The 55,583-nt window shown below is 73.1% G+C and carries 53 protein-coding genes (1 of these 53 running past the window's edge); 23 read left to right on the top strand and 30 right to left on the bottom strand.

The window, feature by feature from the left end; all coding sequences use genetic code 11:
• Positions 1-789 carry the 3' portion of an MBL fold metallo-hydrolase gene (locus NYZ98_RS30060; RefSeq protein ID WP_262846946.1) on the top strand. Its footprint begins 333 nt before the window's first position, so the window shows 789 of its 1,122 coding nt (coding positions 334-1,122); the start codon falls outside the window, past its left edge; it ends in the stop codon at positions 787-789.
• A 79-nt stretch (positions 790-868) separates the two neighbouring features.
• A complete protein-coding gene (locus NYZ98_RS30055; protein WP_262846945.1) occupies positions 869-1,276 on the top strand; it encodes a VOC family protein in 408 nt (135 codons plus the stop codon).
• A gap of 33 nt (positions 1,277-1,309) precedes the next feature.
• Here the strand turns inward: NYZ98_RS30055 and NYZ98_RS30050 are convergent, their stop codons facing one another.
• From NYZ98_RS30050 to NYZ98_RS30035, 4 genes are all read right to left on the bottom strand, one after another.
• Positions 1,310-2,149, bottom strand: coding sequence for an NAD-dependent protein deacetylase (locus NYZ98_RS30050; protein WP_262846944.1), 840 nt, complete (start codon positions 2,147-2,149; stop codon positions 1,310-1,312).
• Between the two features lie 139 nt (positions 2,150-2,288).
• Positions 2,289-4,595, bottom strand: coding sequence for a xanthine dehydrogenase family protein molybdopterin-binding subunit (locus tag NYZ98_RS30045; protein WP_262846943.1), 2,307 nt, complete (start codon positions 4,593-4,595; stop codon positions 2,289-2,291).
• Positions 4,592-5,587, bottom strand: coding sequence for an FAD binding domain-containing protein (locus tag NYZ98_RS30040; protein ID WP_262846942.1), 996 nt, complete (start codon positions 5,585-5,587; stop codon positions 4,592-4,594). The genes NYZ98_RS30045 and NYZ98_RS30040 overlap by 4 nt, the downstream gene beginning before the upstream one ends.
• Positions 5,584-6,102, bottom strand: a complete 519-nt coding sequence (locus tag NYZ98_RS30035) for a (2Fe-2S)-binding protein (protein ID WP_262846941.1) — start codon at positions 6,100-6,102, stop codon at positions 5,584-5,586. The genes NYZ98_RS30040 and NYZ98_RS30035 overlap by 4 nt, the downstream gene beginning before the upstream one ends.
• Before the next feature lie 134 nt (positions 6,103-6,236).
• On the opposite strand from NYZ98_RS30035, the gene NYZ98_RS30030 reads away from it, so the two are divergent.
• The 3 genes from NYZ98_RS30030 (at position 6,237) to NYZ98_RS30020 (ending at position 8,427) form a co-directional block, all read left to right on the top strand.
• Positions 6,237-6,935, top strand: a complete 699-nt coding sequence (locus tag NYZ98_RS30030; protein ID WP_262846940.1) for a TetR/AcrR family transcriptional regulator — start codon at positions 6,237-6,239, stop codon at positions 6,933-6,935.
• Between the two features lie 28 nt (positions 6,936-6,963).
• A complete protein-coding gene (locus tag NYZ98_RS30025) occupies positions 6,964-7,875 on the top strand; it encodes a helix-turn-helix transcriptional regulator (RefSeq protein WP_262846939.1) in 912 nt (303 codons plus the stop codon).
• 96 nt (positions 7,876-7,971) lie between these two features.
• A complete protein-coding gene (locus NYZ98_RS30020; RefSeq protein ID WP_262846938.1) occupies positions 7,972-8,427 on the top strand; it encodes an Lrp/AsnC family transcriptional regulator in 456 nt (151 codons plus the stop codon).
• 43 nt (positions 8,428-8,470) lie between these two features.
• Here the strand turns inward: NYZ98_RS30020 and NYZ98_RS30015 are convergent, their stop codons facing one another.
• The 6 genes from NYZ98_RS30015 to NYZ98_RS29990 are packed head-to-tail and all read right to left on the bottom strand — an operon-like array spanning position 8,471 to position 15,157.
• A complete protein-coding gene (locus NYZ98_RS30015; RefSeq protein WP_262846937.1) occupies positions 8,471-9,454 on the bottom strand; it encodes an N-acetylglucosamine kinase in 984 nt (327 codons plus the stop codon).
• Positions 9,451-10,719, bottom strand: coding sequence for a 6-phospho-beta-glucosidase (locus NYZ98_RS30010; RefSeq protein ID WP_262846936.1), 1,269 nt, complete (start codon positions 10,717-10,719; stop codon positions 9,451-9,453). The genes NYZ98_RS30015 and NYZ98_RS30010 overlap by 4 nt, the downstream gene beginning before the upstream one ends.
• Positions 10,719-11,603 (bottom strand): carbohydrate ABC transporter permease, encoded by an 885-nt coding sequence (locus NYZ98_RS30005; protein ID WP_262846935.1) that lies wholly within the window; start codon positions 11,601-11,603, stop codon positions 10,719-10,721. The genes NYZ98_RS30010 and NYZ98_RS30005 overlap by 1 nt, the downstream gene beginning before the upstream one ends.
• Positions 11,600-12,565: a carbohydrate ABC transporter permease gene (locus NYZ98_RS30000; protein WP_262846934.1), complete on the bottom strand. Its 966-nt coding sequence runs from the start codon at positions 12,563-12,565 to the stop codon at positions 11,600-11,602. Before NYZ98_RS30000 ends, NYZ98_RS30005 begins: the two co-directional genes overlap by 4 nt.
• Before the next feature lie 4 nt (positions 12,566-12,569).
• A complete protein-coding gene (locus tag NYZ98_RS29995; RefSeq protein ID WP_262846933.1) occupies positions 12,570-13,898 on the bottom strand; it encodes an ABC transporter substrate-binding protein in 1,329 nt (442 codons plus the stop codon).
• 56 nt (positions 13,899-13,954) lie between these two features.
• Positions 13,955-15,157 (bottom strand): ROK family transcriptional regulator, encoded by a 1,203-nt coding sequence (locus tag NYZ98_RS29990; RefSeq protein ID WP_262846932.1) that lies wholly within the window; start codon positions 15,155-15,157, stop codon positions 13,955-13,957.
• A gap of 434 nt (positions 15,158-15,591) precedes the next feature.
• On the opposite strand from NYZ98_RS29990, the gene NYZ98_RS29985 reads away from it, so the two are divergent.
• The 5 genes from NYZ98_RS29985 to NYZ98_RS29965 all read left to right on the top strand — a co-directional run bounded on the left by NYZ98_RS29985 (position 15,592) and on the right by NYZ98_RS29965 (position 22,391).
• Complete coding sequence (locus tag NYZ98_RS29985) at positions 15,592-17,781, top strand: HelD family protein (RefSeq protein WP_262846931.1); 2,190 nt, start codon at positions 15,592-15,594, stop codon at positions 17,779-17,781.
• Positions 17,782-18,376: 595 nt separating this feature from the next.
• Positions 18,377-19,966 carry an apolipoprotein N-acyltransferase gene (lnt, locus tag NYZ98_RS29980; protein ID WP_262846930.1) on the top strand — a complete coding sequence of 530 codons (1,590 nt, stop codon included), beginning with the start codon at positions 18,377-18,379 and terminating at the stop codon, positions 19,964-19,966.
• A complete protein-coding gene (locus NYZ98_RS29975) occupies positions 19,966-20,709 on the top strand; it encodes a polyprenol monophosphomannose synthase (RefSeq protein ID WP_262846929.1) in 744 nt (247 codons plus the stop codon). The genes lnt and NYZ98_RS29975 overlap by 1 nt, the downstream gene beginning before the upstream one ends.
• Before the next feature lie 159 nt (positions 20,710-20,868).
• Positions 20,869-21,411, top strand: a complete 543-nt coding sequence (locus NYZ98_RS29970; protein WP_262846928.1) for an FxsA family protein — start codon at positions 20,869-20,871, stop codon at positions 21,409-21,411.
• 140 nt (positions 21,412-21,551) lie between these two features.
• Entirely contained in the window at positions 21,552-22,391 is an 840-nt protein-coding gene (locus tag NYZ98_RS29965) for a helix-turn-helix domain-containing protein (protein ID WP_262846927.1), read from the top strand.
• Between the two features lie 280 nt (positions 22,392-22,671).
• Here the strand turns inward: NYZ98_RS29965 and NYZ98_RS29960 are convergent, their stop codons facing one another.
• From NYZ98_RS29960 to NYZ98_RS29950, 3 genes are all read right to left on the bottom strand, one after another.
• Positions 22,672-23,016: an RNA polymerase-binding protein RbpA gene (locus NYZ98_RS29960; RefSeq protein WP_262846926.1), complete on the bottom strand. Its 345-nt coding sequence runs from the start codon at positions 23,014-23,016 to the stop codon at positions 22,672-22,674.
• A 171-nt stretch (positions 23,017-23,187) separates the two neighbouring features.
• Entirely contained in the window at positions 23,188-24,534 is a 1,347-nt protein-coding gene (locus NYZ98_RS29955) for an MFS transporter (protein ID WP_262846925.1), read from the bottom strand.
• A 26-nt stretch (positions 24,535-24,560) separates the two neighbouring features.
• On the bottom strand, positions 24,561-25,364 hold the full coding sequence (locus NYZ98_RS29950; RefSeq protein WP_262846924.1) for a glycerophosphodiester phosphodiesterase: 804 nt from the start codon (positions 25,362-25,364) through the stop codon (positions 24,561-24,563).
• Between the two features lie 233 nt (positions 25,365-25,597).
• On the opposite strand from NYZ98_RS29950, the gene NYZ98_RS41600 reads away from it, so the two are divergent.
• The 4 genes from NYZ98_RS41600 (at position 25,598) to NYZ98_RS41710 (ending at position 27,560) form a co-directional block, all read left to right on the top strand.
• Entirely contained in the window at positions 25,598-26,503 is a 906-nt protein-coding gene (locus tag NYZ98_RS41600) for a class I SAM-dependent methyltransferase (RefSeq protein ID WP_380708498.1), read from the top strand.
• A 334-nt stretch (positions 26,504-26,837) separates the two neighbouring features.
• A complete protein-coding gene (locus tag NYZ98_RS41720; RefSeq protein ID WP_456115261.1) occupies positions 26,838-26,972 on the top strand; it encodes a hypothetical protein in 135 nt (44 codons plus the stop codon).
• Positions 26,973-27,146: 174 nt separating this feature from the next.
• On the top strand, positions 27,147-27,311 hold the full coding sequence (locus tag NYZ98_RS41715) for a hypothetical protein (RefSeq protein ID WP_456115260.1): 165 nt from the start codon (positions 27,147-27,149) through the stop codon (positions 27,309-27,311).
• Between the two features lie 12 nt (positions 27,312-27,323).
• Positions 27,324-27,560: a hypothetical protein gene (locus tag NYZ98_RS41710; RefSeq protein WP_456115259.1), complete on the top strand. Its 237-nt coding sequence runs from the start codon at positions 27,324-27,326 to the stop codon at positions 27,558-27,560.
• Positions 27,561-27,702: 142 nt separating this feature from the next.
• Here the strand turns inward: NYZ98_RS41710 and asnB are convergent, their stop codons facing one another.
• The 7 genes from asnB to NYZ98_RS29905 form a co-directional block, all read right to left on the bottom strand.
• Complete coding sequence (asnB, locus tag NYZ98_RS29935; protein ID WP_262846923.1) at positions 27,703-29,601, bottom strand: asparagine synthase (glutamine-hydrolyzing); 1,899 nt, start codon at positions 29,599-29,601, stop codon at positions 27,703-27,705.
• On the bottom strand, positions 29,589-30,755 hold the full coding sequence (locus tag NYZ98_RS29930; protein ID WP_262846922.1) for a glycosyltransferase: 1,167 nt from the start codon (positions 30,753-30,755) through the stop codon (positions 29,589-29,591). The genes asnB and NYZ98_RS29930 overlap by 13 nt, the downstream gene beginning before the upstream one ends.
• A 101-nt stretch (positions 30,756-30,856) precedes the next feature.
• A complete protein-coding gene (locus tag NYZ98_RS29925) occupies positions 30,857-31,429 on the bottom strand; it encodes a TrmH family RNA methyltransferase (protein ID WP_262846921.1) in 573 nt (190 codons plus the stop codon).
• 7 nt (positions 31,430-31,436) lie between these two features.
• Positions 31,437-32,117 carry a class I SAM-dependent methyltransferase gene (locus NYZ98_RS29920; protein ID WP_262846920.1) on the bottom strand — a complete coding sequence of 227 codons (681 nt, stop codon included), beginning with the start codon at positions 32,115-32,117 and terminating at the stop codon, positions 31,437-31,439.
• 98 nt (positions 32,118-32,215) lie between these two features.
• On the bottom strand, positions 32,216-33,163 hold the full coding sequence (locus tag NYZ98_RS29915; RefSeq protein WP_262846919.1) for a VWA domain-containing protein: 948 nt from the start codon (positions 33,161-33,163) through the stop codon (positions 32,216-32,218).
• Positions 33,160-34,143 (bottom strand): DUF58 domain-containing protein, encoded by a 984-nt coding sequence (locus NYZ98_RS29910; RefSeq protein WP_262846918.1) that lies wholly within the window; start codon positions 34,141-34,143, stop codon positions 33,160-33,162. Before NYZ98_RS29910 ends, NYZ98_RS29915 begins: the two co-directional genes overlap by 4 nt.
• A complete protein-coding gene (locus tag NYZ98_RS29905) occupies positions 34,140-35,168 on the bottom strand; it encodes an AAA family ATPase (protein WP_262846917.1) in 1,029 nt (342 codons plus the stop codon). Before NYZ98_RS29905 ends, NYZ98_RS29910 begins: the two co-directional genes overlap by 4 nt.
• Positions 35,169-35,194: 26 nt before the next feature.
• Here NYZ98_RS29905 and NYZ98_RS29900 point away from each other — a divergent pair, with 26 nt between their 5' ends.
• Positions 35,195-35,995 carry a hypothetical protein gene (locus NYZ98_RS29900; protein WP_262846916.1) on the top strand — a complete coding sequence of 267 codons (801 nt, stop codon included), beginning with the start codon at positions 35,195-35,197 and terminating at the stop codon, positions 35,993-35,995.
• Between the two features lies 1 nt (position 35,996).
• Here the strand turns inward: NYZ98_RS29900 and NYZ98_RS29895 are convergent, their stop codons facing one another.
• Together NYZ98_RS29895 and NYZ98_RS29890 are read right to left on the bottom strand one after the other, a co-directional pair.
• Positions 35,997-37,229 (bottom strand): MFS transporter, encoded by a 1,233-nt coding sequence (locus NYZ98_RS29895; protein WP_262846915.1) that lies wholly within the window; start codon positions 37,227-37,229, stop codon positions 35,997-35,999.
• Positions 37,226-37,978, bottom strand: a complete 753-nt coding sequence (locus NYZ98_RS29890; protein ID WP_262846914.1) for a DeoR/GlpR family DNA-binding transcription regulator — start codon at positions 37,976-37,978, stop codon at positions 37,226-37,228. Before NYZ98_RS29890 ends, NYZ98_RS29895 begins: the two co-directional genes overlap by 4 nt.
• A 55-nt stretch (positions 37,979-38,033) precedes the next feature.
• On the opposite strand from NYZ98_RS29890, the gene NYZ98_RS29885 reads away from it, so the two are divergent.
• Both NYZ98_RS29885 and NYZ98_RS29880 read left to right on the top strand, forming a co-directional pair.
• Positions 38,034-39,047, top strand: a complete 1,014-nt coding sequence (locus NYZ98_RS29885) for a helix-turn-helix transcriptional regulator (RefSeq protein WP_262846913.1) — start codon at positions 38,034-38,036, stop codon at positions 39,045-39,047.
• On the top strand, positions 39,040-40,239 hold the full coding sequence (locus tag NYZ98_RS29880) for a low temperature requirement protein A (protein ID WP_262846912.1): 1,200 nt from the start codon (positions 39,040-39,042) through the stop codon (positions 40,237-40,239). The genes NYZ98_RS29885 and NYZ98_RS29880 overlap by 8 nt, the downstream gene beginning before the upstream one ends.
• On the opposite strand, the gene NYZ98_RS29875 is transcribed toward NYZ98_RS29880, so the two are convergent.
• The 3 genes from NYZ98_RS29875 to NYZ98_RS29865 form a co-directional block, all read right to left on the bottom strand.
• Positions 40,217-40,717, bottom strand: coding sequence for a universal stress protein (locus NYZ98_RS29875; protein ID WP_262846911.1), 501 nt, complete (start codon positions 40,715-40,717; stop codon positions 40,217-40,219). The genes NYZ98_RS29880 and NYZ98_RS29875 overlap by 23 nt on opposite strands.
• Positions 40,718-40,853: 136 nt before the next feature.
• A complete protein-coding gene (locus NYZ98_RS29870; protein ID WP_262846910.1) occupies positions 40,854-41,456 on the bottom strand; it encodes a histidine phosphatase family protein in 603 nt (200 codons plus the stop codon).
• A 70-nt stretch (positions 41,457-41,526) separates the two neighbouring features.
• Positions 41,527-42,750 (bottom strand): PEP/pyruvate-binding domain-containing protein, encoded by a 1,224-nt coding sequence (locus NYZ98_RS29865; protein ID WP_262846909.1) that lies wholly within the window; start codon positions 42,748-42,750, stop codon positions 41,527-41,529.
• 59 nt (positions 42,751-42,809) lie between these two features.
• Between NYZ98_RS29865 and NYZ98_RS29860 the strand changes: the two genes are divergently transcribed.
• Together NYZ98_RS29860 and NYZ98_RS29855 are read left to right on the top strand one after the other, a co-directional pair.
• Positions 42,810-43,205 (top strand): DNA-binding protein, encoded by a 396-nt coding sequence (locus NYZ98_RS29860; protein WP_262846908.1) that lies wholly within the window; start codon positions 42,810-42,812, stop codon positions 43,203-43,205.
• Positions 43,202-43,837, top strand: a complete 636-nt coding sequence (locus tag NYZ98_RS29855) for a transcriptional regulator (RefSeq protein WP_262846907.1) — start codon at positions 43,202-43,204, stop codon at positions 43,835-43,837. Before NYZ98_RS29860 ends, NYZ98_RS29855 begins: the two co-directional genes overlap by 4 nt.
• 97 nt (positions 43,838-43,934) lie before the next feature.
• Here the strand turns inward: NYZ98_RS29855 and NYZ98_RS29850 are convergent, their stop codons facing one another.
• Positions 43,935-45,899: a hypothetical protein gene (locus NYZ98_RS29850; protein ID WP_262846906.1), complete on the bottom strand. Its 1,965-nt coding sequence runs from the start codon at positions 45,897-45,899 to the stop codon at positions 43,935-43,937.
• 269 nt (positions 45,900-46,168) lie between these two features.
• On the opposite strand from NYZ98_RS29850, the gene NYZ98_RS29845 reads away from it, so the two are divergent.
• Entirely contained in the window at positions 46,169-46,384 is a 216-nt protein-coding gene (locus tag NYZ98_RS29845; RefSeq protein WP_262846905.1) for a hypothetical protein, read from the top strand.
• Between the two features lie 3 nt (positions 46,385-46,387).
• Here NYZ98_RS29845 and NYZ98_RS29840 read toward each other — a convergent pair whose 3' ends face one another.
• The 3 genes from NYZ98_RS29840 to NYZ98_RS29830 form a co-directional block, all read right to left on the bottom strand.
• The gene (locus NYZ98_RS29840; RefSeq protein ID WP_262846904.1) at positions 46,388-47,371 is read right to left on the bottom strand and encodes an aldo/keto reductase; all 984 of its coding nucleotides are present in this window, start codon (positions 47,369-47,371) and stop codon (positions 46,388-46,390) included.
• Positions 47,372-47,567: 196 nt separating this feature from the next.
• Positions 47,568-48,362, bottom strand: a complete 795-nt coding sequence (locus tag NYZ98_RS29835) for an SDR family NAD(P)-dependent oxidoreductase (RefSeq protein ID WP_262846903.1) — start codon at positions 48,360-48,362, stop codon at positions 47,568-47,570.
• Between the two features lie 37 nt (positions 48,363-48,399).
• Entirely contained in the window at positions 48,400-48,849 is a 450-nt protein-coding gene (locus tag NYZ98_RS29830; RefSeq protein WP_262846902.1) for a MarR family winged helix-turn-helix transcriptional regulator, read from the bottom strand.
• Positions 48,850-48,972: 123 nt separating this feature from the next.
• Between NYZ98_RS29830 and NYZ98_RS29825 the strand changes: the two genes are divergently transcribed.
• The 3 genes from NYZ98_RS29825 (at position 48,973) to NYZ98_RS29815 (ending at position 54,668) form a co-directional block, all read left to right on the top strand.
• Positions 48,973-52,176 (top strand): efflux RND transporter permease subunit, encoded by a 3,204-nt coding sequence (locus NYZ98_RS29825; RefSeq protein WP_262846901.1) that lies wholly within the window; start codon positions 48,973-48,975, stop codon positions 52,174-52,176.
• Positions 52,177-52,329: 153 nt separating this feature from the next.
• Positions 52,330-53,760, top strand: coding sequence for an adenylosuccinate lyase (gene purB, locus NYZ98_RS29820; protein ID WP_262846900.1), 1,431 nt, complete (start codon positions 52,330-52,332; stop codon positions 53,758-53,760).
• Positions 53,757-54,668, top strand: coding sequence for a GNAT family N-acetyltransferase (locus tag NYZ98_RS29815; RefSeq protein WP_262846899.1), 912 nt, complete (start codon positions 53,757-53,759; stop codon positions 54,666-54,668). Before purB ends, NYZ98_RS29815 begins: the two co-directional genes overlap by 4 nt.
• A gap of 198 nt (positions 54,669-54,866) precedes the next feature.
• Here NYZ98_RS29815 and NYZ98_RS29810 read toward each other — a convergent pair.
• A partial coding sequence (locus tag NYZ98_RS29810; RefSeq protein WP_262846898.1) for a TetR/AcrR family transcriptional regulator occupies positions 54,867-55,583 on the bottom strand: 717 nt, incomplete at its 5' end.

Raw genomic sequence — 55,583 nt, 5'->3', positions numbered from 1 at the left:
CTCGGCCACGCCTCGACGCTGGTCGAGATCGAGGGGCGGCGCGTCCTGTTCGACCCGGTGTGGAGCGACCGCATCTCCCCGTCCCAGCGGGTGGGTCCCAAGCGGCTGCACCAGGTACCGGTGGCGATCGGCGCGCTGCCCGCGATCGACGCGATCGTGATCTCCCACGACCACTACGACCACCTCGACCTGGCCACGGTGCGCACGCTGACCCGCACCCAGGAGGCGCCGTTCCTGGTGCCGCTGGGCATCGGGGCCCACCTGGACAAGTGGGGCGTGCCGCCGGAGCGCGTCATCGAGCTCGACTGGGAGGAGGACGCCCAGGTCGCCGGCCTGCGGTTCACCTCGACCGCCGCGCGGCACTTCTCGGGCCGCACCCTGTCCCGCAACGAGACGCTGTGGGGGTCGTGGGCCGTCGCGGGCGAGCGGCGCCGGGTCTTCTACGCCGGGGACTCCGGCTACTTCGACGGGTACGCCCGCATCGGCGCCGACCACGGGCCGTTCGACCTGACGCTGATGCCGATCGGCGCCTACAGCCCGGCCTGGCCCGACATCCACATGAACCCCGAGGAGGCGATCCAGGCCCACATCGACCTCGGCGGCGAGCTGATGCTGCCGGTGCACTGGGCGACCTTCTCCCTGTCGCTGCACCCCTGGGCCGAGCCGGTCGACCGGCTGTGGCGCGAGGCCAAGGCGCGCGACGCGCGCATCGTCGTCCCGCGCCCCGGCGAGCACGTCGACGTCGCCGAGTCGCCCGCGGTCGACCCCTGGTGGAAGACCCTGGCCTGACGGCCGGAGAATCATCGGGTGCCGCACCGGGCCGGCGACCCCGCCGGCCCGGCCCTGAGGGAAGGACCGGAGATCCGTCATGAACTGGACCCTGGAAGTGGTGGTCGTCCCCGTCTCGGACGTGGACAGGGCCAAGGACTTCTACGCCGGCCGGCTCGGCTTCGCCGTCGACCACGACACCCGCGTGGGCGAGGGGATGCGGATCGTCCAGCTCACCCCTCCCGGGTCGGGCTGCTCGATCGTCATCGGCGAGGGCGTCGTCCCCGACCTGCCGCCGGGCTCGTACAAGGGCCTGCAGCTCGTGGTGCCGGACCTGCGCCGGGCGCGCGCCGAGCTCGTCGAGCGGGGCGTCGACGTCAGCGAGATCCAGGTCCTCGGGGAGAACCCCTCGCCGGTGGCCGACCCCCTGGACAACGTCGGGTTCCTCTTCTTCGCCGACCCGGACGGCAACGGCTGGGCCGTCCAGCAGATCTCCGCCCGGGGCTGACCCCGGCGCCCCCGGCCCGGGTCCGCCCGGAGGCTAGCGTGCGGCGGGCGCGGAGGTGAGGTGGGCAAGGTCCGGCAGCACCGCGCCGAGCGGGCCGTCCACGGTGAGGGCCGCGTAGGCGTCGCCGCGCGTGGCGCCCTGGTTGACGATCGCCACCGGGATGCCGAGCTTGGCCGCCCGCAGCACGAACCGGCGGCCCGACATCACCGTCAGGGACGAGCCGAGGACCAGCAGCGCCCGCGCGCCCTCCACCAGGGCGAAGCACTCCCGCACCCGGTCCGCCGGCACGGTCTCCCCGAAGAAGACGACGTCGGGCTTCAGCATCCCGCCGTCGCAGGACCCGCAGCCGACCGTCTGGAACCCCGCGACCTCCTCCTCCGGCAGCTCGACGTCGCCGTCGGGGTTGATCGTGGTGACCCTGGCGTCGAAACGCGGGTTGGCCAGCCGCAGGCGGCGGTCCAGCTCCGCCCTCGGGGTCGGGTCGCCGCAGTCCAGGCAGACCACCTGGTTCAGGTTGCCGTGCAGCTCGACGACCGTGCGGGCGCCGCCCGCCTGGTGCAGGCCGTCGACGTTCTGGGTGACGAGGCCGGACAGCAGGCCCTGCCGCTGCAGGCGGGCCACCGCGCGGTGGCCCGCGTTCGGCCGCGCCCTGGCCACGGCCCGCCACCCGACGTGGCTCCTGGCCCAGTAGCGGCGCCGGGCCGCCGGGTCGCCGACGAACGCCTGGTAGGTCATCGGGGTGTGCCGGACCAGGGCCCCGCTGGGCCCCCGGTAGTCGGGGATCCCCGACTCGGTGGAGATCCCCGCCCCGCTCAGCACCACGACGCCGCCCTCGGCGACCAGCCCCGCCAGCCTGTCCGTACCCTCGATCACCCTTCCATGCTGCCTCACCGCGCCGGATGCCCGCGCCCGGGGCCGGTCACAGGCGTTCGCCTGGGATGAAGGGCAGGTCACAGGAGTTCGTCCAGGGTGATGGGCAGGTCACAGGAGTTTGTCCAGGGTGATGGGCAGGTCACAGGAGTTTGTCGAGGGTGATGGGCAGGTCGCGGACCCGCCGGCCCGTCGCGTGGTGGACGGCGTTGGCGACGGCCGCGGCGGCGCCGGTGATGCCCACCTCGCCGATCCCGACCAGCCCCAGCGGCATCGTCGGGTCGGGTTCGTCCAGGTAGCACACGTCGATCGGCGGGATGTCGGCGTGCACCGGGACGTGGTACTCGGCCAGGCTGGGGTTCATGATCCGCCCGTTGCGCGGGTCGACGAGCGTCTCCTCCGACAGCGCCATGCCGATCCCCATCACGATGCCGCCGCGCAGCTGGCTGGCCGCCGTCTTGGCGTTGATCACCCTGCCGACGTCGAAGGCCCCGACCCAGCGGGACACCCGTACCTCACCGGTGTCCTGGTCGACCCGCACCTCGCAGAACTGCGCACCGCACGCGGCCTTCATCCAGCGCCGCCGGTCCATGAGGAACTTCGACATGAACCGCACCTGCCCGGCCACCGTCCCTGCCCGGGTGTCGGAGCCGACCGCGGCTTCGGCGAACGGGCGGCCCGCCCGGGTCAGGATCGCCGCGTAGCTCTCGCCGGACCCGGGGTGCCCGGCCCGGTGCAGCCCGCCGTCCCGTGCCTCCACCTCGCCGGGCCGCGCCCCGCGCAGCGGCGACCCGGCCGACCGCCTGGCCAGCGCGAGCAGGGAGCGCCGCAGCTTCTCGCACGCCTTGGTCAGGCTCGCCGCCACGCTCGCGGTCTGCGCCGACCCGCCGGCCCCCGGGCCGGTGGGCAGGTCGGAGTCGCCGTACTCCACCCGGACCGCCTCGAACGGCACCCCGAGCGCGTCGGCGGCGATCTGCCCCTGCGCGGTCGCGCCGCCCATGCCCATCTCGTGGAAGCCGCAGCGCACCAGCACGGTGCCGTCGGCCGACATGCGCACGGTGACGTTGGCGGCCATCTCCCACGAGGGGTGGTACGCCGACGCGACGCCCATGCCGACCAGCCACCTGCCGTCCCGCATCGACCCCGGAGGCGCGGTGCGGTCCGCCCACCCGAACCGCTCGGCGCCGAGCGCGTACGCCTCGCGCAGCATCCGGTGGGAGAACCGTTTGCCGTCGATCGGGTTGCGCTCCGGCTCGTTCCGCATCCGCAGCTCGATCGGGTCCATCCCGAGCTCGCACGCCAGCTCGTCGACCGCCGCCTCCAGGGCGAAGGTCCCGATGGACTCCCCTGGCGCCCGCATGACGGTGTTCGACAGCATGTCCAGTTCGACGATCCGCTGCTGGACCAGGATGGCCGCCGCGTCATACAGGTGGCGCGACTGGGAGGTCACCTGCTCGGGGCTTCCGCCGACCCGCCCGACCTGCGTCACGCTGGTGTGGATCAGGGCGGTGAGCCGGCCGTCGGCGCCGGCGCCGAGCGCGACCCGCTGGGCGGAGGGCGTGCGCCCGCCGACGGTGCGGTAGACCCCCTCGCGGGTGAGCGTCATCCGCACGGCCCGGCCGGTCACCCGCGCGGCCAGCACCGTGAGCACCGTGCCGGCCCAGACCATCGTCTTGCCGCCGAACGCCCCGCCGACGAACGGGGCGATCACCCGCACGCCCTCCGCCGGGACGCCGAACCGCTGGGCGAGCGCGGTGCGCAGCCAGCCGATGTTCTGGGTGCCGTCGTGGACGGTGAGCCGGTCGCCGTCCCATGCGGCCGTGGTCGCGTGCGGCTCCATCGCGTTGTGGTGGTGCGGGGGAGTGGTGTACCGCAGGTCCACCGACACCGGCGCCGCCGCGAGGGCGGCCTCCGCGTCGCCCTTGTGGCCCTCGCCCTGCTGCAGGGGGTTGCTCTTCTGCGGGGTGGCGTTCCCCTGCTCGCCGGCGAAGTCGACGGTGGCGGGCGACTCCTGGTAGGTGACCCGGACCAGGCCGGCGGCCTGCGCGGCGGCCTCCTGGGTCTCGGCGACGACGACCGCCACCGGCTGGCCACTCCAGTGCACCTCGTCGGTGTTGAGGTAGTTGACCTTGCTGCCGGAGGCGAGCGAGCTGAGGTTCAGCACGCTCACCGGGGGCGGCGGCTTCATCGGCGGCGCGTTCGTGTGTGTGATCACCGCGAGCACGCCAGGGACGGCGAGGGCCTCCTCGGCGCCGATGCCGGTGATCCGGCCCCGGGTGATCGTCGCGTGCACGAGCGCGGCGTAGGCGATGTCGGGGTAGGGGTACTCGGCCGAGAAGCGGGCCGTGCCGGTGGTCTTGGCCGGGCCGTCGACCCGGTCGATCGGCCGCCCGACGCTGCGGCCGGTCCTCTCCCGCGCCGGTCTGTCGCGTACCGGGGTCTCGGTCATGCCGCGCCTCCCTCGGTGAGCACCTGGCGCAGCGTCGCCACGATCGTGCGCCGCGCCAGCTCGATCTTGAAGCCGTTCTGGGACCGGGCGACCGCCGGCGCGAGCTCGGCCTCGGCCGCCCGCAGGAAGGACTCCTCGGTGGCCGGGGCGCCGAGCAGCGCCCGCTCGGCCTCGTGCGCCCGCCACGGCCTGGCCGCGACGCCGCCGAGGGCCAGCCGCACGCCGGTCACCACGCCCTCGCCGGTCTCCAGCGCGGCGGCGACCGACACCAGCGCGAACGCGTACGACGCGCGGTCGCGCACCTTGCGGTAGCGCGAGGTCGCCGCCAGGGCCGAGGCCGGCAGCTCGACCGCCGTGATCAGCTCGTCGGCGGCCAGCACGGTCTCCAGGTGGGGCGTGTCGCCGGGCAGCCGGTGGAAGGCGGTCAGCGGGACGCGGCGGGTGCCGCGCACGCTCTCGATCTCGATCTCGGCGTCGAGCGCGGCCAGCGCGACGCACATGTCCGAGGGGTGGGTCGCGATGCACCTGTCGCTCGCGCCGAGGATGGCGTGGTTGCGGGTGAACCCGCCGATCGCGTCGCATCCCGCGCCGGGCTCGCGCCTGCCGCAGTCGGCGGCGCCGTCGTAGAAGTAGACGCAGCGCGTGCGCTGCATGAGGTTCCCGCCGACCGTCGCCATGTTCCGCAGCTGCGCCGAGGCCCCGGTCAGGATCGCCTGGGACAGCACGGGGTAGCGGGCGCGGATCAGCGGGTGCGCGGCCAGGTGGCTGTTGCGCACCAGGGCGCCGATCCTGACCCCGCCGCCCGGCAGCTCCTCGACGCCGTCCAGGGGGAGCCGGGTGATGTCGATGACCGTGCCGGGCCGCTCGATGTCCTCGCGCATCAGGTCGACGAGGTTGGTGCCGCCGCCGAGGAACCTGGCGCCGGGCTCGGCGGAGATCGCGCGGACGGCGCCGGCCACGTCGGTGGCGCTCACGTAGGCGAAGGGCCTCATCGCGCGGCCTCCGTCGCGGCGACCTCCTGGATGGCGCCGACGATGCCGTTGTAGGCGCCGCAGCGGCACAGGTTGCCGCTCATCCGTTCCCTGATCTCGGCGTCCGACAGCGGGACGCCGGTCGCGGCGAGGTGCCCGGTGACCGCGCTCGGGGCGCCGGCGCGGTGCTCGGCCAGCATCCCGATCGCCGAGCAGATCTGCCCCGAGGTGCAGTACCCGCACTGGAAGCCGTCGTGGCCGACGAACGCGGTCTGCAGCGGGTGGGGGCGGTCCCCGGCCGAGATCCCCTCGATGGTGGTGATCTCGCGGCCGGAGTACTGCACGGCCAGCGCCAGGCAGGAGTTGACGCGCTCGCCGTCGGCGAGCACCGTGCACGCGCCGCACGCGCCCTGGTCGCAGCCCTTCTTGGTGCCGGTCAGGCCCAGGTGCTCGCGCAGCGCGTCGAGCAGGCTGACCCGCGGATCCAGGTCGAGGGACCGGGCGGTCCCGTTCACGCGCATTCGTACCTCGGCCATGTGGTCCTCCTCGTGTCGCGTGCTCGTCCAGGGGGGTGCCTCAAGGTACTCGTCCAGGCGGCGACGCTAACAGAACGTCGTCACCTTAACAAGAGTACGGTGTTCTCTTAAACTCGCCGTATGCTGTCGTGGCGATGACAGAGAAGGCGTTCGTCCGGGCCAGACGGCCCGAGCACAAGCGGCAGCGCCGCGAGGCGCTCCTGGCGGCGGCGCGCGAGCTCGCCGTCACCTCCGGGGTGCGCAACGTCAGCCTCGGCGGCGTCGCGGCGGCCGTGGGCCTGGCGAAGTCCAACGTCGCGCGCTACTTCGGCACCCGCGAGGAGATCTACCTGGAGATCGCCACCGAGGAGTGGCGCGACTGGGAGGCCGCGGTGACCGAGCGCCTGCGGGACGCCGCCGGGCCACGGGACGTCGTCGCCGCCCTGGCCGAGACGCTCGCCGAGCGCCCGCTGCTGTGCGACATGCTCGGCCAGATGTCCACCAGCCTGGAGCACAACGTCTCGGTCGGGTCGGCCCGGGTCTTCAAGCGGGCCGTCCTCGGCGTCGTCGCCCGGCTCGGCGCGCGGGTGGCCGAGGCGCACCCCGGCCTGACCGAGGCCGAGGGCGTCGAACTGGTGGCGGCGGGCAGCGTCTTCGCCGGCGCCCTCTACCCGGTGTCCAACCCGCCCGCCGCCCTGGCCGAGCTGTACCGCCAGGATCCGGACATCGCCGCGGCGTGCCCGCCGTTCCTGCCGACCCTCACCCGCACCCTGGCGGCCTTCGCGGCCGGGCTGCCGCTCATGCGCGAGGGCGGGTACGGGGGTCCCAGCCTGGGTGCGACTCACCCCCTTTAATGCCTCTCACCTGGTTTAACGTGGAGAGATGGACAGTGAACGGCTTCTCGGAGACTTCCTTCGGGCCCGCCGCGAGACCACGAGCCTCGAGGACGCCGGCCTGACCCGCATCGGCCACCGCCGCACGCCCGGGCTGCGCCGCGAGGAGGTGGCGATGCTGGCGGGGGTCAGCACCGACTACTACATCCGGCTGGAGCAGGGCCGCGAGCGCCGCCCCTCCGAACAGGTGCTCGGCGCCCTGGCCCGGGTGCTGGACATGGACGAGGACGCCACCGAGCACCTCCACGAGCTCGCCTACCCGTGGGCGCGGCGGCGGGGCCCGATCACCCGCACCGAGCAGGTGATCCCGAGCCTGCGGCGCCTGCTGGGCAAATGGGACCACACCCCGGCGTTCGTCCTCGGCCGGTGGATGGACATGCTGGCCGTCAACCCGCTGGCGGAGGCGCTGTACGCGGGCCTGGAGCACAACGACAACCTGATCCGGATGGTCTTCCTGAACCCCGAGTCGAAGCGGTTCTACCGCGACTGGGAGCAGGTCGCCTACGTCAAGGCCGCCCATCTGCGCGCCGTCGCCGGGACCGACCCCGACGACCCCTTCCTGCCCGAACTGGTCGAGGAGCTGTCGGCCGGCAGCGAGGAGTTCCGCCGCCTGTGGGCGCGCCACGACGTCCGGCCCAAGAGGAGCGAGGTCAAGCGCTTCCACCACCGCGAGGTCGGCGACCTGACGCTGAGTTACGAGGCGTTCACGGTCAACAGCACGCCCGGCCAGCACCTGGTCCTGCTCCAGGCCGACCCGGGCACCCCCTCCGAGCAGGCACTGATCCTGCTCGCCGCCCTGAACGGCGCGCCCGGCGGCCCGGCCCGGCTGCCGTCCTCGGGACCCGTACTCGGCGCCTCCCTGGGCGTCCCCGCGCCCACCCACTGGCGCACGCGCTGGTGACCCGCCAGGCGCCCGCGCACGCCGGGGCGCCTGTTGGGACCATGCCGTGACCACTTGGGTGACGAAACGGGCTCGCAGGGCGCTACCGTTTGCGGAGTGGAGGAGATCGATCGCCAAATCGTGACGCTGCTGGCCGCGGACGGGCGGATGAGCTTCACCGACCTCGCCAAGGAGACCGGCCTGTCGGTGTCGGCCGTCCACCAGCGGGTGCGCAGGCTGGAGAAGCGCGGGGTCATCAAGAGCTACGCGGCGCTGGTCGACCACGACGCGATCGGCCTCCCGCTCACCGCCTTCGTGTCGATCAAGCCCATCGACCCCTCGGCCCCCGACGACGCGCCCGAGAAGCTCGAACACCTGACGGCCGTGGAGGCCTGCCACAGCGTCGCGGGCGAGGAGAGCTACATCCTCAAGGTGCGGGTGCGGTCCCCGATCGCCCTGGAACACCTTCTTCAGCAGATCCGCGCCTCGGCGAACGTGTCGACCCGCACCACCATCGTCCTGAGCACCCCCTACGAGCACCGCACCCCCGACCTCACGGCCGGCACCCCCTAGCGGCTCCCGCCCCTCGGTGGCCCCGGCCGTACCGGCCGGCGGGTCAGGCCGGGGTGGAGATGGTCGGGGCGAAGGCCCCGCGAAGACGCGCTGCGGCGTCCGGAGCGGCCCCCAGATGGTCCAGGCCGAGCAGGGCGGCGCCCACGATGGGCGGGACGTCGGCGACCACCAGCGTGGCCTGGGGCGCCTGCGCGGCGTACCTCTCCTGGACCAGCCCCGTGAGCAGCGGGTCGCGCGCGGTGAGCACGCCGCCGCCCAGCACGACCTCGCAGGGCCCCGAGAGCAGGCCGAGCCGGCGCATCGCGACCACTCCCATGACCGCGACCTCGTCGGCCTGGCGTTCCATCAGCGCGCGGGCGATCGCGTCCCCCTCGGCCGCCGCCGCGAACAGCGCCGGCACCAGGCCGTGGAGCCGGTCGGAGGGCAGCTCGCCGAAGTGCAGCCCGAGCACGACGTCCTCGGCCAGCCGCGTCCCGAAGAAACCGCGCACCGCCTCCAGCAGGAGCGTTCCCGGCCCCCGGCCGTCCTCGGCGCGCACGGCGTGCCAGAGCACCTCCTCGCCCAGGCCGAGCCCGCCGCCCCAGTCACCGCTGATCTTGCCGAGGGCCGGGTACCTGGCCACCTCGCCGGACGGCGCGACCCCGACCGCGTTGATCCCGGCGCCGCAGACCACCGCGACGCCCCACGGCTCCGACGCCCCCGCGCGCAGCAGCGCGAAGGTGTCGTTGGCCACCACGACCTCGCCCCCGTACCCCCGCGAGAGGATCTCCTCGCGCAGCAGCTCCTCCTCGACGGGCAGGTCGGCGCCGGCCACGTAGGCCGCGACGCGGTCGGCGTACGGCGGGCGCGCCCCCGGGCCGAGCGCGCGCAGCACCGCCTCGCCGATCACGTCGATCGCCGCCGGCACGCCCGCGCTCTGCGGGACGAACCCCGCGCCCCGGCCCCGGGCGAGCACGGTCCCGTCCTCGGCGACGATCGCCACGTCGGTCTTGCTGTTGCCCCCGTCGACCGCGAGCACCGTCCTCACGCGGACACCGCCCCGGCCCAGGGCAGGAACCCCCGGTTGGCCTCGACCAGGCGCCCGGCCAGGTCGGCCGACAGCCTCGCCTGCCCGATCAGCGGGTGCGCCAGCAGCGCGTCGGCGACCCGGTCCACGCCGCCGCGCAGCGCCGCCTCCAGGGCCAGCGACTCGTAGGCGGTGACGTGCGCGATCAGCCCGGCGTACAGCGGCTCCACCGGGTCCACGGGCAGGGCCACCGCCCCTCCGGCCCCGATGCGCGCGGGCACCTCGATCACCGCGTCGTCGGCCAGGAACGGCAGCGTGCCGTCGTTGCGCAGGTTGACCACCTGCGTGTCGCCCCGGTCCCCGGCCAGGGACGCGATCAGCGCCACCGCCGACTCGGAGTAGAAGGCGCCGCCGCGCTTCTCCAGCAGCGCGGGCTTGGTGTCCACGGCCGGGTCGGCGTACATCGCGAGCAGCGACTCCTCCATCGCGGCGACCTCGGCGGCCCGCGACGGCTTGGACCGCTGCTCGGCCACCACGGCGTCGTGCTCGTAGAAGTAGCGCAGATAGTACGACGGCACGACGCCGAGCCTGCGGATCAGCGCCGGCGGCAGGCCGACCTCGTCGGCGATCTTCTCGCCGTGCTCGGCCAGCAGGCCGGGCAGCACGTCGACGCCGTCCAAATGGACCGACCGCTCCCAGGTCAGGTGGTTGAGCCCGACGTGGCCGAGCGAGATCCGGTCCGGGGTGACCCCGAGGTTCGCCGCGAAGCGCCGCTGGAAGCCGATCGCCACGTTGCACAGGCCGATCGCGCGGTGCCCCGCCTGGAGCAGCGCCCGGGTGACGATGCCGACCGGGTTGGTGAAGTCGATGATCCAGGCCTCCGGTGCGACCCTGGCCACCCGTTCGGCGATGTCCAGCACGATCGGCACCGTGCGCAGCGCCTTGGCCAGGCCGCCCGCCCCGGTGGTCTCCTGCCCGACGCACCCGCATTCCAGGGGCAGCGTCTCGTCGACGTTGCGCGCCGCCTGGCCCCCGACCCGCAGTTGCAGCAGGACGGCCTGCGCTCCCGCGGCCCCGTCCTCGATGGTGGTGGCCGTGCTCACCTTGGCCGGGTGACCGGCCCGCAGGAGCATCCGCGACGCCATCGCCGACACCAGGGACAGGCGCCGCTCGTCGGGATCGATGAGCACGATCTCCGACAGCGGCAGCTCGTCCCGCAGGCGGGCGAATCCGTCGACCAGCTCCGGCGTGTAGGTGGAGCCGCCCCCGACAACGGCCAGTTTCATCACTTGACTCCCGTCAGCTTTACGCCCTCGATGAATGCCTTCTGGGCGAAGAAGAAAACGACGATCACCGGTGCCATGGCGAGCAGGGTCGCCGCCATGGTCAGGTTCCACTGGACGCGGTGCACGGCCCTGAAGGACGCCAGGCCGAGCGACAGGGTCCAGTTGGACATGTCCGTCCCCGCGTACAGCAGGGGCCCGTAGTAGTCGTTCCAGCAGTAGAAGAACTGGAACAGCGCCACCGCCGCGATCGCCGGCCGCGCCATCGGCAGGATCACCCGCATCAGCGTCCTGAACTCCCCGCAGCCGTCCACGCGGGCGGCGTCGGAGTACTCCTTGGGGATCGTCACCAGGAACTGCCGCAGCAGGAAGATGGAGAACGCGTCGCCGAGCAGCATGGGCAGGATCAGCGGCCACAGCGTGCCGGTGAGGTGGAACCGCGCCCAGATGAGGTAGATCGGCACGGCGACGACCTGCGGCGGCAGCATCATGGTGGTGATGACCAGCAGCAGCGCCAGCTTGCGCCCGCGGAAGCGGAACCGGGCCAGCGCGTAGGCCACCGGGATCGACGACACCAGCATGAACAGGGTGGCCAGGACCGAGTACAGCAGGGTGTTGGCGATCCAGGTGAGCAGCGGCGCCTTGCGGAAGATGTCCGCGAAGTTGTCCCACTCCCACTGCTGGGGCCACAGCTGCGAGGTCAGCGCCTGGTGGTCGGACATCAGGGCGGTGAGCCCGATGAAGACCAGCGGGCCGAGGAACATGATCGACAGGGCGATGGCGATCGCGTGGGTGGCGATCCACTGCAGCGCGGTACGCCGCCGGTGGTCGCGGGGCCGGCGCCCGGCCGGGCGCGCCGTGCGCGCCGGCGTGACGGTCAGGGTCATACCGCCTCCTCGTCGAGGCCGCGGAACTGGCGCAGCAGGACCAGCGTGAAGATCATCGACACCGCGAACAGCAGCAGCGCGAGCACGCAGGCGTACCCCATGGCGAAGTCGCGGAATCCCTGCTGGAAGAGCAGTTCGGGGAAGGTGAGGGTGGACTGGTCGGGGTAGCCGGGGGTGAAGACCGAGCCGGCGGAGTCGGTGGACCCCGACGCGACCCGCGCGGCCACCATCGCCTGCGTGAAGTACTGGAGTGTCTGGATGACCCCGGTGACGGCGGCGAACGTCAGCACGGGCCTGATCACCGGCAGGGTCACGTGGTAGAACTGCTGCCACGCGCCCGCCCCGTCCAGGGACGCGGCCTCGTAGAGCTGCTTGGGCACGTCCAGCAGCGCCGCCAGGAAGATGACCATGAGGTCACCGACCGACCAGAGCGCCAGCAGGGTGAGCCCCGGCTTGGACCAGGAGGGGTCACCGAACCAGTCGGGCGAGGGCAGCCCGAGCGCCGACAGGATCGTCGGGACCGGCCCGGTGCCGGGGTTGAGCAGGTACACGAACCCCAGCGTCCCGGCCACCAGCGGCACCAGCGACGGCAGGTAGAAGATCGTCCGGAAGAACCCGACGCCCGCCTTGAGCTTGGTGACCAGCTGCGCGACGCCGAGCGCGAACAGCAGCCGCAGCGGCACCATCACCACGACCAGCCACAGCGTGTTCCTGATGGACGTCCAGGCCGCGCCGTCCTGGAAGAAGTACTTGTAGTTCAGCAGCCCGACCGGTTCGAGGGTGAACAGGTCGTACCGCTGGAAGGAGAAGTAGACGGTGGCGATGAGCGGGTAGACGAAGAAGACCGTGAACCCGACCAGCCAGGGGGACAGGTAGAGCAGCGCCGTGAGGTTCACGCGGTGCCGGCCCTTGAGCCTGGCCGGCACCGCCTCCCCCCGGCGCCCGAGCGTCGTCGTGGCCATGCGATCAGTTGCCCGAGGTCAGCTTGAGCTTGTCGTTGATCTTCTTGTCCACGTCGGCGAGCAGCGCGTCCAGGTCGGGCGCCCGGCCGGACTCCCACTTGATCTGGGCCTCCTGCAGCGTCTGCTGGTTGAACACCGAGTTGAGCTGCGCCGGCAGCGTCGCGCTGCTGGGGTTGGCGAAGATGTCGAGGAACGTCTGGAAGTTGGGGTCCTTGTCCAGCTTGGGGGACTGGAGCGCGGGCAGCGTGCTCGGCACGTTGCGCAGCGCGTTGGACAGGTTCACCACGGCGTCGGTGTCGGTGGTGAGGTACTTCACCAGGTCCCAGGCCGCCTCGGGGTTCTTGGCGCCGCGCGGGATGCCGACGACCGTGCCGGCGATGAAGCCGCCGCCGTAGAGCTGGGGCTTGTCGTCGGCCACCGGGATCGGCGCGGTGCCGTAGTCCAGGTCCTTGGCGTCGGCGGCGATCATGGCGTTGCGCCACTCACCGTCGATGGCCATGGCGACCTTGCCCTTCATGAAGGGGTTGTCGGCCGACCACTCGTCGCCCATGCTCTTGCGGAACTTCTCCAGCTTGTCGTAGCCGAACCAGTCGACCAGGTCCTTCTGCCAGGTCATGAGCTGCTTCCAGGCAGGGTCGGAGGCGACCGCGGAGGTCCCGTCGGGGTTGGTCCACTTGGCGCCGACCATGGTCCCGGTGTGGATCGGGGCGTTCTCGTACATCTGGCTGTGCGGCACGAAGCCCGCGACCTTGATCGTGCCGTCGGCGGCCCGCACGGTGAGCTTCTTGGTCAGCGCCGCCAGCTCCGACAGGGTCTTCGGCGGCTGCTCGCCCTTCATCAGCTTCTTGTTGTAGTACAGGCCGTAGGAGTCGGCGAGCATGGGCATCACGCAGCGGTTGCCCTGGTATTGGGTGTACTCCGCGATCACCTTCGGGAAGATCGACTCGTCGATCTTGCTCGCCGCCAGGAACGGCTTGAGGTCCTGGAAGATCCCGGTCTTGCAGAACGTCGCGACGCTGTCGGTGGTGAACGACATCGCCACGTCCGGGGGGTTGCCGCCCCGCGCCGACTGGATGATCTGGTCGTCCTGGATGGCCTTGGTCGTCTTGACCGTGATCCAGGGATATTTCTGCTTGAAGCCGGCCAGGGCGTCGTCGAAGGCCTTCAGCTCGTTGTCGGCGCTGAAGCCGTGCCACATGGTGATGGTGACGGGTTTCTGGTCGGGCGTGCTCCCCGCGGACGGGATCGCGGGCGCGCTCTCGGTTCCCGCGGTGCAGGCGGCCGCCGACAGCACGGCCAGACCCGCCGCCACGAGCAGCAGACGTGTTCTCACAGGGGTTCCTCCTCTGAGGTGGGGTGGGCGATCAGGAGGGCGGGCCGGGGGCGGGCCTAGGTGGGGACGGTGGAGCTGAAGATCTCGTCACGGGAGGTGGCGAGGGCGAGGCCGAGGGCTCCGGTGAGCACCGGGTTGCTCTCGACGGTGGACATCCGCACGGGCGGACGCGGGAACGTCAGCGCGTGCAGTTCCTGCTCGACGAGTTCGGACAGGACGTCGCCGCCGGCGAGCAGCATGCCGCCGGTCAGCACGACGATCTCGGGGTCGATGACCGAGACGATCGGGGCCAGGCCGGTGGCCAGCCGGGCCGCGATCTCGCGCAGCGCGCTCCCGGCCCGCTCGGCCCGCACGCCGCCGAGCGCGGCGTCCCGCACGGCGTTGCGCATCGCCCGCGCGGGGTCGGTGCCGCGCAGGCCGTGCGACCGCAGCAGCTTCAGCACCGCGGGGCCGCCGGCGAGGGCCTGGAAGCCGTGGTCGCCCCGCTTGCCGGTCTCCCGGGGCGTCGGCGCGCCGACGATGGGCATGTAGCCGACCTCCCCGGCGCCGCCGGTCGCGCCTCGGTGCAGCCGCCCGCCGAGCACCAGCGCGGCCCCGATGCCCTCGTCGGCCCAGAGCAGGACGAAGTCGTCGTGGCCGCGCGCGATGCCGTGGGCCTGCTCGGTCAGGGCGACGAGGTTGACGTCGTTCTCCACGTCGACCGGGACGCCGAGGCCGTCACGGAGGGTCCCCACCAGGTCGGGGATGTGCCAGCCGGGGATGTGGGCGGCGTAGCCGAGCCGGGCGGTGGCCGGGTTGACGGCGCCCTGGATGCCGATCACGATCCGGTGCAGCGCCGCCGGGGCCACGCCCGCCTGCAGGCAGGCCCCGTTGACGGCGCCGCGCACCCGGTCCACGACGTCGCCGGCGCTCCTGCCGGGGGTCGGGAGGCGGAACTCGGCCGTCACGGTACCGGTGATGTCGGCGACCGAGGCGGCGATGCGCGCCGGGGTCACGTCGAGCGCGGCGACGTGCGCGGCGAGCGGGTTGATCCGGTACAGCTCCGCCGTCCGTCCCGGCAGGCCCTCGCGGATGCCGTCCAGCACGACCAGCCCGGCGTCGTGCAGCCGCGACAGCAGTTGCGAGGCCGTAGGCTTGGACAGGCCCGTGAGCGCGCCCAGTTCGGGACGGGTCAGCGGCCCCCGTTCCAGCAGCACCTGCAGTGCGGCGCGATCGTTGATCGCCCGCAGGAGACTCGGGGTCCCCGGCTGCGTGTTCACCGCACACGCTCCTCGGCCCGGCCGTCGGCGCACTCGGATTGCGGACCGTTCCGGCGGAAGTTAGGAAAGCTTCCTAACTTGTAAGGAAAGTACAGGGGCATCCCCGAGCGGGGTCAAGGGCCGCTACCAAGCTGTGACCAGGTTGGTAGCGGGTGGCAGCCTGCCTGACGTGCCGCGATCCGGCGCGCGGGGCCGGGCGGGAATCAGCGGGGAAAACGAAAAAAGCCGCCTCTCGGGCGGCGTACGGTACGAAGTGCTCTCGTCTCGATCTGCTATTCTAAGGCCTTGTCATAACATTAATCACAAAGTGCAATAAAGGCCCGGAGTTTCACATTACTACCAATAATAATGAAGCAGGGGCTACCCGTCAAATCGAGCTCGCCAAGGAGCAAGAATACGTCACCGGCCTCTACGAGCGGCTCGACCTGCTGCGCGTGCGGACGCGTGAGCAGCTCAACGGCGTACTCGCCCAGGGCGGCGGCGGCACCCACCAGAACCGTTCCGAGCGCGACTCCTTCGCCGGGATGTACGCCGAGCGCCTCGCGCGGCTGTGGGCCGTGGAGAACGGGCTGTGCTTCGGCCGGCTCGACCTGGCAGGGGAGAGCCCCCACTACATCGGCCGCCTGGGCCTGTCCGACGACGACCAGACGCGGCTGCTGATCGACTGGCGCGCCCCCGTCGCCCAGCCGTTCTACCGCGCCACCCCCGCCGTCCCCATGGGGGTGACCCGCAGGCGCCACCTCCAGACCAAGGGCCGCCAGGTCGTCGGCGTCGACGACGACCTGCTCGACCTCGACCGGCTGACCGAGGCCGACCGTGCCACGCTCAACGGCGAGGCCGCCCTGCTCGCCGCCCTGGACGCGAAGCGCACCGGGCGCATGCGCGACATCGTCGCCACCATCCAGGCCGAGCAGGACCGCGTCATCCGCAGCGACCTCAACGGCGTCCTGGTCGTCCAGGGGGGCCCGGGCACCGGCAAGACCGTCGTCGCGCTGCACCGCGCCGCCTACCTGCTCTACACCCACCGCGACCGGCTGGCCCGCCGCGGCGTGCTGATCGTCGGCCCGAACCTCACCTTCCTGCGCTACATCGAGCAGGTGCTGCCCTCCCTCGGCGAGACCGACGTCCTTTTGTCCACCGTCGCCGAGATGTACCCCGGGGTGACCGTCACCGCGCGCGACACCGCCGAGGCCGCCGCCGTCAAGGGCTCCCTGCGGATGGTCGACGTGGTGGCCAGGGCCGTGCGCGACCGCCAGCGGCTGCCCCGGCAGCCGATCGACATCAAGATCGGCGGATACACCCTCCGGCTGGACCAGCGCACCTGCGAGGCCGCCAGGAACCGCGCCGCGCGCAGCAACCGCCCCCACAACGAGGCCCGCGTCGTGTTCGTGCGCCACGTCCTCGGCGCGCTCGCCAGGCAGGCCGCCAAGGCCCTCGGCCGGGGCATGCTGGAGGAGGCCGACCTGGACGACCTGCGCGAGGACCTGCGCACCGAGCCCGCCGTCAAGACCGCGCTCAACCGCCTGTGGCCCTACGTGACCCCTCAGCGCCTGCTCATCGGCCTGTACGCCTCCCGCGAGCGGATGTCCTACGCCGGGCTGAACGCCGCCGAGCAGGACGCGCTGTACCGCGAGGTCCCGCGCGGCGGCGACCACTGGACCGAGGCCGACGTGCCACTGCTGGACGAGGCCGCCGAGCTGCTCGGCGAGATCGACGCCGGGGTGCTGCGCGCCGCCGCCCTGCACGCCGAGGAGGAGCTCGCCGCCGCACGGCGCGCCGAGGAGGCCGACCGCGACTCCGAGCTGACCTACGCCCGCGAGGTCCTGGAACTGACCGGCATGTCCGACATCATGGACGCCGAGCGGCTCGCGGCCCGCCACCGCGGCGACGACGTCCATCTGACCACCGCCGAGCGCGCGGCGGCCGACCGCACCTGGGCGTACGGGCACATCATCGTGGACGAGGCGCAAGAACTGTCGGCCATGGCGTGGCGGATGCTGATGCGCAAGATCCCCACCCGCTCGATGACCATCGTGGGCGACATCGCCCAGACCGGCTCGGTCGCGGGCACCGCCTCCTGGGGGCAGGTCCTGGACCCCTACGCCGGCGGGCGCTGGCGCGAGGAGACCCTGACCGTCAACTACCGCACCCCCGTCGAGCTGATGGCCGTCGCCGCCGACGTGCTCAAGCTCGTCGGCCCCGGCCTCAAGGCGCCGGAGTCGGTCCGCGAGACCGGCGAGCCGCCGTGGGCGCGCCGGATCTCCGGCCCCGGGGAGCTGGCCCGGGTCGTCGGCGAGGAGATCGTCCAGGACGGGCGGCTGGTCGTGATCGTCCCGGTTTCGCGCGCCGCCGAGCTCGGCCGGGCGATCACCTCCTCGGTGCCGGGCGCGGTCGCCGGGCCGACGGCGGGCGCGCTGGAGGCGCCGGTGCTGGTGCTGACCGTCACCGAGGCCAAGGGCCTGGAGTTCGACGGAGTCCTGGTCGCCGAGCCGGGGGAGATCCTGGCCGAGTCGCCACGCGGTGCCAGCGATCTTTACGTCGCCCTGACCCGTGCCACCCGCAGGCTTGGCGTCCTGCACACCGGCGACCTGCCCGCCGTCCTGTCCCGCTGCGAGAATTCGTGAGGCCCCGGGCGCGCCCGCACGCCGCGTGAGCGGAGCGACTGCCACAAACAGGCCTGCCCGAGTGATGACATCGATCCACATGACGGCATTGACGGCACTCACGTCTCCTGTCCTAGCTGCGAAAACTTGGCGTTTCCACTGATCGGGACACGGTTGACATCTGAGCTGAGGTCGGTAGTTTGCTGGACAGTCCAGCACGGGACTACCGGTTGGCCGTCTTCAGACATCGTCGGATTCTGCGTCATGACGGAGTGACGATCCGTCTGCCCAGCCAGGCGCAGCGCCGGCGTTCCGTCGAGCCGGGGCACCTCAGCCGGATGGGGGGTTGGACCCGGGAGGGGCCCGGACACCCAGTAGACAACGGATTTCCGCGCTCGCCGCCGACGAGACGGATCCGGTCCGAAGGGTCGTCCGGGCCCTCTTCCCGTCCCGTGCCGCCACCGCAGCGTGGTTCCTGGGGTTCCCGAAAGGGGGAGACCCAGGGATCACCATGCGTGATCTTTCACCGCCGCGCCACACGGGCGGTTGGAGCGGGGCCCGCAGGGCGGTAGCGTTCGGTGGTCACCGAAGGACCCGCGAGAAGAGACCCGCCCCTGTGGCCCAGCGCACGGTGCAGGACGAGGAGCGGGCGCCGGCCGCCGCCGTCGTCCGGCCCTCCGCGCACCCCTACCGCCGCCTCGCCGCCTGCCTGGCCGGCGGCGTCCTGCTGTACTTCGCCTTCCCGCCCGCCGGCCTGTGGTTCCTGGCCCCGCCCGGCGTGGCGCTGCTCACCCTCGCGGTGCGCGGCACGGGCGCCCGGCGCGCCGCCTGGCTCGGATACGCCGGCGGCGCCGCCTTCCTGGTCCCGGCGCTCGCCTGGGTGCGGCCGATCGGCGACGACGCGTGGCTGATCCTGGTGGCCGTCGAGAGCCTGTTCTTCGCCGCGATGTCGGCCGGCGTCGCCGTGGTCGCCCGGCTGCGCGCCTGGCCGCTGTGGACCGCGGCCCTGTGGGTGGCCCAGGAGTGGATCAGAGGCCTGTTCCCGGTCGGCGGCTTCCCCTGGGTCCGCGTGGCCTTCAGCCAGGGCCACACGGCCTTCACGCCCTACGCCGCGATCGGCGGCGCGCCGCTGGTCACCTTCGCCGTCGTGCTCTGCGGCACCCTGCTGGCCCTGGCCGCCGTACGGCCCCCGCACCTGCGCCGCACCCGGGGGACCGCCCTGGTCCTGGCCGGCGCGCTGGCGGTGCCCCTGCTCGGGTACGCCGTCCCCCTCCCCGGGGACGGCGGGAAGACGATCCGGGTCGGGGTGATCCAGGGCGACGTCCCCGGGGAGGGCATGGGCTTCCTCGGCGACGAGCCCGCCGTCGTGCTGCGCAACCACGCCGGCAAGACCCACGAACTGGCCGAGGCGGTCAGGGCCGGGAAGGTCGCCAGGCCCGACATCGTGGTGTGGCCGGAGAACTCCACCGACATCGACCCCTACCGCAGCGCGCTCGCCCGCGGGATCATCGACGACGCCGTGCGCGACATCGGCGTGCCGGTGCTGGTCGGAGCGGTGGCCCGTTCCGCCGACGGGCAGCACCGCTACACCCGCGGCGTCGTGTGGGACCCGGTGACCGGGCCGGGCGCCTACTATGACAAACGCAAACTGGTGCCGTTCGGCGAGTTCGTCCCCTTCAAGGACTTCCTCGCGAAGTTCATCAAGCGGGTCAACCTCGTCGGTCTGCAGTCGCTGGCCGGCACCCGGGAAGGCGATCTGAGGATGGGACCGGTGACGGTGGGAGCGGTCGAGTGCTACGAGGTCGCCTTCGACGACATCGTGCGCGGCACGGTGCGCGCCGGCGGCAGCCCGATCGTGGTGCAGACCAACAACGCCACCTACGCCCGCACCGGCCTGCCCCCCCAGCAGCTCGCCATGTCGCAGCTGCGCGCCGTAGAGCACGACCGTGCGGTGGTCATCGCCGCCACGACCGGCATCTCGGCCTACGTCGACCCCGGCGGCACCGTGCGATGGCGGACCGCCGAGAAGGTCGCCGACATGGCCGTGGTGACCGTCCCGGTCCGCACGGGCCAGACCCTCGCGACCCGCGCCGGGGCGCTGCCGGAGTGGGCGCTGCTGCTCGCGGGCCTGGGTGCCGTGGCGGCGGCCCTCACCCTGCGGCGCGCGGCGCCACGTCAGGACACCACCGAAGCAGAGGACGGGTGATGGAGCGGAGTCTCGGGAGGGTGCTCGTCATCGTTCCCACGTACAACGAGCGTGAGAACCTGCCGATGATCGCGGGAAGGCTCCGGGCCGCCCTGCCCGACGTCCACCTGCTGGTCGCCGACGACGGCAGCCCCGACGGCACCGGCGCCGTGGCCGACGAGCTGGCCGCCGCCGACGACCACGTCCACGTCCTGCACCGCCCCGGCAAGCGGGGCCTCGGCGCCGCCTACGTCGCCGGGTTCCGCTGGGGCCTGTCCGAGGGCTACGACGTGCTGGTCGAGATGGACGCCGACGGCTCCCACAAGCCCGAGGAGCTCCACCTGCTGCTGGACGCCCTGGGCGGCTCGGCCGACCTGGTCATCGGGTCGCGGTGGGTGCCGGGCGGCAGGGTCGTCAACTGGCCGGCCTCCCGGGAGCTGCTGTCGCGGGTCGCCAACACCTACGCCCGCCTCATGCTGGGCGTGCCGGTGCGCGACACCACGGCCGGCTTCCGCGCCTACCGCGCCTCGACGCTGGAGAAGATCGGGCTGGACGACGTGCGGTCCGAGGGCTACTGCTTCCAGGTCGACCTGACGCTCCGCACCGTCCGGGGCGGCCTGCGGGTCGCCGAGGTGCCGATCACGTTCGTCGACCGCGTGGTCGGGGCGAGCAAGATGAGCCGCGCCATCGTCGCCGAGGCCTTCTGGCGGGTCACCGTCTGGGGCCTGACCGGCCTGCCGCGCCGCCTGCGCCGGAGCCGCTGAGCCACGCCCGCCGGGCGAGTGGCCGGCGACGGCGGGGCGGCCGGCGCGCGGGCCGGCGGAACGCCATGGCCGGCGGGTCACGCCGTGAGCGAACCGGTCCGGTACGGGAACCCCGGGGCGCGGTCCGGGCGTTGTACGTCGCGAGGTGAGGGTGAGGCCATGCTGCGTGTGCTGATGTTCATATCGTTCCTGATCGTGCCGGTGCTGGAGATCTGGGTGCTGATCCAGATCGGGCAGGTGATCGGCGGGTGGCAGACCGTCGGCCTGCTGATCCTCGACAGCCTGCTCGGCGCCTGGCTGGTGCGGCGGGAGGGCAGGCGGGCCTGGCGGGCCCTGCGCCAGGCGCTGGAGTCCGGCCGGATGCCCGACCGCGAGCTCGCCGACGGCGCCCTGATCGTCGCCGGCGGCACCCTGCTGCTGACCCCCGGGTTCGTCACCGACATCGCCGGGTTCTTCCTCATCCTGCCGTTCACCCGCCCGGTGGCGCGGCGCTGGCTGACCTGGTTCTTCGGGCGGCGCGTGCGGGCCATGGCGTCCGGGTCGCCCTTCGGCGTGATGTTCCCGCCCCAGGGCGGGCCGGGGCCGGGCGGCGCGCGCGTCGTCAGCGGCCAGGTCGTCGACGAGCCGCACACCGGCCCAGGGACGCCGGGCGACCCCGGCCGCCCCTCCCTCGGCCCCCGCGGCGCCGCGGACGACGCCTGAGCGCACCATGAAACGGCCTCTTCGCAACGTGGGGTGTAGTTGGGGAGCGAAATGCGCCGGGGCGCCTGTCAGGGATCGGCGCCGGCTCGATGCCGGCGGCGGCGCGTGATGCCGGATGGGCCGTCGGCGATAATGTCGGCGTGGAGTATGTGTCCAGGGTGCCCGGTCCGCCGCTGGACGGGCTGATCGACGACCTCTACTACCTGGAGGGCGCCCCGCCGTACTCCCGGTTGATGCTGCCGGCGGCGCCCGCGCCATTGCTCATCGTCAACCTCGGGGCGCCGTTTCTCATCCGCGCAGGCACCGACGTAGACGCCGTGGAGTACGCCGACGGCTGCGCGGTCACCACGCCCACGCGTGCGTGGGAGTTCGGCTACCCAAGCCCGACCCGGTCCGTGGGCGTCCACTTCAGGCCGTGGGGCCTGGCACCGTTCCTTCCGATGCCCGCGGCCGAGTTGTGCGACCGACCTGCGACGGTGGAGCAGATCTGGGGCCGGCCCGCCATCGCTGAATTGCGACACCGACTGACCTTGGCGGACGCACCGCACGAAATGCTGATGTTGCTCGAGGAGGAACTGGTGCGACGGCTGCGGGTGATCGACGGTCTTGACCTGGTCCGCCAAATGAGCAGCGCCGTCGCGGCGACAGGCGGGACGGTGCCGATCAGCGACATCGGTGTGGCGGCCCGCGCCAGCAGCACGTATGTGGCGAAGCGGTTCAAGGCCGTAGTCGGTGTCACGCCAAAACGGCTGGCTCGCAGCTACCGCTTCAGCTCCACCGTGCTGGCGCTCGACGTCGCCGCACCGATCGACTGGGGAGACGTCGCCGCCGGCGCGGGCTACTTCGACCAGGCCCACTTCGTGCGCGAGTTCCGGGAGTTCACCGGGCTCACGCCGACCCGGTACGCCGAAGTCCGGCGGCGATTCCTGCGCGATCATCCCGACCACGTCCTGGACGGCTGGCCGCTGCCGGCCGATTGATTTCGTACAAGAGCGACAGCTCACGCCGCACAAGACTTGGGACTCCGACAGGGTGATCCCCAAGCAGACGATCACGACTGTACGGTGCCCGAAACCTCATGACAAGGAGGGTGAAAATACGTTTCGGTCTGCCGTTGACACGCCACGAGGCGTGACAGTAAACGGGGGTCCCCGGCCGCCGGAAAGGCCGCGACCGCCCGGCGCGACACGCCGTCGGGCGGGCATGAGAAAGGCGCCCCCGGGCCACCCGCAGGTGGGCCGAAGGCGCCGGTAGGTTGGGTCAGGCGCTCTTGCGCCGCTGTGCCCGGAGGATCGCCAGACGCTCGTTGAGCACCTCTTCGAGGTCCTCGATCGTGCGGCGCTCCAGTAGCATGTCCCAGTGAGTGCGCGGCGGCTTGGCCTTCTTCGTTTGAGGTTGCTCCGCATCCACCCGTAGCGCGGTCGCACCGCAACTGCGGCACTCCCATGTCGCCGGGATCTCCGCCTCCGCGGCAAGGGGCACGTCGAAGCGATGGCCCTTCGGGCAGGTGTAAGGCACCTCCTGGCGCGGGGCCAGATCGGTGTTGCGGTCGTTCTCGTAGCTGGTGGCTCCGAGACGGGTTCCGCGAAGTGCACGCTCGCCCATGTTTCAATGCCTCCTGAGGGCCCCGTTATGAGGGGTGGGTCTCCACGGCTTACAACGCTTGATACCGTGGATGGATTCCCACCCTTGGGGTGATCCAATCGCGCTTTTCGCCTCGGGCACGCGCCGCTTGCGAAGCTGATCTTGGTGGCACCCCCCTCCGCGGGGCCTTCCCTAGATGCGCGCCGGCACCTCGTTGCCCGCCTCACGAATGGCCCGTGGCAGGTTGACGGCCATGAGGAGCCCGAATCCGATCACGAAGAAGATCACCAACGACAGGATCGCCACGCGGTAGCTGTTGGTGATCTGGAGGGCCAGGGTCAGGGTGAACGACCCGAGCAGGGACGACCCCTTGTCGCTGATCTCGAACAGGCTGAAGTACTCCGCCTCCCTGCCCGCGGGGATCACCAGTGAGTACAGCGACCGCGACAGGGCCTGGGTGCCGCCGAGCACGATGGCGATCAGGAACGCGATGGCGTAGAACTGGACGGCGGCGCCCTTCTGCAGGAAGTACGCCACGGCGACCACGCCCGTCCAGACCACCAGGCTGACCAGGACGGTGCGCTTGGTGCCGAACCGCGCGGCCAGCCGCCCGAGCAGCAGCGCCCCGCCGAAGGCGACGAACTGCACCATCAGGATCGCGGTGATCTGCGTGCTCTTGCCCAGGCCGAGCTCCTGGTCGGCGTAGGTGGCCGAGAACGAGATCACCGTCTGGACGCCGTCGTTGTAGATCAGGTAGGCGAGCAGGAACAGCAGGCTGCGCGGGTAGCGGCGCAGGTCGGCGAGGGTCCGGCCGAGCTGGCGGAAGCTGCCGCCGATGATCTGGCCGGGCGTGGTCTCGTCGGTGGCGACCCGGCGGTTGCGCAGGCGCATCAGCGGGATCACCGTGAAGACCGCCCACCACAGCCCGGCCGAGGCCAGGCTGATGCGCACCGCGAGGCCCGTCTCGATGCCGCTGCCCTGGTAGAGGAACAGGTTCACCGCCAGCAGCACGAACCCGCCGAGGTAGCCGAACCCCCAGCCGTGCGAGGAGACCTTGTCCCGCTCGTCGGCGGCGGCGATCTGGGGCAGGAACGAGTTGTAGACGACCATGGCGGCGCCGAACGCCACGTTGGCGACGATGAACAGCACCCCGCCCAGCACGTAGGCGTCGCCCTGGACGAAGTAGAAGCCGAGGGTGGCCGCCGCGCCGAGGTAGGCGAACAGGCCGAGCAGCTCCTTCTTGCGGCCGGTGTGGTCGGCCAGGGCGCCGGCGACCGGCATGACGACGATCTGCAGGACCACCGAGATCGCCACGATGGCCGAGAAGTAGGCCTTGGCACGGAAGTCGAAGCCGAGGAAGCCGACGAACCCGTTCTCGCCGCCGGCCGCCTTCTCGGCGAGCGTGGTGAGGTACGGCCCGAGGAAGACCGTGATGACCGTCGACTGGAAGCCCGAGTTGGCGAAGTCGTACCAGTACCAGCCCCGCTGTTCGCGCTTGCGCGCCAGGGGGAGGTCTTCGGCGACGGTGGAGGTGGTCATGGGGGGCTCCTGGCCTTGTCAGGGGGTCACGCGTGCGCGGCGGGGTGGCGCGGGTACCACTGGCCCCGGCCGCTGAGGACGTCCCTCAGGCCCGAGATGTTGTCGGTCATGATGCCGTCGACGCCGAGGTCGAGGAGGTGCTCCATCGCGCGCGGGTCGTCGATGGTCCATACGTGGACCTGCATGCCGAGGGCGTGCGCCGTGCGCACCAGGGCGCGGGTGGTCACCCGCACCCCGCGGAAGCCGACCGGGACCTGCGCGCAGGGGACGCCCGCGCGGGCCAGGCCGCCGAGCAGGCGCCCGTACCCCGAGCCGAGGGCGGCGGCGCGCAGCCGGGCCACCCCGCGCGGGCCGAGCGCCGAGCAGACCGGGCGGCCCACGGCCATGCGGGCCCTGGCCAGCCGCATGTCGGAGAACGAGGTGAGGCACACGCGGTCGTAGGCGTTGGTGCGGCTGATCGCCTCGGCCAGCGGGCCGATCGCCGGGGACTCCTTGACGTCGATGTTGACCTTGACGTCCGGCCAGGTGCCGAGGACCTCCTCCAGCAGCGGGATCTCCTCCACGCCGCCGATGCGGGCCCGGCGCACCTCGCGGTAGGGCAGGGCGGCGAGGCGGCCCTGCCGGTCGGTCACCCGGTCGAGCCGGTGGTCGTGGAACGCGAGCAGCACGCCGTCCGCCGTGGCGTGGGCGTCGGTCTCCAGGTAGGTGTACCCCATCTCGACGGCCCGGGAGAAGGCGGCCATGGTGTTCTCCCGGCCCTCGGCGGCCCCGCCACGATGGGCGAAGGCCAGCGGGCCCGGATGGTCCAGAAACGGGTAGCGGCGCTGCACGAGCAGGAGTATCCCCTGTACGACCCTGCCACGTCAGCTCACCCGGGTGAACATTTTCGTCTTTATTGGGCTGGAGGTAATGGTCCTCATCGAAGCGACCGGCGGCCCGGTCACCGGCTTCGGTTCCACGGCCGGAGCCCGGGCCGGCCCGCCCTCCGGCGGCGCCTTCGCAGGGTGACCGACCGGCTGCGCTAGGTTATGGATCATCGTTCGGCGGGCGAGGGGAGACGACAGTGGACGAGAACCTTCTGCAGGTCCGCCGGGGGGAGAGGTTCGCCTTCGGCCGCAACTGGAAGGCCTTCACCGGCCTGGTCGACGAGCGCCGCGTCCAGAGCGCGGCCGGCTCGCTGCGGTCGGCGCTGGGCGTCGAGGACCTGGCCGGGCGCACCTTCCTCGACGTGGGCTGCGGCAGCGGCCTGTTCTCACTGGCCGCGCACCGCCTCGGCGCCCGCGTGCACGCGTTCGACGTCGACGCCGAGGCGGTGGAGTCGGCGGTGCGGCTACGGGGCGCCTTCGCCCCCGGCGCCCCCTGGACGATCGAGCGGGGATCGATCCTGGACGGCGGCCACCTCGCCCGGCTGGGGACCTTCGACGTGGTGTACGCCTGGGGCGTCCTGCACCACACCGGTGCAATGTGGCGGGCGTTCGACGCCGCCGTCGGGCTCGTGGCCCCCGGCGGGCTGCTGTTCGTCTCGATCTACAACGACCAGGGGGGCCGCAGCCGGGTCTGGGCGGCCGTGAAGCGGCGCTACAACCGGTCGGGGCCGCTGGCCCGGGGCGCCCTGGTCGCCGCGAGCTCGGCGTACATCTACCGGGCCTGGCCCCTGCTCACCCTCACCCGGCTGCTCACCGGCCACACCGCCCGCCCGGCCGCCCGGCCGCGCGGCATGTCGCGCTGGCACGACATGCTCGACTGGGTGGGCGGCTATCCGTTCGAGGTCGCGAAACCCGAGCAGATCCTCGCCCGCGCCCACGGTCACGACCTCGGCCTGCTGCGCCTCAAGACGTGCGGGGGCGGGCTCGGCTGCAACGAGTACCTGCTCGGGCGGCCGGGCGGGCAGGAACCCGCGCAGGCGGCGGGCGATCTCGCGCACCTCGGCGGCACCCGGGGCCAGCCGTCGCAGGGGCACCCCCGCTGACCGGGCGAACCATCCCATCTGGGCGGCGGCCAGCCCCGTGTAGGCGACCGTGGACGCCAGAGCGCACCCCGCGACGCCCGCGCGGGGGATCAGCACGACGTTCAGCGCGAGGTTGGCCAGCAGCGCGCCGCCGTACATCACCGAGGTGCGGAGCGGCCGGTCCAGGCGCAGGAGATAGGCCGCGGCCGGTGCCGCCGTCGCCGCTGCCGCCACGCCGGGCGCGAGGACCAGCATCGGGACGACGCACCCCGCGTAGGCCGGCCCGGCGGCGGCGACCACCAGCGGCGGTCCCGCCAGGCAGAAAAGGACGATCGACACGGCGGCGAGCACGGCGGTGATCCGGATCGTGCGCGCGGTGTACGCCGCGGCCGTCTCCCTGCTCGACTCCATCTGCCGGGGCAGGGTGACCTGGACCACCGCGCCGGTCATGGCCCGAAGCAGCTCGGCCGGCGTCACCGCCATGGAGTAGACGCCCACCGCGGCGGGCGTGCTCATGGCGTTCAGGACCAGAATGTCCAGCCGCAGCATCAGGAAATGGCAGACGTACCCCGGGTGGTAGCGCAGCCCGCGCGAGAGGGTGCGCGCGGCCAGCGTCCGCCCGCGCGGCCGGCACACGGGCAGGGCCGGCAGCAGCAGGAGCAGGTTGACCACCACCGAGAGGGTCCAGATGATCACCACCCACTCCACGGTGAGCCACCCGGGAAGCGCCAGCGCCGCCAGGGCGGAGCACTGCAGGGCCGCCCCGGCCAGCGAGCCCCGGTTGACGATCTCGGTGCGGGACCGCAGGATGTGCACGTTGTTGACGTAGACGGTCGCCATCATGACGGGCACCGCGACCAGGCCCCAGACCAGTGTGGAGCGGTCCACGGCGGTGCGCGCGGTGAGCACGGCGGTGAACGCGGCCGCCGCCGCGCCCACGGCGAGACCCAGCCACAGGGCGTTCGCCTCGATCGCCGGCCGGTCGCCCTCCCGCTCCCACAGGGCCGTCTGCGACTTCTCCACCGACAGGTTCCCCATGGCCGCCGCCGTGATCGCGATGGTGACGATCACCCGGTAGGCGCCGCGGTCGCCGGGCCCGAGGGCGCGCGCCACGATGACGCTGGTGAGGCCGCCGGCCACCACGAGCGTCAGGCGGGTCAGGAGCAGGTGGGCCAGGCGCGTGGCGGTCACGTCCCTGCGGCCCGCCGGGGCCGTGGCGCTCACAGGGAGGGCCGCTGGGCGGCGGCCGGGCGTGCGGACAGGTGGGTCCGGTGCCAGAGCTCGAACTGCAGCAGGGTCCAGATGCGGTCGGAGTGGTCGCGGCCGCCGGCGTGCTCGGCGAGCAGGCGGGCGACGGCCCGGGGGCCGAAGATCCCCCGGTCGCGGGCGGTGGCGTCGGTGAGCAGGTCGTGCGCCAGGGGACGCAACCCGGTCCTGAGCCAGGAGGCCAGCGGCACCCCGAAGCCCATCTTCTGGCGCCGCAGCAGGTGCGCGGGCAACCAGTCCGCCACGGCGCGCTTGAGCAGGTACTTCGTCGTCCCGTCGCGGATCTTCAGCTCGCCGGGCAGGCCGGCGGCCCACTCCATCAGGACATGGTCGAGGAAGGGGGAGCGCGCCTCGATCGAGCAGGCCATCGTGCTGATGTCGGCCTTCACCAGCAGGTCGCCGGGCAGGTAGGTGTTGACGTCGACGTCCATGACCCGGGTGAGGTCGCACCCGGCGGAGGACTCCGCGAAGGCCCGTTCGACGATGGCGCCGCTGCTGACGCCCGCCACCCGGTCCCGCTGCCCCTTGGTGTAGATCCTCCGCTTCTGTTCCCCGGTGAAGTAGGACATCAGGCGCGTGTACCTGTCGGTCGTCGACAGACCGGCCAGCTCCATGCCCCAGGCCGCCTTGCGGAGCGCCGACCCCGGGCGCGACCGGGCCCGCAGGCCCCTGCCCGCCGCGCCGAGCATCGGCGCGGCCATCGACGGCATCCGCAGCCGGGCGGCCTGCCGCAGCAGCACGTACCGGCGGTAGCCGCCGAAGGACTCGTCCCCGCCGTCCCCGTTGAGCACCACCGTCACCCGCCGGCTGCTCATCCGGGCGACGAGCAGGCTCGGGATCGCCGAGGAGTCGGCGAACGGCTCGTCGAAGTGCCAGGCCAGCGCGGGGAACACCTCGAGCGGGGCGCCGGACACGAGCAGCTCGGAGTGGTCGGTGCCGAAGAGGTCGGCCACCTCCCGCGCGTGCGCGCGCTCGTCGAAGGCGGCCGTGTCGAAGCCGACGCAGTACGTGCGGATCGGCCGCGAGGACTGCCGGGCCATCGCCGCGACGACGGCGGAGGAGTCGACGCCCCCCGACAGGAAGGCGCCGATCGGGCGCTCGCCGACCATCCGCAGCCGGGTCGCCTCCAGCAGCAGCGCGCGCAGCCGTTCGGCCTCCTCCTCGATGGGGGCCGCCGGGCGGGGGGTGGCGTCCAGCCGCCAGTAGCGGTCAACGCGCACGTGCCCGTCCTGCCACACCAGGGTGGAGCCCGGCGGGAGCTTGGCGATGCCCTGGAGGATCGACCAGGGGGCCGGCACGTACTGGAAGGTCAGGTAGTGGTGCAGGGCGACCGGGTCGACCTCGCCGCGCCACCTCGGGTCGCCGATCAGCGCCTTGAGCTCGGAGGCGAAACGCAGCAGGCCGGACCGCATCCCCCAGTAGAGCGGCTTCTTGCCCACCCGGTCGCGGGCCAGCAGGAGCCTGCGCCTGCGCCCGTCCCACAGGGCGAAGGCGAACATGCCCCGCAGACGGTGCACCAGGGCGTCGCCGTGTTCCTCGTACAGGTGGACCAGGCATTCGGAGTCGCCGCTCGCGGCCAGGCGGTGTCCCTTGGCCAGCAGCTCGGCCCGCAGTTCGGCGAAGTTGTAGATCTCGCCGTTGAACACCGCGACGACCCGGCCGTCCTCGCTGTAGACGGGCTGGTCGCCGCCGGCCACGTCGACGACGGCCAGGCGGCGCGTCCCGAGCACGGCGGAGTGCTCCACGTGCAGGCCGCCGCCGTCGGGGCCGCGGTGCGCGATCGTGTCGCACATGTCCTGGACCGTGGCCGGATCCACCCCGTCCGGGCAGACGGCGCCCGCTATCGCGCACATCTCTCCTCCAGGAGACGCCCGTACAGCTCCAGGTGCCGGTCGATCATGGAGTCCACACCGAGGTTGTCCAGCGCCCAGGCGCGCGCGGTGCTGCCGAGGGACGCGCCCAGGCGTGGGTCGTGCAGCACCCTCTCCAGGGCGTCGGCCAGCGCGCCGGGGGCCTGCGGGGGGACCAGCAGGCCGCGCCCGCTCAGCAGCTCGCACGTTCCGCCGACGGCGGTGGCGACGATCGGCTTGCCCGCCGCCATCGCCTCCATGACCGCGTTGCTCATCCCCTCGCGGAGGGAGGCGAGCACGACCACCGACGCGCGGTGCATCAGGGGCTCGATGTCGCGGCGGAGGCCCAGGAGGCGCAGGTCCACCCCGAGGGCCGCCGCCTGCGTGATCAGGACGTCGCGCTCGGGGCCCTCGCCGGCCAGCACCAGGGTGCACGGCGTGCCCCGGGCGGCCAGCAGCGCCACGGCCTCGACGAGGGAGCGGTGCCCCTTGTGGGACATGAGGTTGGCGACGCAGCACACGACCGGCAGGTCGGTGCTGATCTGGGCGGGCACGGCGGGCAGGAAGGCCGAGTCGGGCAGCCCGTTGTAGATCACGCTGATCTTCTCCGGGGCGAGGCCCTCGACCTTCTCCGCGTCCTGCGCCACGGCCACGGCGTTGGCCACCACGTGCCGGGTCAGCCAGGTGGCGACGCGCTCCAGGGTGTGGCTGCCGTACCGGAGTCGTTTGAAGATGCTCAGGCTGCGCCGTCCCGCCACGATGACCGGGACCCGGGCGAGCCAGGCGATCGGCGCGCCGATCACATAGGCGTGGTAGAGGAAGGCGTGCAGCACGTCCGGCCTGAGCCGCCGCACCATCCGGACCAGGCGCGCCGCCGCCAGCAGGTTGTGCGGGACGGCCCTGGCCCCGCTCGACAGCGCCATGAAGCCCGCGTTGTGCACCGGGACGCCGGCGAGTTCGAGCGCGTCGCCGTAGGGGCCGCCGGAGTGCAACGTCACCACGTCGACCTCGACACCGCTGCGGGCCAGGCCGGTGGCCAGCAGGAAGATCTGCTTCTCGGTGCCGCCGACCCTCAGCTGCCCGGTCAGCAGCACGACCCGGCGAACCCCCTTGGGTGCCGTTTTCCTGGACGAGATCAGCTTATGACTACTCTTCACGTCCGCGATCTTACTTTCGGTGATCTTCCCCGGCGGGTGAGATCGTCACGACCGGTGAGCGTGTCGCGGATCCGCGTGCGCGCGAGGGGCGGCCCCCGGGGTCAGTCTTCGGGGCCGGCCTCGGCGGGTTCGCCGGCGGCGGCCCATTCCTGGCGGCGGGCCTCGGCCAGGACGATGGCCCCGGCGACCCCGACGTTGAACGACCCCACCCGGCCCACCTGCGGGATGTAGATCACCTCGTCGACGGCCTCCAGCAGCGCGGGGGAGCAGCCGTGGTCCTCGTTGCCGAGCACCAGGCACACGTCGCGGTCGAGCCCGGCGCGGTGCAGCGGCACCGCGTCGCCGGTCAGCTCGACGGCGATCACGGTGTACCCGTCCTCCTTGGCCGCCCGCACGGCGTCGGCGGGGAGCACGGGCTCGTGCCAGGTGACCAGGCGGTCGGTGCCGAGCGCGGTCTTCTGCGCCTTGGGGTTGGTCGGCGGGGTGGCGTTGCCGGCCAGCCAGATCTGGTCGGCGCCGAAGGCGGCGGCCGTGCGGAACAGGGAGCCGATGTTGAACGGGCCCGTCACCGATTCGAGGATCAGCGACAGCCGGTTCTCGGTGCCCCGGCGCCAGGTGCGGTTGAGCCGCTTGACGTCGGTCTGGCGCAGCTGCGTTCGGGTGCCTTGGGTCATCGGGCGGTCATCGCTCCTCGTCGTTGGCGGCGCCCCCGAGGGGGGAGGCGTCGCCGGGGGTGGGCCCGGCGCCGCCGGGGGCCGGGCGGGGGGCGACCCGGAGCACACGGTAGGCCGACCGGGAGGCGACGCGGGTCGTGTCCCAGCCGTTGTCGCCGAGCCAGCGCTGCAGGGAGTCCGACCCGAGGTGCTTCTGCACCACCAGGTAGGCCGCGCCGTCGCCGGCGAGCCGGTCGAGCCAGCGGGTGAGCATGGCGTGCAGCGCGGGCTTGCCGATGCGGATCGCCGGATTGGACCAGATCACCGAGAAGCGGACATCGGGCGGCACTTCGTCGGCATGAATCGACCTTACTTTGTCAAGGCCGGCACTTCGGGCATTTCGCTCGGTCAGCTCCACCGAGCGCCGGTTGACGTCGATCGCCCACACCGTCGCCTCCGGCGCGCGCGACGCCATCGTCAGCGCGACCGGGCCGTACCCGCAGCCGAGGTCGAGCAGGTCGCCCCGCTGGGGCGGGGCCGGCACGCTCTCCAGGAGGATCCGGGTGCCCGGGTCGAGCCGGTCGGGGGAGAAGACGCCGCTGTCGGTGGCCAGGCGCAGGTGCAGGTCCGGCAGGACCACGTCGACCGTGCCCGGACGGGCGGCCGCGCCGGGCCGCTCCTCGAAGTAATGTGCCCCCTTGGACGTCACGTGCACAGACGTTACCAACGTCGCGGAGGTCCTCGTGATCGGGCGGCCGGAACCCGCCCGGCCGCCGTCCGCGCGCCGGTGCGGCGGGGCCGGGAGGGTCAGGGGATGCGGGAGCCGAGGAGCATCGTGGCCGCCGCGACCAGCAGCCCGATGAGGATCCCGGCCACGGTGAACCACTGGCCGATCTCCTGGTGCACGATGCGGTACCCGAGGGAGCTGCCGATCTGCCCGTAGACGTCGCGCAGCTCGTCCCCGGACTCGGCCGCGTAGGCGCGCCCGCTGGTGCCGTCGGCCAGGGACTGCAGGGTGGCCTTGTTCACCGGGACCTGCACGTCGCGCCCGTCGATGCTCACGGTGCCGTCGGGGGTGCCGTAGGCGATGGTGGACACCGGCACGCGCAGGCCGGCCGCCGCCTGGATGGCCTCGTTGACCGACCGGCCCGAGGTGTTGTCGCCGTCGGACAGCAGCACGACCGCCGAGGGCGGCGGGTCGGTGACCGCGCGCTGGTCGAACGAGCGCACCGAGTCCAGCGAGTTGAACACGGCCTCGCCGATGGCGGTGCCGGGCCGGGTGGACAGGTTGGAGATGGCGGTGATCACGGCGAGGTGGTCGGTGGTGGGGGAGATGACCACGGCGGCGGAGCGCGCGAAGGACACCAGGCCCACGTTGAAGCGTTCCGGCAGGTCCTTGACGAACTGCTGGGCGGCCTGTTTGGCGGCGACCAGGCGGGTGGGGGAGACGTCGGCGGCCTCCATCGACAGGGAGATGTCCACCGCGACGATGATCGTGGCCCGGTCGCGCGGGACGCGGGTGGCGTCGGCGGGGCGTGCGGCGCCGAGCACCAGCAGGCTCATCATGACCAGGAAGAGCGCGGCGGGGACGTGGCGGCGCCAGCCGGGCCGTTCGGGGGCGACCAGGCTCAGCAGGGCCAGGTTGGTGAAGCGCACGGCGTAGCGGCGGCGGGCGAACTGGGTGAGGACGTAGGCGGCGACCAGGAGGGCGAGGGCGGTGAACAGCCACAGCCATGCCGGGGACAGGAAGATCACGCGCCTGCCCTCCTGCCGGGGTGCCGTGCGGCCAGGTGGGCGGTGCGCCGGTGGCGGAGGGCGTATTGGGCGATGTCGAAGACCCAGTCGCGGTCGGTGCGCAGGATCAGGTGGTCGGCGCCGCAGCGGCGGAGTGCCACGCGGGTGGCCTCGCGCTGGGCGGCGGCGGCCTCGGCGTAGTCGTGGCGGATCTTGGGGGTGAGGTGGATCTCGCGGGTGCGCCCGGTCTCGGGGTCGGTGAGGGCGACGAGGCCGACGTCGGGCAGTTCGAGTTCGCGTGGGTCGAGCACTTCGATGGCGAGCACCTGGTGGCGGGCGGCGAGGCGGCGCACCGGTCGTTCCCAGTCGCGTTCGGAGTGCGGGTCGCCGCCCTGGCCGAGGTCGAGGAAGTCGGAGACGATCACTCTCAGGCCGCGTTTGCGGCGGGCGGCGTCGAGGAGCACGATCGCGTCGGCCAGGCGGGTCGGGCCGGGGGCGGGCATGCCGCGGGGGGCGTCCATGAGCGTCTGCAGGAGCGCGTACATGGCGGGTCTGCCGGTGCGGGCGGGCAGGCGGTGGACGTCGTGGCCGTGGATGACGTAGGCGCCGAAGCGGTCGCCGATACGGCTGGTGAGGAAGCCGATGGCGCCGACGGCGGCGATCACCAGGTCGCGTTTCTCCATGGCGGCGGTGCCGAAGTCCATGCTGGGTGACAGGTCGGCGAGCACCCAGGTCTCCAGTTCGCGGTCGGCGACCAGGTCGCGGACGTGGGGGACGGTGGTGCGGGCGGTCACCGACCAGTCCATGCGGCGGACGTCGTCCTCGCCGGGGACGTAGACCCTGCTGTCGCCGGGTTCGCTGCCGGCGCCGGGGAGCAGGCCCTGGTGTTGCCCGTGCAGGAGTCCGTCCAGGCGGCGGACGACGGTCAGCTCCAGGCGGCGCAGGGCGTGTTCGGGGCTGGTGGCCGACCCGGTTTCGTGATCGGAGGCCGGGCGGGTCACCGCTGGGCCTGGTTCCAGACGACGAGCGGGGGTGGCACCGAGGCGAGGATCTGGCGGACGACGTCCTCGGGGTCGACGCCGTCGGCCAGGGCGTCGAAGCTGAGCATCAGCCGGTGTCCCATGACGTCCACGGCGACGTCGCGTACGTCGTCGGGCAGCAGGTAGTCGCGGCCGCGCAGCAGGGCCAGGGCCCGTCCGGCGGCGACCAGGCCGAGGGTGGCGCGGGGGCTGACGCCGATCTCGATGGCCTCCTCCAGGTCGCGCAGCCCGTATTCGGCGGGGGAGCGGGTGGCCATGACCAGGCGGACCACGTAGTCGGCGACGAGCTGGTGCACCGACACCTGGTCGGCGAGTTTCTGCAGGGACAGGAGCCGTTCGGGGTCGAGCACCCGGCCGGGTAGCGGCGGGGAGACGCTCATGCGGTGGAGGATCTCCAGTTCCTCGCCGGCGGTGGGGTGGACGACGCGGACCTTGAACAGGAAGCGGTCGCGCTGGACCTCGGGCAGCGGGTAGACGCCTTCGGATTCGATGGGGTTCTGGGTGGCCAGGACGATGAAGGGCCGGGGCAGGGGGTGGGTGCGTCCGGCGAGGGTGACCTGGCGTTCGGCCATGACCTCCAGCAGGGCGGACTGCACTTTGGCCGGGGCCCGGTTGACCTCGTCGGCCAGCAGGAAGTTGACGAACACCGGTCCGAGTTCGATGTCGAAGGTCTCGCTGGAGGGGTGGTAGACGCGGGTGCCGACGATGTCGCTCGGCACGAGGTCGGGGGTGAACTGGATGCGGGCGAAGGTGCCGCCCACGACGGTGGACAGGGTGGAGGCGGCGAGGGTCTTGGCGACGCCTGGCACGCCTTCCAGGAGGCAGTGACCGCGCGCCAGCAGCGCCACCAGCAGCCGTTCGATCATGTGGTCCTGGCCGACGATGACGCGCCGGACCTCGGTGAGGGACTGCTGGAGGAGACGGAGGTCGGCGTCGGCACCCTCGTCCGCCCCGGTCCCGTCACTGCGTTCTTCCGCAACGGTCATGCGGCCATTCCATCAAACGCGGCGCAATGGTGCACGGCACCGTCACGGTGAGCCGGATGACAAGGTGTGCTTTCATGTCAACCGTGGCCACTCCGCTCCAGTACGGTGACCCGTCCCGGCTCGGGGCCTACGTCGTCCAGGCGCGGCTGCAGGCCCTTCCGACGGGTTTCGTGTATCTCGCCCAGGACGCCGACGGGCGGGCGGTGTCGATCGCGTTGCTGACGCGGGGTGCGGCCTTGGACGCGGCGGCGCGGGAGCGGTTCCTGACGTCGGTCCGCCAGGCTTCGCCGCGTGGGGGTGTGCGCGGGTGGGTGGCCCGGGCCCGGGGGCGTGGGCCGGTGGGGGCGCCGCAGGTGATCGTGACCGATGACGGCCCGGCGCCGTGGGTGGCGGTGCCGTACACCCCTGGTGGGCTGGGCGCGGCGTGGTTCCTTGAGTCGGTGCTGGTGAGCGGCACGCTGATCGGTGAGACCCATGGGCCGGAGTTCGTGCCGTACTGGCTGGGTGACCGGGTTCCGGCGGTTCCCTCGCCGCCGCCGCCGGCTCCGCCGGCGACCGAGACGCGGCGTGCGGTGCTGGTGGCGTTGTCGGTGCTGGTGGCGTTGCTGACGCTGACGGCGGCGATCGCGTGGTTGCTGCTGGGGCGGGGTGATGAGGTGATGCCGCCGGCGCGTCCGTTGCCGCCGACGATGTTCGTGCCGACGCCGCCGCCGCTTCCTTCGCCGAGTGACACCTTGAAGCCGTCGCCGGTGCCGTCGCCGGGGGACAGTGACATGGTGTCGCCGAGGCCGAGCCTGCCGGGTGATGACGAGGGTGAGCCGATCTGAGTCATCCGGTGCGGCCGGGGGCGCCGGTGGCGGGGTGCTGGGGTTCGGGGGTGGCGCTGGTGGGGGCGGCGCGCAGGGCGCGGGCGGCCAGGGCGACGAACAGGGCGAGCATGGCGGGGATGGCGAGGGCGCGGGGCAGGCCGAGGACTTCGGCGGCGGCGCCGATGAGGACCGGTCCGGTGAGGAAGCCGAGGTAGCCGAGGCTGGCGACGCGGGCGAGTGCCTGTCCGGCGCGGGCGGGGTCGCGGTGGCCGGCGGCGGAGAACACTTGGGGGACGATGCAGGACAGGCCCGCGCCGAAGCAGCCGAATCCGATCACTCCGGCCACGGGGTGGCCGATGAGCAGGGCGGTGACCAGGCCGGCGCCGGCCAGGATGCCGCAGTAGCGGACGAGGGTGACCGGGCCGAGGCGGACGGCGAGGCGGTCGCCGGCGAGGCGGCCCGCGGTCATCATGATCGAGAAGGCGGCGTAGGCGGCGGCGGCGAAGCCGGGTGAGCTGGCGAGGTCTTCGCGCAGGTAGACCGACCCCCAGTCGGCGGAGGCGCCTTCGCCGACCATGCAGCAGAAGCCGAGGACGCCGAGGAACAGGACGCCTTGGATCTTGGGGACGCGCGGGGCGGTGGTGCCGGCCGTGAGGGTCGTGGGCCGGGGCCGGGGGGTGGTGCGCAGGGCCCAGGGGGAGGTGATCAGGGCCAGTGCCGCCAGGGCGGTGCCGGTGGCGGCGAAGGTGGGCCAGGGTCCGATGCCCGCGTGGGCGAACAGCCCGCCTCCGGCGGCGCCGAGGAAGCCGCCGATGCTGAACACGGCGTGGAACGAGGACATGAGCGGCCGGCCCCATGCGCGTTCGACCTCGACGGCGTTGGCGTTCATGGAGACGTCCAGCATGCCGTGGGCGGCGCCGAACAGTGCCAGTGAGGCGGCCAGGGTGATCAGGCTGGGCATCGCGGCGGGCAGCAGGAGGACGGCGCCCTGGGCGAAGGCAAGGGGGACCATGACGCGGCCGCTGCCGTGCCGGTCGACCAGGCGTCCGACGATCTGCATGCCGGCGAGCGCTCCGGCGGCGATGGCGAGCAGGGCGAGGCTGAGTTGCCCGTCGCCGAGGTCGAGCCGTTCTTTGAGGGCGGGGATGCGGGAGGTCCACACGCCGATGGCGATGCCGGGGATCAGGAACATGATGTAGACGGCGGCGCGGGCACGCCGAAGCGTGGGGGCGGGGCCGGTGGGGAGGGTCATGAGGCGACGCGGACGGTGACGCCGGCGGCGGTGAGCGCGTCGTGCTGGTCGCGGGGGATGCCGGCGTCGGTGACCAGGACGTCGATGCCCGCCGGTGGGCAGACGGTGGCGAAGGCGGTCTGGCGGAACTTGGAGGAGTCGGCGGCGACGACGACGCGCCGGGCCGAGGCGATGGCGGCCTGTTTGACGGCGACGTCCTCCAGGTTGTGGGCGGTCATGCCGTGTTCGGCCGACAGGCCGCAGCAGCCGATGACGGCGGTGTCGAAGCGCAGGGAGGCGATGGCGTTCACGGTGAGGGGGCCGGTGATGTTGAGTTCGCCGTGGCGGACCTCGCCGCCGGGCAGGACCAGGCGGATGCGGGGGGCGGTGCTGAGGGCCTGGACCGACTGCAGGGCCAGGGGCAGGACGGTGAGGCGGCGGTCGTGGAGTTCGCGGGCGACGGCCAGGGTGGTGGTGCCGCCGTCCAGGACGATGGCCTCGCCGTCGGCGAGCAGGCCGGCGACTTCGGTGGCGATGCGGCGTTTGTCGTCGGTGGCCTCGTGTTCGCGTACGCCGAAGGGGGGTTCCTCGCCGCGCAGGAGCAGGCTCTGGGCGCCGCCGCGGATTCTGCGGGCGACGCCCTGCTGGGCGAGTTCGTCGAGGTCCCTGCGGATGGTCATCTCCGAGACGCCGTGCTGGGCCGCGAGTTCGGCGACCGACACGCTGTCGGAGGTCATCAGGGCGTCCATGATCGCCCGCAATCGATCCATGCGTTCATATGAACATTTTTGGTGTTTGTTTGGCAAATCAGGGAGACTGGGCGGCATGCGCGCGAGCCGGCTCCTGTCCCTGCTGCTCCTCCTCCAGGCACGCGGCCGGATGACGGCCGCCGAGCTGTCGGAGGAGCTGGAGGTGTCGGTGCGCACCGTGTACCGCGACGTGGAGGCGCTGTCGTCGGCCGGTGTCCCGGTGTACGCCGACCGCGGCCCCACGGGCGGCTACCAGCTCCTGGACGGCTACCGCACGCGGCTCAACGGCCTGACCTCCGAGGAGGCGTCCTCGCTGTTCCTGGCCGGGCTGCCGGGCCCTGCGGCCCAGCTAGGCCTGGCCGAGGTGGCCGCCGCCGCGGAGCTCAAGTTGCTGTCGGCGCTGCCCCCCGAGCCGCGCTCGCACGCCTCCCGCATGCGGGAGCGTTTCCTGATGGACGTGCCCGGCTGGTACCGCGCCGCCGACGAGGTGCCGCACCTCGGGCGGGTCGCCGACGCGGTGTGGGAGGGGCGCGAGATCCGCATGCTCTACCGGCGCTGGGGCCCGGCCGAGGTGGTGCGGCAGGTCCGGCCGTACGGGCTGGTGCTGAAGGGGGGCTCGTGGTACCTGGTGGCCGCGCCCGCGGACGCGGCGCCGCGCACCTACCGGGTGTCCCGGATCGTCACCGCCGAGGTGCTGCCCGTCCCGTTCGCCCGCCCGGAGGACTTCGACCTCACGGCCTTCTGGCAGGCCTACTCGGCCGAGTTCGCCGACCGGATGTACACGGCGGAGGCGAGCGTGCGGCTGGCGCCGGGCGCCGAGGAGATGCTGCGGTTCACCGTGGGCTCCCGGCCGGCCGATGCCGCGCTGGCCTCCGCCGGGCCGCCGGGCGAGGACGGCCGGCGGGTGCTGCGGCTGCCCATCGAGTCGGTCAGGCACGCCTGCTGGCTGCTGCTGCGGATGGGGGCGAGCGTGGAGGTGCTCGACCCGCCGGAGCTGCGCTCCATGATCGCCGCCACGGTGGCGGATCTGTCCGCTTTGTACGGCCCGTCGCTCGGGCCGACGGCACCGGAGGGCGTCGCCCGTGGTTGAGCAGGATCTGTCCCGGCGGCGCGTCAAGGGGTTCCCGGTCGTCCGCCCCACCGGCGAGGACCATCGGGCGACCCCCTTCGAGCTCTTCTTCGACCTGGTGTACGTCTTCGCGGTCACGCGGGTCACCGCCTACATGGCCGGGGAGCACGGCGCCCACGGCGTCCTGCGGGGGCTGCTGGTGCTGGCGCTGCTGTGGGGGACCTGGTCGGGGTACACGTGGCTGGGGAACCATTCGCGGGCCGACGAGGGGTTCGTGCGGGCGGGGATGGTCGTCGCGATGGCGGCGATGTTCGTGGTCGCCCTGACCATCCCCGAGGCGTGGGACGACGCGCCCGGCGGCCTGAACGGCCCTGTGGTGCTGGTGTGCGCCTACCTGCTGGTCCGCTGCGTGCACCTCGCGGTCTACGCCAAGGTCGCCGGCGGTGACGCCGGGCTGCGCCGCCAGGTCGTGATCACCTGGCTGCCGATGACGGCGGGCGCGGCGCTGCTGGTGTCGGGGGCGCTGCTGGGCGGCTGGGCGCAGACGCCGCTGTTCACCGCCGCGCTGGTGGTGGACTGGCTCGGCATCTACCTCACCGCCAGAGGCGGCGGCTGGCGGCTGCGCAGCCCGGCGCACCTGGCCGAGCGGCACGGCCTGTTCGTCATCCTGGCCATCGGCGAGTCGATCGTCGCCATCGGGGCCGGCGCCGCCGGGCGGCCCGTCAGCGGGCCGCTGCTGCTGGCGGCCGTTCTCGGTGTCGCCGTCGCGGTCTGCCTGTGGTGGCTGTACTTCGATGTGGTGTCGGTCGCGGCCGAGCGCCGGCTCGCCGGGGAGAGCGGCCCGGCCAGGGTCGACCTGGCGGTCGAGGCGTACACCTACGGGCATTTCCCCGTCGTGGCCGGGATCGTGCTGGCCGCCCTCGGGGTGGAGGGCGTGCTGGCGCATGCGGGGGACGGTGAGCCGCTGGGCGCCTTCTACGCGCTTCCGCTGTTCGGCGGTCTCGCGCTGTACCTGGCCGGGCTGCTGCTGTTCCAGCGCCGCACGCACGGCGCGCCGGGCCGTCCCCGGCTGGTGGCGACCGGCGTGCTCCTCGCGGCCGCGCCGGTCGCCGGTCTGCTGCCCCCGCTCGCCGGATCGGCGGGGGCGGTGGTCGTGCTGGGCGCGCTCATCGCCGTCGAGACGGCCGGTGTCAGCCGGTCCGCGCCCCGGTGAGGGACACGTCGTAGGCGTGGAACGCCGGGACGGCGACGGTGTGGGGGGACACGACCACGACGGGGCAGCGGGCCCCCATCATGCAGGCGGCGATCACCGGGTTGGCGGCCGCGGGGGCGCCGGGGTCGGTCCTGCGGATGCCGAGCACGAGCATCTCGGCGTCCTCGCAGTGGTTCAGCAGCACCTGGGCGGGGGGGCCGTGCGCCACGATGGGTTCGATCGCGGGGGCGGACAGGGCGACGATGCCGCGTGTCTGTTCCCTGGCCTCCTCGTACTCCTCGTCGTGGGAGCGCCAGGTCTCCATCGGCGCGTAGGACGCGCGGTGCTGGCCCGACCACTGCCAGGCGTGCACGGGCTGGACGATCGCGCCTCGCAGGCGGGCCTCGCCGAGTGCCCAGAGCAGTGCGGCGGTCGCCGCGGGGGAGTGGCTCACGCCCACGACGATGCGTGGCCGCGGCCGGGTCATTTTGTGGGTCACGGGTACCTCCTTCCCCCGAGCATCGCGCCCAAGGGGTGAGGTTCCGCCAAAGCCCCGGGAAAATGCACATTAAATGTCGTAATTCCCCGCGAGCTGTGACAGTGCCCGGCGGGTGCCGAGAGGCCGGGGAGCCGGTTCACGGCCGGGTGCCGCCGGGGAACCCGGTCCAGCGCAGGCCGGGCGGGAGGTGGCTCATGTCGTTGAACATCACGATCGCAGGCGGCAGGGCGTCGCGGTACTCGATCACGGTCAGCGCGGTGTTGGCGCTGTTCAGGCCGAGCCACCGCGACGGCGGCGCGTCCAGCGCGTGCCGCACCAGCCAGGCGATCTGGTAGGCGTGCGTCACCAGGACCTCGTGGGTGACGGGCCGGGTGGCCGGGCCGGCGGTGGCGAACCGGGCGACCAGGGCCTCGGCGAGCCGGTGGCCCGAGGCCGCCTCGGCGTCGTCGAAGCCGTCGAAGAATCCGGTCCAGGACGGGGGCGTCTCGGCGGCGGCGGGGACGTAGGGCACGTGGTCGACGAGTTCGGCGGCCTCGGCCACGGGCACGTCCGGCAGGTGCCGGGCGAGTTCGCGGGCGCTGGCGGCGGCGCGCGGCAGCGGGGAGTGCCACACGGTCTCGACCGGCAGGCCGGCGAGCCGTTCGCCCAGCAGGCCGGCCTGCCGGTGCCCGATGTCGGTGAGCCGCCCGAACGCGTCGGCCGCGCCGTGGCGTGCCAGGTAGAGGTGTCGCGTGCTCATCCGCGGTCGGGGGCGGTGCCCGCGCGGGCCGGTCCCCCTTCTCCTTCCGAACGGGATTTGCGGTGGCGGCTCACGGGTGCGCCGTGACGGTGCCGGCGGCGCCGTCCAGGGTGACGAGGGTGCCGTCGCGCAGCCTGCTCGTCGCGCCGGGGACGCCGAGGACGGCGGGGATGGCGTGCTCGCGGGCGACGATCGCGGCGTGGGACAGCACGCCTCCGGTCTCGGTGACCACGCCGGCGGCGAGGCGCAGCAGCGGTGTCCAGGCGGGGTCGGTGAAGGGGCAGACGAGGATGTCGCCGGCGCGCACGCGCGCGAAGTCGCCGGGGCCGCCGACGATCCTGGCGGTGCCGGTGACGGTCCCCCGGCTGCCCGGTGTCCCGGTGAGCGTGGCGGCCGGGGCGTCCTGGACACCGGCGGGCGGCGGCGGGGGCTGGGGCGGGGGTGCGGCGGTGACCGGCCGGGCCTGCAGGATCCAGGCGCGTCCGCCGGCCATCGCCCACTCGATGTCCCGCGGCCCGCCGAGGACGGCGGCGATCCTGTCGCCCAGCCCGGCCAGGAGCGTGGCGGTCGCGTCGTCGAGCGCCGGCCGGTCGCGGTCGCGGGCGGGCACGTCACTGACGACCAGCCCGGTGCCGCGCCGGTCGAGGCGGGTCGGTTTGCCCGCGACGGTGCGCGTGACCGTCCCGCCGGCGGCGACGCGGTAGGCGTCCGGGGTGACCCTGCCCTCGACGACGCTGGGGCCGAGGCCGAAGGACGCCTCGATGCGGGTCGCCTCGCCGGGGCGCGCGGGGGTGAACATGACCCCCGACACCTCGGCGTCCAGATGGCGCTGGACGATGACGGCCATCACCGCCTCGCCGGAGTGCCGCCCGTCCTGGTAGGCGATGGCCCGTGGGGACAGCAGCGAGGCCCAGCAGGCGCGTACGGCGCCGGCGACCTGGCCGGTCCCGCGCACGGCCAGGAAGCTCTCGTGCTGGCCGGCCGCCGACGCCTGGCCGGTGTCCTCGCCGGCCGCCGAAGACCGCACCGCCACGGGCGGGTCGCCGAGCGCGGCGAGCGCGCGTCCCAGGGCGACGGCCACGGCGGCGTCGACCGGACGGGCCTCGATCGCCCGCCGGGTCGCGCCGGGGTCGCCGGCCGTCGCGGGGTCCAGGTCGCGGGCGGCGGCGCGGTAGGCGGCGAACGGGACGACGAAGCCGTCGGGGACCGGCAGGCCCGCGCGGAGCAGCGCGCCGAGCGCGCCGGCCTTGCCCCCGCAGGTGGCGGCGGCGGCCCGCGCGAGGGGGACGAGCATGGATCACGCCTTTCAACAAAATGTTGACAACAATATGTTGATTCTCCATCATGGGTCGCATGCCGCGCAAGCAGGACATCGCCCGCTCCATGCACGCCGACCACGCCCAGGCCCGCCGTGAGCAGGACGCGCGTGAGCGTCTGTCCGGCCTGGGCGCGGACCGGCTCGGCCCCCGCCCGTGGCGGCCCCCGCCGGCCCCGCCGTCGGCGGTCGACCTGATGCAGTTCGCCGTGTGGCGCAGCGCCGAGCTGGGCCCGCAGGACATCCTGAGCGCGCTCGCGCTGCTGCCCGCCGCGCGCGAGGAGGTCGAGGGGCTCGAGTCCGCCCTGCTGTTCGTGGCCAGGAGCGCGGGGCTGACCTGGGCGCAGATGGCGCACACGATGGGGTTCAACTCCCCGCAGGCGTGCCAGCAGCGCTACACGCGCCTGACGGCACGGCAGGACGCCGGCTCGTGACGCGCGAGTCCGCGCCCGAGCTGCTGGTCCTGCACGCCGTGCGCGTCACCGGGTACGCCGGCACCCCGGTGATCGCTCGCCGGTACGGGCTCGATGTGGCCAGGACCGAGGAGGTGCTGCTGGACGCCGAGGCGCGTGGCTGGGTCGAGCACACCAGTTTCGCCGGCACCGGCGGCTGGTCGCTGACCGGGCCGGGGCGGGCCGAGGACGAGCGCCGGCTGGCGGCCGAGCTCGGCGACGCCGGCGGCGCCGAGGAGGTCCGCGCGGTCTACCGAGGATTCCTCCCGCTGAACGCCCTGCTGCTGGGGGCCTGCACCGACTGGCAGCTGCGGCCCACCGGCGGCGACCGGCTCGCCGTCAACGACCACTCCGACCCCGGCTGGGACGCCGGGGTCCTGCACGAGCTCGCCGTCATCGGGCGCGCGCTCACGCCGCTCGCCGGCCGGCTCGCGGGCGTGCTGACCCGGTTCGGCGGGTACGACACCCGGTTCGCCTCGGCCCTGGCGCGCGCCAGGGCCGGGGACGGCTCCTGGGTCGACCGCACCGACGTCGACTCCTGCCACCGCGTCTGGTTCGAGCTCCACGAGGACCTCATCGCCACCCTCGGCCTGGACCGCCACGCCGAGCCCTGACCCCCGCCCCCGGGCGCCGCGCATCAAGGGTCACGTTCCCCCGGGCCGCCGCCCCCCGGGCGCCGCGTGGGGAAGGGGGCCCGGGTCGCCGGGCGGGTCAGCCGGGGCGGTAGCAGCAGCGGACGCCCGTCTGGACGGTGGCCCGCAGCTCGCCCCCGATGACGGGGTCGGCCTCCATGATGCGGTTCAGCGCCCGCCTGATGGCCTTGCCGACCGCCAGGCGGGCCCGTTCGTCGTTGCCGTTGAACCGGCGGGCCCGCCCGCCCATGCCGGTGGCGGCGGCCAGCTCCTCGATCAGCCACTGCCGTTCGGCGCTCAGCTCGGCGGCGCGCCGCCGCTCGTCCCTGGCCTCCAGTTCGTCGATCTCGGCCTGCAGCTGGGCCAGCCGCCGCTTGTACTCGGCCTTGGCCACCTCGTCCAGCACCGGCTGGTCCGACGCCGCGTCGTCGGCCGCCGCGGTGCCCGGGAGCACCGGGCCGGCGGCCAGGTCGGTGGCGCGGATGTCGTACCCGGGGTTGGCCAGCAGCGTCGCCAGGTGCCGCATCCCCACGCTGTGGTCCACCAGGACCACCCGGCCGCCCAGCTCGATGCGCCACTGCCGGCCCCGGCGCCGGCACTGCGCCACCGGGGGCCGCTCGCCGGGGTCGGCGGCGGTGCCGCCCGCCGGGCCGGTCGCGGGCCCGGCGGGCGGGATCATGCCGAGCGCCGCCGCGTCCTGGGCGGCCATGTCCAGCTCGCGCCGCGCGCCCTCGTCGCGGGCCCCGTGGCGCAGCGTGAGCGCCTGCCCGAGGCGCGAGCGCGACAGGACCACGGCCGGCCAGTGCCCGAGGGCGAGGTTGTCGCGGACGGCCACGGTCAGGTGCTCCACGGCCCTGCCGACCTCGCCGGTGGTGAGCGCGGCCACCCCGAGGGAGTGCTGGACCGAGCCCAGGCACACCACGCCGAGGCTGGCGATGACCGGGCGCCGGGCGTACGGCAGCAGCAGCGCGTACGCCTGGGCCGCGGTCTCGGCGTCCCCGAGCACGTTGGCCGCCTCCACCACGCCGTACATCGACATCAGCCAGCTGCTGGAGCGGGGCAGGCGGGCCAGGTCGCCGCCGCACAGCCGGGCCAGCGCGCCGGCGGCCAGGCGGCGGTCCCCGGCGGTGGCCGCCGCCACCGCGAGGGCCGCGAAGTAGGAGTTGTCGGCCTGGCTGAGCGTCGGGGAGTTCACCAGTTCCGACAGCATCGGCACCAGTTCGGGGAGCCGGCCCTGGTACCAGCGGATGGCCGCCATGTGGGCGCCGTGCCAGCCGGTGGCGTCGAGGTCGCCGACCGTCCTGCCGCGCTCGGCGCAGGTGGCCGCCAGCGCCTCGGCGTGCGCCAGCCGGCCGGCGCGGACGCTGAGCATCACCTCGATGGCGCTGACGACGAACTCGACGGCCAGGTGGTTCTGCCGGGCGAGGTGGCCGCGCAGTTCCTCCATGCGGCGTTCGGCGTGCGGGTCGGCCTCGAGGAACAGGTCGACGGTGTGCCACATCAGGCCCATGAGCAGGTCGCTGCGGCGGCCGGTGCGCGCCGCCTCGCCGATCATCTCCTGGGCCAGGTCCAGCCGCAGGGCCCCGTGCCCGGGGCCGAGGACGCAGTGGTGGGCCAGGCTGAGCGTCTCGGCCAGCGCCACCGGGTCGCCCGCGCGCCTGGCCTCGGCCACCAGGGCCAGGACGTGGTCGTGGGCGCCGGTGGCGTAGTCCTCCTCGCCGGCGAGCCTGGCGCGCAGCCGGAGCGCCAGGTGGGACCTGGGGTCGACCAGCGACAGGGCGCGCCGCTGGCGCGCGCGGACGAAGCCGGCGTCGGCGGCGGTGCGGTGCTCGTGCACCCACAGCCCGCCGAGGCCGAGGGCCGCGCGGGCCATCGCGCGGCTCTCCCCCTGGCGTTCGCCTTCGCGGTAGGCCCTGTCGAACCATTTGCGCGCGGTCCGCAGGTCGCCGTCCACGTGCAGCGCGTTCTCTCCCGCCCGCAGGGAGACCTCGACGCCGTCCTCGCGCACGGCCGGGTTCCCCGCGAGCTCCCGTAAGCTTTTCAATCGTCTACCCCCGTGGCAGATCCGGCCCGCATCGTCTCGGTGTTGACGCGACCCCCTCGCGTGGAGAGCGGATCCCTGCCCTCCGGCCGGGCGATGCCGGGTTGCGAACACCTACCATCACGAGCGCGCCCGGCTTTCGGTTCAATCCTTGAAATTTCATTTACCGGGGGCGGCGCGCCGGGGTGGATGAGTAGGGGGTTACTCATGTCGCGGCCGGGCCGCCGGACCACCATGAGGGTCGGCTCATCTTCTCGTGAAAGGCGGACACCATGGCCGCTCCGACTCCCGACGCCGTCACCGCGTACCAGGACAACTGGCGTTTTTGCGTGCACTGCTGCGGCCTGTGGTGGAACGGGCGCTCCGACAACGGGGCGTGCCCGTCGGCGCTGCTGCCGGCGGGCAACCCGCATCGTTCACCGAACGGGCAGCATCACGGTCCGAGCTGGGACTTCATCCTGCCCTCGAACCCGAGCCACTCGATCTAGCGGTCAGGACGTGAGCCGGGGCACGTTGCCCGCCGGGTAGCGCTCCCCGGCGACGGCGCCCCTCGGGGCCGCCTTCGCCAGCGCCGCCAGCTCGTCCTGGGTCAGGGCGATGTCCAGGGCGGCGACGTTCTCCTCCAGGTAGGTGCGGCGCTTGGTGCCCGGGATGGGCACGATGTCCTGGCCCTGGGCCAGGACCCAGGCCAGGGCGAGCTGCGCCGGGGTGACGCCCTTGTGCTCGGCCACCTCCTGGATCTGCAGGACCAGGGCGTGGTTGGCGGCGAAGTTGCCGCCCTGGAAGCGCGCGTTGTGCGCGCGGAAGTCGTCGTCGTCGAACTGGTCGGCGCTGGTGATGGCGCCGGTCAGGAACCCGCGCCCGAGCGGGCTGTAGGCGACCAGGCCGATGCCGAGCTCGCGGAAGGTCGCGATGATCTCGTCTTCGGGGTCGCGGGTGAACAGGGAGTACTCGTACTGGCCGGCGGTGACCGGGTGGACGGCGTGCGCGCGGCGGACGACGTCGGGCGCGGCCTCGGAGATGCCGAGGTGGCGCACCTTGCCGGCCGCGACGAGCTCGGCCATCGCGCCCCAGGTGTCCTCGATGGGGACCGAGGGGTCGACGCGGTGCTGGTAGTACAGGTCGATGTGGTCGACGCCCAGCCGTTCCAGCGAGGCGTCGCAGGCCCGGCGCAGGTAGTCGGGCCGGCCGTTGACGCCGATGCGGGTGCCGTCGGGGCCGCGTTCGATGCCGAACTTGGTGGCCAGCACGACGTCGTCCCTGCGGCCGGCGATCGCGGCGCCGACGAGCCGCTCGTTGGTGAACGGGCCGTACATGTCGGCGGTGTCCAGCAGGGTGGTGCCGAGGTCGAGGGCGCGGTGGATGGTGGCCGTCGACTCCGCCTCGTCGCCCGGGCCGTAGAACTCGCTCATGCCCATGCATCCGAGGCCGAGGGAGGAGACGGTCAGGCCCTGTCCGAGGGTGCGCTGCTTCATGGTCGTGTGCTCCTCACGTCGGTCGTCTGATCGCCCGCCGGGTTCCGCGAGGCCGCCCGCCGGGGGACGTCGTGGCCTCCAGTCTCCGGGGTGGAGTGCGCTCCAGGTCAAATCGATTAATGGGACTTACTTTGTAAAGGCCCCCGAATCGGACAAATTTCGCCGAGCTGAAAACCCGAACGACGCGCGCCGATCGCTAGTGGACGGAGAACCCGCCGTCGACGCAAATCGCCTGCCCGGTGATGTACGCGGCGCCGTCGCCCGCCAGCAGGACCGCGATGCCGGTGAAGTCGGCGGGCAGGCCGTTGCGGCCCAGCATGGAGCGGGCGGCCAGCGCCTCGACGCGGCCGGGGACGGCCTGGGCCGGGGCGGTGAGCGGGGTGAGCACGAAACCCGGGATGACGGTGTTGGCGCACACCCCGTCGCGCGACCACGCCTCGGCCTGTGAGCGGGACAGGCCGGCGACCGCGGCCTTGCTGACGCCGTAGGCGCCGCTGTCGCCGAACGCGCTGATCGACTGCTGGGAGCCGATGTTGATGATGCGGCCCCAGCCGCGCGCGGCCATGCGCGGGCCGAAGTGCTGCCCAAGGGTGTAGGGGGCGGTGATGTTGACCCGCATGGTGGTGGCGTAGTCCTCGCCGGTCAGCTCGCCCATGGGGCGGCGGATGTTGTTGCCCGCGGCGTTGACCAGGATGTCGATCTCGCCGAAGGGGCTGGCGGCCTCATCGATGACGCGCTGGAGGCCGGCGGCGTCGCCGAGGTCGGCGCTGATGGCGTCGGCGCGCACGCCGTGCTCGCGCAGGGTGCTCAGGGAGGCGGCGAGCTCGGCCCGCCTGCGGGCGACGATGACGACGGCGGCTCCGGCGCGGCCGATCGCCTCGGCCATGGCGTACCCGATGCCGGAGCTGCCGCCGGTGACCAGGGCGGTGCGGCCGGACAGGGAGAAGAGCCCATGGAGGTAGGCGTCCGGGGCCTCATGCTGGGGTCGCATGGGGCCAGAAGCTATCACCGGCCGAAGGGGGGAATCCCTACCAGGGGCCGTAGAGCTCGGTGGCGGCGGTGCGCAGCCTGCTCATGACGGCTTCGAGCTGGCGCAGGGTGTCCAGGTCGAGGCGGTCCATCAGGCGGCGATAGTTGGCCAGGCCGGCGTCGGCGAGCTCGCGGGTCATGCGGTGGCCGGCGTCGGTGAGCTCGACGCGGCGGATGCGGCGGTCGCTCGGGTCCTCGCGGCGGGTGACCAGGCCCTGGGCGACCAGGCGGTCGACGATGCCGGTGACGGTGCCGAGGCCGGTGCCGAGGGTGGTGGCGAGCTCCTGGCCGGAGACCGATCCCCGGCTGGCGAGGATGAGGGCGACCTTGAGCTGTTGCATCGTCAGGTTGACGGCCAGCAGCGGCATCGAACGGTCATGGGCGAACACCCGCGCCAGGGCGTCCTGCGATTCGCCGATCCGAGCGATCAGCTCTTCTCTCTCGTCCACTTCCACCTTCCGCCCGGGCCCGCCCAGGTTACCAGGAGTTCACGGCTCGGCTAAATATTCGTATAAAGCGAAGTGTTAGCATTGCCGGAAATCTTCGTTGAGAATCCTGGAAGGTCCACTTCTATGACCGCTCTGGCCAGGCTGAGCCTCGCCAACCGCAGCCTTGTCATCATGATCGCGGTCGTGATCAGCGCGTTCGGGGCCTTCGCGATTCCCTCGCTGAAACAGCAGCTACTGCCGTCGCTGTCGTTCCCCGGCGCGTTCGTGGTGGCGCCCTACGCCGGCGCGTCCCCCGACATCGTCGAGGAGCAGGTCACCAAGCCGATCGAGAGCACCCTGCAGGGGGTCGCGGGGGTCACCGAGGTCACCTCGACCTCGCGCGAGGGGTCGGCGCAGATCCAGGTGTCGTTCGAGTACGGGACCGACGTCGAGGCCGCGGTGGGCAAGCTGCAGCAGGCGGTCGCCCGGCTCGGGGCGCAGTTGCCGTCGGGCGTGGAGCCCACGGTGGTGGCGGGCAACACCGACGACATCCCGGTGATGGTGCTGGCGGTCGGCGACGGCGGTGACCAGCTCGGGATGCTGGACAAGCTGGAGCGCATCGCGGTCCCCGACCTGCAGGGCGTCGCCGGGGTGCGCGAGGTGTCGGTGACCGGCGCGAGCAAGCAGACGGTGGTCATCACCCCGAACCTGCTGAAGATGGCGTTCCTCGGGTTGTCGCCGGCGGCGATCCCCGAGCTGCTGCGGGCCAACGGCACCCCGATCCCGGCGGGCAGCCTGACCGACGACGGCAAGTCGCTGACGGTGCAGGTCGGGCGGCGGATCTCCTCCATCGAGGACCTGAAGAACCTGTACCTGACGCCGCAGGCCCCCGCCGCCCGGCCGCAGACGCCGCAGGGGCGGCCCGGTCAGGGCGCGGCGGCGACGCCGGGGCAGGTGATCCCGGCGGCGCCCAAGCCGGTGAAGCTCGGCGAGGTCGTCACGATCGAGGAGAAGCCCGCCGACGCGACGACGATCACGCGGACCGACGGCAAGGCGAGCCTCGGCATGTCGGTGACGATGACGCCCGACGGCAACGCGGTGCAGATCTCCCACGACGTGCGGGGCAAGATCGCCGAGCTGACGCGGGCGCTGGGCGACGCCTCGGAGATCACGGTGGTGTTCGACCAGGCGCCCTACGTCGAGCGGTCGATCGAGGACCTGTCGACCGAGGGCCTGCTCGGCCTGGTGTTCGCGGTGATCGTCATTCTGCTGTTCCTGTTGTCGCTGCGCTCGACGATCGTGACGGCGGTGTCGATCCCGCTGTCGGTGGTGATCGCGCTGATCGCGCTGTGGGTGGGGGACTACTCGCTGAACCTGCTGACGCTGGGCGCGCTGACGATCGCGATCGGCCGGGTGGTGGACGACTCGATCGTGGTGCTGGAGAACATCAAGCGGCACCTCGGGTACGGGGAGGCCAAACGCCAGGCGGTGCTGGAGGCCGTCCGCGAGGTGAGCGGCGCGGTCACGGCGTCCACGCTGACGACGGTGGCGGTGTTCCTGCCGATCGCGTTCGTGGGCGGGATGATCGGCCAGCTGTTCGCGCCGTTCGCGATCACGGTGACGGTGGCGTTGCTGGCGTCGTTGCTGGTGGCGCTGACGGTGATCCCGGTGCTGGCGTACTGGTTCCTGCGGGCGCCGAGGCTCTCGGAGGACGAGGCGCGGGAGGTCCGGGCCCGCGCGGAGGCCAAGGAGCTGCGCAGCCCGCTTCAGCGGATGTATCTGCCGGTGCTGAGGTTCGCGACGCGGCGGCGGTTCGTGACGCTGCTGATCGGGTTCGTGATCTTCGTGGGGACGCTGGGGCTGGCGCCCGGGCTGAAGACGAACTTCATCGACTCCTCGGGCAACGACACCATCTCGGTGACGCAGAAGATGCCGGCGGGCACCGACCTGGCGACGACCGACGCGGCCGCCAAGAAGGTGGAACAGGTGTTCACCGACATCAGGGGCATCGCGTCGTACCAGGTGAACGTGGGTTCGGGCGGGACGTTCTCGGGTGGGCTCGGCGGGTCGGCCGACCGGGCGTCGTACTCGGTGACGGTGGCCGAGGACGCCGACACCCCGGTGCTGGAGCAGACGCTGCGCGACCGGCTGGCCGGGCTGAGGGACGCCGGTGAGGTGACCGTCGGCGGGCAGCAGGGCGGGTTCGCCTCCGACCGCGCCGAGGTGATCCTTCAGGGCCCGGATCTGGCGGCGCTGAAGTCGGGGTCGGACACGGTGCTGGCTGCGATGCGGCAGATCGAGGGCCTGCGGGACGTGAGCTCGAACCTGGAGGCCAGCGCGCCGCGCGTGGAGGTGCGGGTCGACAGGAGGAAGGCGGCGGCCAAGGGGCTGACCGAGGCGGGCATCGGGCAGTTCGTCGCCCAGGCGTTCCGTGGGGCGCCGATCGGCCAGATCACGCTGGACGGGCGGGCCAACGACATCATCCTGCGGGCGGGCGGCACGGTGCCCGGCGACCTGGCGGCGGTGCGGGCTATGAAGGTGCCCGGCGCGGCCGGGCTGGTGAAGCTGTCGAGCGTGGCGGAGGTGCGGCAGGTCGCCGGTCCGACGCAGATCACCCGCAAGGACGGTGACCGCACGGCGTCGGTGTCGGCGGCGGCGACGGCGAGCGACCTGGGCAGCGTGACCGCGAAGATCACCGAGAAGATGACGTCGCTGACGCTGCCGGAGGGGGTGGACTACACCATCGGCGGGGTGAGCGCCGACCAGAACGAGGCGTTCGCGCAGCTCGGGCTGGCGATGCTGGCGGCCATCGCGATCGTGTTCATGATCATGGTGGCGGCGTTCCGCAGTTTCGTGCAGCCGCTGATCCTGCTGGTGTCGATCCCGTTCGCGGCGACCGGGGCGATCGGGCTGCTGCGGGTGACCGACACCCCGCTGGGCGTCCCGGCGCTGATCGGCATGCTGATGCTGATCGGCATCGTGGTGACCAACGCGATCGTGCTGATCGACCTGATCAACCAGTACCGGGAGCAGGGGCTCGGCGTGGTCGAGGCGGTCGTGGAGGGCGGGCGCCGCCGGCTGCGGCCGATCCTGATGACCGCGATCGCGACGATCTGCGCGCTGACGCCGATGGCGGTCGGGCTGACGGGGTCGGGCGGGTTCATATCCCAGCCGCTGGCGATCGTGGTGATCGGCGGCCTGGTGTCCTCGACGCTGCTGACGCTGGTTCTGGTGCCGACGCTGTACACGATCGTGGAGCGGACCAAGGAGCGGTTCAGGCGGCGGCGGGCCGGGCGGCCGGACGCCGAGGTGAAGGTGTACGACAAGGAGGCCCTGGCGTCCCGCTAGGGCCGCTTCCCCCCATGTCCCGCCGGACCGGCCTCCATCCTGGGGGCCGGTCTCCGTCGCGTCCTGTCCGGTCGGCTTCCGCCGCCGCGCCCTGTCCGGCCGGCTCGCACCCCCGCGTGCCGCGGCGGGGCGGCGCCAATAGACTGAGGCAACGTGACCGCCAAGCCGCGTATCCCCAATGTCCTCGCCACCCGGTACGCCTCGCCGGAGCTGGCCCGTGTGTGGTCCTCGGAGCACAAGGTGGTGGCCGAGCGGCGCCTGTGGCTGGCCGTGCTGCGGGCGCAGGCCGAGCTCGGGGTGGCGGTGCCGCCCGGGGTCGTCGACGACTACGAGGCGGTGGCCGGGAAGGTCGACCTGGGCTCCATCGCCGAGCGGGAGCGGCTGACCCGCCATGACGTCAAGGCCCGCATCGAGGAGTTCAACGAGCTGGCCGGGCACGAGCACATCCACAAGGGGATGACCTCGCGCGACCTGACCGAGAACGTGGAGCAGCTGCAGATCCGCGACAGCCTGGTGCTGGTGCGGGACCGTTGCGCGGCGCTGCTGGCGCGGCTGGGCGAGCTGGCGGAGCGGTACTCGGGCGTGGTGATGGCGGGGCGCTCGCACAACGTGGCGGCGCAGGCGACCACGCTCGGCAAGAGGTTCGCCACGGCGGCCGACGAGCTGCTGGTGGCGTTCGCCCGGCTGGAGGAGCTGCTGGCCCGGTACCCGCTGCGCGGGATCAAGGGCCCGGTGGGCACCTCCCAGGACATGCTCGACCTGCTGGGCGGCGACGCCGGTCGGCTGGCGGCGCTGGAGGGGCGGGTCGCGGCGCATCTGGGGTTCTCGGCGGGGCTGACGAGCGTGGGCCAGGTGTATCCGAGGTCGCTGGACTACGAGGTGCTGACGGCGCTGGTGCAGCTCGCGGCGGCGCCGTCCAGCCTGGCCAAGACGATCCGGCTGATGGCGGGGCACGAGCTGGTGACCGAGGGGTTCCAGGAGGGCCAGGTCGGGTCCAGCGCGATGCCGCACAAGATGAACACCCGTTCGTGCGAGCGGGTGAACGGCCTGACGGTGGTGCTGCGGGGGTACGCCTCGATGGCGGGGGAGCTGGCGGGGGACCAGTGGAACGAGGGCGATGTGTCGTGTTCGGTGGTGCGCCGGGTGGCGCTTCCCGACGCGTTCTTCGCCTTCGACGGGCTGGTGGAGACGATGCTGACGGTGCTGGCCGAGTTCGGGGCGTTCCCTGCGGTGATCGCGGCGGAGCTGGAGCGCTACCTGCCGTTCCTGGCGACGACCAAGATGCTCATGGCGGCGGTGCGGGCCGGGGTGGGCCGGGAGACGGCGCACGAGCTGATCAAGGAGCACGCGGTGGCGTCCGCGCTGGCGATGCGGGAGGGCGGCACGGCCAACCCGCTGCTGGAGCGCCTGGGCGGGGACGCGCGGTTCCCGCTGGACCTGGCGGCGCTCCAGGCGTTGCTGGCCGACCCGGCGCCGTTCACCGGCGCGGCCGCGGGGCAGGTCGCCGAGGTGGTGTCGCGGGTGGGCGAGGTGGTCGCCCGTCACCGGGAGGCCGCCGCGTACCGTCCGGGCGCGATTCTGTGATCCGTGAGCTGACCGGTCCCGGCGAGGTGGCCGCGGCCTCGGGTGACGAGCTCATGGTGGTGTGGGGGGCGCAGGGCATGGGCCCTGGGGTGCGGGCGTTCGCCTCGGGGGAGGCGGTCGCGGTCGCCAGCCCGGGGTTGTCGCGCCGTGACCGGCTGGTGGTGACCGGGCCGCTGGGCGACGCGGTGCCGCTGGTACGGCACGCCCTGGCCGAGGCGGGGCCGTCGTACCGGCCGCTGGGGGAGGAGTCGCTGGTGCGGGGGCTGGCCGAGCGGGTGGAGGGGCTGCGGTTCGCGGCCGCGTTCGACTGGATGGAAACGGTCTCGCTGACGCCCGACCGTGGCCCCGCCCCCGGCCGGACGCCCGCCGGCCGCGATCCCGCTCCTGGCCGCGATCCTGCTCCTGGCCGTGGTCCTGTCCTTGGCCGTGGTCCTATCCTTGGCCCTGGCCCTGGTCCTGTCCTTGGCCGGGCTCCCGCTCGTGGCCAGGCTTCCGCTCCTGGCCGGGGTCCGGTGGGGGTGGGCGGCGGGGCGGGGTGGCTGGCCGAGGGGGACGAGGCGGAGGTCACCGCCCTGCTCGCCGAGGCCAGCCCCGGTTCGTACGCGGCGCCGGGGATCGCGGGGGTGCGCAGGTGGGCGGGGGTCCGGGCCGGCGCGGGCGCGATCGTGTCGGCGGCCGCGGACGCGTGGACGGCGCCGGGGGCGGGGTTCGTCGCGGGGGTCGCGACCGCGGTGGGGGAGCGGGGGAAGGGGTACGGGGAGGCGGTGTGCCGGTTCCTGCTCGGCGCCCTGCTGGCCGAGCACGGGCGGGTCGCGCTGATGGTGGACTCGTGGAACCGAGCGGCGATCAGCGTGTACGAGCGCCTGGGCATGCGCCGGCGTCCGGTCGGCGCCGCGCACATGGAGTGACACCGGGCGGACCGGTGCGGATCGCAGCGGAAGGCCGTGCTCGGCGAGGGCCGGTGTGTCCTCGGGCAGACCAGGTCAGGCGGGGCCGGATCGCCGCGAAAGGCCGTGCTCGGTGCGTGCCGGTGTGTTCTCGGCACACCAGGTCAGGCGGGGCCGGATCGCCGCGAAGTCCGTCTTTTGTGCTCGGGGCGGGGCGGGCTAGGTGGGGCCGGTGCCGTGGCGGACCAGGTGGAGGAGGCGGTCGGCGTGGTCGGGGGCGGCGCCGCCGAGCGCGATGCCGTTGGCCACGGTGAGCAGGTCCCTGACGTCGAGGTCGGCGCGGACGGCGCCGGCGTCGCGGGCGCGGTCCAGCAGGGACGACGCGGTCGTGATCATCGAGTGGTGCCACCGGGCGAACAGGTCTGAGCGGCCGTCGGCCTCGCAGGGGTCGCCCTTGGCCGACAGCGACAGGTCGCGTTTGGTGGCGACGTGGGCGATGAACGCCTTGAGCCAGGTGAACAGGGCGTCGCCGGGGTCGGGGTCGCCCAGCAGGTCCTCGCCGTGGGCGCACAGGGCCGCGACCTCCTCGGCGTAGACGGCGATGATCAGCTCGATGCGGGTGGGGAAGTGCCGGTACATGGTGGCGTTGCCGACCCCGGCGCGTTTGGCGATGTCGTCCAGCGGCGCGCCGGGGCCGTGCTCGTCGAAGACGTCCCTGGCGGCGGCCAGCAGCAGCTCGTAGTTGCGCCGCGCGTCGGCCCTGCGCGGCCGGTCCGGCGGCGCGCCTGACGGGGCGGGGACGGTGTTCCGGGTGCGCGGAGCGGTGTCAGAGGGGGCGGGAGCGGTGTTCCGGGCGCGCGGAGGGGCGCCGGACGGGGATGGAGCGATGCCGGACGGGGCGGCGGCGGTGGGGGCGATGTCGGACGCGGCGTGGGC

Source organism: Sphaerisporangium corydalis (assembly GCF_025506355.1).
GTDB lineage: Bacteria > Actinomycetota > Actinomycetes > Streptosporangiales > Streptosporangiaceae > Sphaerisporangium > Sphaerisporangium corydalis.
The sequence above is the reverse complement of the archived record's forward strand: the minus strand, read 5'-3'. Positions and strand labels throughout refer to the sequence as shown.

What these genes read in the sequence shown, in the direction of transcription:
- NYZ98_RS29870 (WP_262846910.1), bottom strand. Translation starts at nt 41,456, where the DNA reads ATGAGCACGCGACACCTCTACCTGGCACGCCACGGCGCGGCCGACGCG.
- NYZ98_RS30010 (WP_262846936.1), bottom strand. Translation starts at nt 10,719, where the DNA reads ATGAAACTGGCCGTTGTCGGGGGCGGCTCCACCTACACGCCGGAGCTG.
- NYZ98_RS29900 (WP_262846916.1), top strand. Translation starts at nt 35,195, where the DNA reads ATGGTGCACGGCACCGTCACGGTGAGCCGGATGACAAGGTGTGCTTTC.
- NYZ98_RS30040 (WP_262846942.1), bottom strand. Translation starts at nt 5,587, where the DNA reads ATGAGGCCCTTCGCCTACGTGAGCGCCACCGACGTGGCCGGCGCCGTC.
- NYZ98_RS30030 (WP_262846940.1), top strand. Translation starts at nt 6,237, where the DNA reads ATGACAGAGAAGGCGTTCGTCCGGGCCAGACGGCCCGAGCACAAGCGG.
- NYZ98_RS29825 (WP_262846901.1), top strand. Translation starts at nt 48,973, where the DNA reads ATGACCGCTCTGGCCAGGCTGAGCCTCGCCAACCGCAGCCTTGTCATC.
- NYZ98_RS30055 (WP_262846945.1), top strand. Translation starts at nt 869, where the DNA reads ATGAACTGGACCCTGGAAGTGGTGGTCGTCCCCGTCTCGGACGTGGAC.
- NYZ98_RS30025 (WP_262846939.1), top strand. Translation starts at nt 6,964, where the DNA reads ATGGACAGTGAACGGCTTCTCGGAGACTTCCTTCGGGCCCGCCGCGAG.
- asnB (WP_262846923.1), bottom strand. Translation starts at nt 29,601, where the DNA reads ATGTGCGCGATAGCGGGCGCCGTCTGCCCGGACGGGGTGGATCCGGCC.
- NYZ98_RS29890 (WP_262846914.1), bottom strand. Translation starts at nt 37,978, where the DNA reads ATGGATCGATTGCGGGCGATCATGGACGCCCTGATGACCTCCGACAGC.
- NYZ98_RS41710 (WP_456115259.1), top strand. Translation starts at nt 27,324, where the DNA reads ATGACGGGCACCGCGACCAGGCCCCAGACCAGTGTGGAGCGGTCCACG.
- NYZ98_RS29845 (WP_262846905.1), top strand. Translation starts at nt 46,169, where the DNA reads ATGGCCGCTCCGACTCCCGACGCCGTCACCGCGTACCAGGACAACTGG.
- NYZ98_RS30000 (WP_262846934.1), bottom strand. Translation starts at nt 12,565, where the DNA reads ATGGCCACGACGACGCTCGGGCGCCGGGGGGAGGCGGTGCCGGCCAGG.
- NYZ98_RS29905 (WP_262846917.1), bottom strand. Translation starts at nt 35,168, where the DNA reads ATGACCGTTGCGGAAGAACGCAGTGACGGGACCGGGGCGGACGAGGGT.
- NYZ98_RS29975 (WP_262846929.1), top strand. Translation starts at nt 19,966, where the DNA reads ATGGAGCGGAGTCTCGGGAGGGTGCTCGTCATCGTTCCCACGTACAAC.
- NYZ98_RS29865 (WP_262846909.1), bottom strand. Translation starts at nt 42,750, where the DNA reads ATGCTCGTCCCCCTCGCGCGGGCCGCCGCCGCCACCTGCGGGGGCAAG.
- NYZ98_RS29960 (WP_262846926.1), bottom strand. Translation starts at nt 23,016, where the DNA reads ATGGGCGAGCGTGCACTTCGCGGAACCCGTCTCGGAGCCACCAGCTAC.
- NYZ98_RS29970 (WP_262846928.1), top strand. Translation starts at nt 20,869, where the DNA reads ATGCTGCGTGTGCTGATGTTCATATCGTTCCTGATCGTGCCGGTGCTG.
- NYZ98_RS29840 (WP_262846904.1), bottom strand. Translation starts at nt 47,371, where the DNA reads ATGAAGCAGCGCACCCTCGGACAGGGCCTGACCGTCTCCTCCCTCGGC.
- NYZ98_RS29885 (WP_262846913.1), top strand. Translation starts at nt 38,034, where the DNA reads ATGCGCGCGAGCCGGCTCCTGTCCCTGCTGCTCCTCCTCCAGGCACGC.
- NYZ98_RS30035 (WP_262846941.1), bottom strand. Translation starts at nt 6,102, where the DNA reads ATGGCCGAGGTACGAATGCGCGTGAACGGGACCGCCCGGTCCCTCGAC.
- NYZ98_RS29955 (WP_262846925.1), bottom strand. Translation starts at nt 24,534, where the DNA reads ATGACCACCTCCACCGTCGCCGAAGACCTCCCCCTGGCGCGCAAGCGC.
- NYZ98_RS29895 (WP_262846915.1), bottom strand. Translation starts at nt 37,229, where the DNA reads ATGACCCTCCCCACCGGCCCCGCCCCCACGCTTCGGCGTGCCCGCGCC.
- NYZ98_RS30005 (WP_262846935.1), bottom strand. Translation starts at nt 11,603, where the DNA reads ATGACCCTGACCGTCACGCCGGCGCGCACGGCGCGCCCGGCCGGGCGC.
- NYZ98_RS29860 (WP_262846908.1), top strand. Translation starts at nt 42,810, where the DNA reads ATGCCGCGCAAGCAGGACATCGCCCGCTCCATGCACGCCGACCACGCC.
- NYZ98_RS29925 (WP_262846921.1), bottom strand. Translation starts at nt 31,429, where the DNA reads ATGACCCAAGGCACCCGAACGCAGCTGCGCCAGACCGACGTCAAGCGG.
- NYZ98_RS29835 (WP_262846903.1), bottom strand. Translation starts at nt 48,362, where the DNA reads ATGCGACCCCAGCATGAGGCCCCGGACGCCTACCTCCATGGGCTCTTC.
- NYZ98_RS30045 (WP_262846943.1), bottom strand. Translation starts at nt 4,595, where the DNA reads ATGACCGAGACCCCGGTACGCGACAGACCGGCGCGGGAGAGGACCGGC.